This window comes from Bacillus paranthracis (assembly GCF_024296885.1).
GTDB lineage: Bacteria > Bacillota > Bacilli > Bacillales > Bacillaceae_G > Bacillus_A > Bacillus_A paranthracis.
In genome coordinates, this window is the sequence record NZ_CP101135.1 from 5093873 (window position 1) to 5151543 (window position 57671).

The 57671-nt window shown below is 36.4% G+C and carries 53 protein-coding genes (2 of these 53 running past the window's edge); 19 read left to right on the plus strand and 34 right to left on the minus strand.

Annotated elements, in window-relative coordinates:
- The 4 genes in view from NLJ82_RS26405 to NLJ82_RS26420 are tightly spaced (each overlapping or abutting the next) and all read right to left on the minus strand, a layout consistent with a single transcriptional unit that may run on beyond the window.
- Positions 1-471, minus strand: the 5' portion of a protein-coding gene (locus tag NLJ82_RS26405) for a response regulator transcription factor (protein ID WP_000619256.1). Its footprint begins 132 nt before the window's first position; 471 of the gene's 603 nt are visible here — the first part of the coding sequence; it begins with the start codon at positions 469-471; the stop codon falls past the left edge of the window.
- Positions 468-1598, minus strand: coding sequence for a sensor histidine kinase (locus tag NLJ82_RS26410; RefSeq protein ID WP_000570599.1), 1131 nt, complete (start codon positions 1596-1598; stop codon positions 468-470). The genes NLJ82_RS26405 and NLJ82_RS26410 overlap by 4 nt, the downstream gene beginning before the upstream one ends.
- Positions 1599-2333: an ABC transporter permease gene (locus NLJ82_RS26415; RefSeq protein WP_001202425.1), complete on the minus strand. Its 735-nt coding sequence runs from the start codon at positions 2331-2333 to the stop codon at positions 1599-1601.
- Positions 2330-3232 carry an ABC transporter ATP-binding protein gene (locus NLJ82_RS26420; RefSeq protein WP_000411149.1) on the minus strand — a complete coding sequence of 301 codons (903 nt, stop codon included), beginning with the start codon at positions 3230-3232 and terminating at the stop codon, positions 2330-2332. The genes NLJ82_RS26415 and NLJ82_RS26420 overlap by 4 nt, the downstream gene beginning before the upstream one ends.
- 158 nt (positions 3233-3390) lie before the next feature.
- Here NLJ82_RS26420 and map point away from each other — a divergent pair, with 158 nt between their 5' ends.
- From map to NLJ82_RS26440, 4 genes are all read left to right on the plus strand, one after another.
- Positions 3391-4185 carry a type I methionyl aminopeptidase gene (gene map, locus NLJ82_RS26425; protein WP_002081265.1) on the plus strand — a complete coding sequence of 265 codons (795 nt, stop codon included), beginning with the start codon at positions 3391-3393 and terminating at the stop codon, positions 4183-4185.
- 726 nt (positions 4186-4911) lie between these two features.
- Positions 4912-15126, plus strand: coding sequence for a SpaA isopeptide-forming pilin-related protein (locus NLJ82_RS26430; RefSeq protein ID WP_000732697.1), 10215 nt, complete (start codon positions 4912-4914; stop codon positions 15124-15126).
- 490 nt (positions 15127-15616) lie between these two features.
- On the plus strand, positions 15617-17017 hold the full coding sequence (locus tag NLJ82_RS26435; protein ID WP_000749145.1) for a M28 family metallopeptidase: 1401 nt from the start codon (positions 15617-15619) through the stop codon (positions 17015-17017).
- 146 nt (positions 17018-17163) lie between these two features.
- Positions 17164-17538 (plus strand): hypothetical protein, encoded by a 375-nt coding sequence (locus tag NLJ82_RS26440; protein ID WP_000720477.1) that lies wholly within the window; start codon positions 17164-17166, stop codon positions 17536-17538.
- 25 nt (positions 17539-17563) lie between these two features.
- Here the strand turns inward: NLJ82_RS26440 and NLJ82_RS26445 are convergent, their stop codons facing one another.
- The 5 genes from NLJ82_RS26445 to NLJ82_RS26465 all read right to left on the minus strand — a co-directional run bounded on the left by NLJ82_RS26445 (position 17564) and on the right by NLJ82_RS26465 (position 21557).
- A complete protein-coding gene (locus NLJ82_RS26445; protein ID WP_000568898.1) occupies positions 17564-18241 on the minus strand; it encodes an ABA4-like family protein in 678 nt (225 codons plus the stop codon).
- On the minus strand, positions 18225-18539 hold the full coding sequence (locus NLJ82_RS26450; protein ID WP_000656676.1) for a hypothetical protein: 315 nt from the start codon (positions 18537-18539) through the stop codon (positions 18225-18227). The genes NLJ82_RS26445 and NLJ82_RS26450 overlap by 17 nt, the downstream gene beginning before the upstream one ends.
- Positions 18520-19053 (minus strand): RNA polymerase sigma factor, encoded by a 534-nt coding sequence (locus NLJ82_RS26455; RefSeq protein WP_000391652.1) that lies wholly within the window; start codon positions 19051-19053, stop codon positions 18520-18522. Before NLJ82_RS26455 ends, NLJ82_RS26450 begins: the two co-directional genes overlap by 20 nt.
- Positions 19054-19449: 396 nt before the next feature.
- On the minus strand, positions 19450-21120 hold the full coding sequence (gene argS / locus NLJ82_RS26460) for an arginine--tRNA ligase (RefSeq protein WP_001086449.1): 1671 nt from the start codon (positions 21118-21120) through the stop codon (positions 19450-19452).
- Positions 21120-21557: a YwiB family protein gene (locus NLJ82_RS26465; protein ID WP_000414867.1), complete on the minus strand. Its 438-nt coding sequence runs from the start codon at positions 21555-21557 to the stop codon at positions 21120-21122. The genes argS and NLJ82_RS26465 overlap by 1 nt, the downstream gene beginning before the upstream one ends.
- A gap of 202 nt (positions 21558-21759) precedes the next feature.
- Between NLJ82_RS26465 and NLJ82_RS26470 the strand changes: the two genes are divergently transcribed.
- On the plus strand, positions 21760-22746 hold the full coding sequence (locus NLJ82_RS26470) for a S66 family peptidase (protein ID WP_000938065.1): 987 nt from the start codon (positions 21760-21762) through the stop codon (positions 22744-22746).
- A gap of 25 nt (positions 22747-22771) precedes the next feature.
- Here the strand turns inward: NLJ82_RS26470 and NLJ82_RS26475 are convergent, their stop codons facing one another.
- A complete protein-coding gene (locus NLJ82_RS26475; RefSeq protein WP_000779935.1) occupies positions 22772-23134 on the minus strand; it encodes a YxeA family protein in 363 nt (120 codons plus the stop codon).
- A 233-nt stretch (positions 23135-23367) separates the two neighbouring features.
- On the opposite strand from NLJ82_RS26475, the gene NLJ82_RS26480 reads away from it, so the two are divergent.
- Positions 23368-24405, plus strand: a complete 1038-nt coding sequence (locus tag NLJ82_RS26480; protein ID WP_000996317.1) for a PTS sugar transporter subunit IIC — start codon at positions 23368-23370, stop codon at positions 24403-24405.
- A 237-nt stretch (positions 24406-24642) separates the two neighbouring features.
- On the opposite strand, the gene speB is transcribed toward NLJ82_RS26480, so the two are convergent.
- The 4 genes from speB to NLJ82_RS26500 all read right to left on the minus strand — a co-directional run bounded on the left by speB (position 24643) and on the right by NLJ82_RS26500 (position 28301).
- The gene (gene speB / locus NLJ82_RS26485) at positions 24643-25515 is read right to left on the minus strand and encodes an agmatinase (protein WP_001209831.1); all 873 of its coding nucleotides are present in this window, start codon (positions 25513-25515) and stop codon (positions 24643-24645) included.
- A gap of 217 nt (positions 25516-25732) precedes the next feature.
- On the minus strand, positions 25733-26560 hold the full coding sequence (speE, locus tag NLJ82_RS26490) for a polyamine aminopropyltransferase (protein ID WP_000424696.1): 828 nt from the start codon (positions 26558-26560) through the stop codon (positions 25733-25735).
- Positions 26561-26724: 164 nt separating this feature from the next.
- A complete protein-coding gene (locus NLJ82_RS26495) occupies positions 26725-27888 on the minus strand; it encodes an MFS transporter (protein ID WP_000444218.1) in 1164 nt (387 codons plus the stop codon).
- Between the two features lie 5 nt (positions 27889-27893).
- Positions 27894-28301 carry a MerR family transcriptional regulator gene (locus tag NLJ82_RS26500; RefSeq protein ID WP_000276568.1) on the minus strand — a complete coding sequence of 136 codons (408 nt, stop codon included), beginning with the start codon at positions 28299-28301 and terminating at the stop codon, positions 27894-27896.
- Between the two features lie 152 nt (positions 28302-28453).
- On the opposite strand from NLJ82_RS26500, the gene NLJ82_RS26505 reads away from it, so the two are divergent.
- Together NLJ82_RS26505 and NLJ82_RS26510 are read left to right on the plus strand one after the other, a co-directional pair.
- Positions 28454-29179 (plus strand): glycerophosphodiester phosphodiesterase, encoded by a 726-nt coding sequence (locus NLJ82_RS26505; protein ID WP_000042761.1) that lies wholly within the window; start codon positions 28454-28456, stop codon positions 29177-29179.
- Between the two features lie 99 nt (positions 29180-29278).
- Entirely contained in the window at positions 29279-31330 is a 2052-nt protein-coding gene (locus NLJ82_RS26510; RefSeq protein ID WP_000372985.1) for a transglycosylase domain-containing protein, read from the plus strand.
- 129 nt (positions 31331-31459) lie between these two features.
- Here NLJ82_RS26510 and NLJ82_RS26515 read toward each other — a convergent pair whose 3' ends face one another.
- On the minus strand, positions 31460-31969 hold the full coding sequence (locus NLJ82_RS26515) for a YwhD family protein (protein WP_000136688.1): 510 nt from the start codon (positions 31967-31969) through the stop codon (positions 31460-31462).
- 25 nt (positions 31970-31994) lie between these two features.
- On the minus strand, positions 31995-32669 hold the full coding sequence (locus NLJ82_RS26520) for a site-2 protease family protein (RefSeq protein WP_000372461.1): 675 nt from the start codon (positions 32667-32669) through the stop codon (positions 31995-31997).
- Positions 32670-32780: 111 nt separating this feature from the next.
- Between NLJ82_RS26520 and thmT the strand changes: the two genes are divergently transcribed.
- Positions 32781-32966: a 2-hydroxymuconate tautomerase gene (gene thmT, locus NLJ82_RS26525; RefSeq protein ID WP_001147171.1), complete on the plus strand. Its 186-nt coding sequence runs from the start codon at positions 32781-32783 to the stop codon at positions 32964-32966.
- Positions 32967-33005: 39 nt separating this feature from the next.
- On the opposite strand, the gene NLJ82_RS26530 is transcribed toward thmT, so the two are convergent.
- The 6 genes from NLJ82_RS26530 to NLJ82_RS26555 form a co-directional block, all read right to left on the minus strand.
- Complete coding sequence (locus tag NLJ82_RS26530) at positions 33006-34310, minus strand: HD domain-containing protein (protein WP_000262739.1); 1305 nt, start codon at positions 34308-34310, stop codon at positions 33006-33008.
- A 146-nt stretch (positions 34311-34456) separates the two neighbouring features.
- Positions 34457-35401: an ABC transporter substrate-binding protein gene (locus NLJ82_RS26535; RefSeq protein ID WP_000787743.1), complete on the minus strand. Its 945-nt coding sequence runs from the start codon at positions 35399-35401 to the stop codon at positions 34457-34459.
- A 191-nt stretch (positions 35402-35592) separates the two neighbouring features.
- Positions 35593-36405: an ABC transporter ATP-binding protein gene (locus NLJ82_RS26540; protein WP_000212060.1), complete on the minus strand. Its 813-nt coding sequence runs from the start codon at positions 36403-36405 to the stop codon at positions 35593-35595.
- A gap of 15 nt (positions 36406-36420) precedes the next feature.
- A complete protein-coding gene (locus tag NLJ82_RS26545) occupies positions 36421-37437 on the minus strand; it encodes a FecCD family ABC transporter permease (RefSeq protein WP_001260776.1) in 1017 nt (338 codons plus the stop codon).
- Entirely contained in the window at positions 37434-38489 is a 1056-nt protein-coding gene (locus tag NLJ82_RS26550) for a FecCD family ABC transporter permease (protein ID WP_000388276.1), read from the minus strand. The genes NLJ82_RS26545 and NLJ82_RS26550 overlap by 4 nt, the downstream gene beginning before the upstream one ends.
- 318 nt (positions 38490-38807) lie before the next feature.
- The gene (locus NLJ82_RS26555; protein ID WP_000526077.1) at positions 38808-39032 is read right to left on the minus strand and encodes a YuzB family protein; all 225 of its coding nucleotides are present in this window, start codon (positions 39030-39032) and stop codon (positions 38808-38810) included.
- A gap of 387 nt (positions 39033-39419) precedes the next feature.
- On the opposite strand from NLJ82_RS26555, the gene NLJ82_RS26560 reads away from it, so the two are divergent.
- Positions 39420-40112, plus strand: a complete 693-nt coding sequence (locus NLJ82_RS26560; protein ID WP_000868375.1) for an RsfA family transcriptional regulator — start codon at positions 39420-39422, stop codon at positions 40110-40112.
- A 28-nt stretch (positions 40113-40140) separates the two neighbouring features.
- Here NLJ82_RS26560 and NLJ82_RS26565 read toward each other — a convergent pair whose 3' ends face one another.
- Complete coding sequence (locus NLJ82_RS26565; RefSeq protein WP_000800129.1) at positions 40141-40731, minus strand: lipoprotein BA_5634 family protein; 591 nt, start codon at positions 40729-40731, stop codon at positions 40141-40143.
- Positions 40732-40907: 176 nt separating this feature from the next.
- On the opposite strand from NLJ82_RS26565, the gene lipL reads away from it, so the two are divergent.
- Positions 40908-41753, plus strand: coding sequence for an octanoyl-[GcvH]:protein N-octanoyltransferase (lipL, locus tag NLJ82_RS26570; RefSeq protein WP_000071927.1), 846 nt, complete (start codon positions 40908-40910; stop codon positions 41751-41753).
- Between the two features lie 48 nt (positions 41754-41801).
- Here the strand turns inward: lipL and pta are convergent, their stop codons facing one another.
- Positions 41802-42773, minus strand: a complete 972-nt coding sequence (gene pta, locus NLJ82_RS26575; protein WP_000067214.1) for a phosphate acetyltransferase — start codon at positions 42771-42773, stop codon at positions 41802-41804.
- Positions 42774-43027: 254 nt separating this feature from the next.
- Between pta and hemQ the strand changes: the two genes are divergently transcribed.
- From hemQ to gerQ, 4 genes are all read left to right on the plus strand, one after another.
- Positions 43028-43771 (plus strand): hydrogen peroxide-dependent heme synthase, encoded by a 744-nt coding sequence (gene hemQ / locus NLJ82_RS26580; protein ID WP_001287585.1) that lies wholly within the window; start codon positions 43028-43030, stop codon positions 43769-43771.
- 196 nt (positions 43772-43967) lie between these two features.
- On the plus strand, positions 43968-45245 hold the full coding sequence (locus NLJ82_RS26585; protein ID WP_002092566.1) for a serine hydrolase: 1278 nt from the start codon (positions 43968-43970) through the stop codon (positions 45243-45245).
- 173 nt (positions 45246-45418) lie between these two features.
- Positions 45419-45841 carry a cell wall hydrolase CwlJ gene (cwlJ, locus tag NLJ82_RS26590; RefSeq protein ID WP_000538165.1) on the plus strand — a complete coding sequence of 141 codons (423 nt, stop codon included), beginning with the start codon at positions 45419-45421 and terminating at the stop codon, positions 45839-45841.
- A 27-nt stretch (positions 45842-45868) separates the two neighbouring features.
- Complete coding sequence (gene gerQ, locus NLJ82_RS26595) at positions 45869-46297, plus strand: spore coat protein GerQ (RefSeq protein ID WP_000068648.1); 429 nt, start codon at positions 45869-45871, stop codon at positions 46295-46297.
- 30 nt (positions 46298-46327) lie between these two features.
- On the opposite strand, the gene NLJ82_RS26600 is transcribed toward gerQ, so the two are convergent.
- The 3 genes from NLJ82_RS26600 to NLJ82_RS26610 form a co-directional block, all read right to left on the minus strand.
- Complete coding sequence (locus NLJ82_RS26600) at positions 46328-46696, minus strand: DUF423 domain-containing protein (RefSeq protein WP_000688322.1); 369 nt, start codon at positions 46694-46696, stop codon at positions 46328-46330.
- A gap of 64 nt (positions 46697-46760) precedes the next feature.
- Positions 46761-47045: a YwdI family protein gene (locus NLJ82_RS26605; RefSeq protein ID WP_001167357.1), complete on the minus strand. Its 285-nt coding sequence runs from the start codon at positions 47043-47045 to the stop codon at positions 46761-46763.
- Positions 47046-47051: 6 nt separating this feature from the next.
- On the minus strand, positions 47052-48044 hold the full coding sequence (locus NLJ82_RS26610) for a potassium channel family protein (protein WP_000994002.1): 993 nt from the start codon (positions 48042-48044) through the stop codon (positions 47052-47054).
- 95 nt (positions 48045-48139) lie between these two features.
- Between NLJ82_RS26610 and NLJ82_RS26615 the strand changes: the two genes are divergently transcribed.
- The 3 genes from NLJ82_RS26615 (at position 48140) to NLJ82_RS26625 (ending at position 50975) form a co-directional block, all read left to right on the plus strand.
- Positions 48140-49423 (plus strand): purine/pyrimidine permease, encoded by a 1284-nt coding sequence (locus NLJ82_RS26615; RefSeq protein ID WP_000847023.1) that lies wholly within the window; start codon positions 48140-48142, stop codon positions 49421-49423.
- A gap of 225 nt (positions 49424-49648) precedes the next feature.
- The gene (locus NLJ82_RS26620; RefSeq protein WP_061185276.1) at positions 49649-50470 is read left to right on the plus strand and encodes a Cof-type HAD-IIB family hydrolase; all 822 of its coding nucleotides are present in this window, start codon (positions 49649-49651) and stop codon (positions 50468-50470) included.
- Between the two features lie 211 nt (positions 50471-50681).
- Entirely contained in the window at positions 50682-50975 is a 294-nt protein-coding gene (locus NLJ82_RS26625) for a DUF3817 domain-containing protein (RefSeq protein WP_000953390.1), read from the plus strand.
- Positions 50976-51013: 38 nt separating this feature from the next.
- Here NLJ82_RS26625 and NLJ82_RS26630 read toward each other — a convergent pair whose 3' ends face one another.
- The 5 genes from NLJ82_RS26630 to NLJ82_RS26650 are packed head-to-tail and all read right to left on the minus strand — an operon-like array spanning position 51014 to position 55479.
- A complete protein-coding gene (locus NLJ82_RS26630) occupies positions 51014-51691 on the minus strand; it encodes a uracil-DNA glycosylase (protein ID WP_000432535.1) in 678 nt (225 codons plus the stop codon).
- Positions 51692-51710: 19 nt separating this feature from the next.
- Positions 51711-52703: a DUF2705 family protein gene (locus tag NLJ82_RS26635; protein WP_001206492.1), complete on the minus strand. Its 993-nt coding sequence runs from the start codon at positions 52701-52703 to the stop codon at positions 51711-51713.
- A complete protein-coding gene (locus tag NLJ82_RS26640; RefSeq protein WP_000207715.1) occupies positions 52696-53613 on the minus strand; it encodes an ABC transporter ATP-binding protein in 918 nt (305 codons plus the stop codon). The genes NLJ82_RS26635 and NLJ82_RS26640 overlap by 8 nt, the downstream gene beginning before the upstream one ends.
- Complete coding sequence (locus tag NLJ82_RS26645; protein ID WP_123805778.1) at positions 53610-54491, minus strand: SGNH/GDSL hydrolase family protein; 882 nt, start codon at positions 54489-54491, stop codon at positions 53610-53612. The genes NLJ82_RS26640 and NLJ82_RS26645 overlap by 4 nt, the downstream gene beginning before the upstream one ends.
- A 10-nt stretch (positions 54492-54501) precedes the next feature.
- Positions 54502-55479 carry a LacI family DNA-binding transcriptional regulator gene (locus NLJ82_RS26650; protein ID WP_000181968.1) on the minus strand — a complete coding sequence of 326 codons (978 nt, stop codon included), beginning with the start codon at positions 55477-55479 and terminating at the stop codon, positions 54502-54504.
- Between the two features lie 98 nt (positions 55480-55577).
- On the opposite strand from NLJ82_RS26650, the gene NLJ82_RS26655 reads away from it, so the two are divergent.
- Positions 55578-56204, plus strand: a complete 627-nt coding sequence (locus NLJ82_RS26655) for a YczE/YyaS/YitT family protein (RefSeq protein WP_000943413.1) — start codon at positions 55578-55580, stop codon at positions 56202-56204.
- Between the two features lie 23 nt (positions 56205-56227).
- On the opposite strand, the gene NLJ82_RS26660 is transcribed toward NLJ82_RS26655, so the two are convergent.
- Together NLJ82_RS26660 and metA are read right to left on the minus strand one after the other, a co-directional pair.
- Positions 56228-57523, minus strand: a complete 1296-nt coding sequence (locus NLJ82_RS26660) for a homoserine dehydrogenase (protein ID WP_000659098.1) — start codon at positions 57521-57523, stop codon at positions 56228-56230.
- Between the two features lie 141 nt (positions 57524-57664).
- Positions 57665-57671, minus strand: partial view of a homoserine O-acetyltransferase MetA gene (gene metA, locus NLJ82_RS26665; protein WP_001121520.1) — the end only. It continues 899 nt past the right edge of the window; the window shows 7 of its 906 coding nt (coding positions 900-906); its start codon lies beyond the right edge, outside the window; it ends in the stop codon at positions 57665-57667.

Consider the following 57671-nt stretch of genomic DNA (forward strand, 5'->3'; position numbering starts at 1 on the left):
TGTCGTCTTTCCTTCTTTTGCAAGTAGCAATACTTCTTTTTCGCGATCCGATAACGGATTTTGCTCCTGCCATAAGCCGAACATTAAATCTTGAGAAATCTCTCGTTTTCCTTTCATTACATTACGAATCGATGCAGCTAAATCCTCGCTTGGGCTATCTTTTAATAAATATCCGTGCACACCAGCTTTCATTGCTCGTTCAAAATATCCCGGGCGCGCAAATGTTGTTAAAATCATTACTTTACATGCCGATTTTTCTTTCTTCAACGTTTCCGCAACATCTAATCCACTTTGAATTGGCATTTCAATATCCATAATGCTTACATCAGGCTTTAACGATTCAATTAGTTTTAGCGCCTCTTCCCCGTTTGCAGCCTGCCCAATTACTTCAATATCATCTTCTAGATCAAGCAGGGCCCCTAATGCACCACGAAGCATCCGCTGATCTTCTGCAATAATAATTCGAATCATGCCTTCACCTCATCTTTTCCTGTTCGAATAACAACTGGAACTTTTACTGTTAATAGTGTTCCTGGATTAATCGTACCTAGTTCAACAAATCCATCAATAAGAGCGATTCGCTCCTTCATACCACGAATACCATTCCCATCGTGATTTTGATCCGCTAAACCGATTCCGTTATCTTTTACTGTCAAAATCAACTCACCTTGTGATTCTAGTAAAGAAACTGTGCAATGCGTTGCCTTACTATGCTTTACAACATTCGTAACAGCTTCACGTAAACACATTCCTAAAATATTTTGTTCAATGGGTGATAGCAAACTTGCACTCGTTTCTTGTTTTATCTCTAATTCAATATTAGCAGCTTGTAAGATCGCTTTTATTTGCTCAAGCTCTTCTTCTACTGTAATCATGCGCATATCAGAAATTAATTCTCTTAGCTGCTTTAAAGCGGTACGAGATGTTTGTGTAATTTCTTTCGCTTCCACACTTGCGCGTTCTGGATTTTTCACAATCAACTTCTCCACGAGCTGACTTTTTAACGTAATAAGAGATAGCGTATGCCCGAGCGTGTCATGAAGATCTCTTGCAATACGCTGCCGCTCTTCACGTTTTACTAAGTCTTTAATTTGCTCGTTTGCTTCATTTAATTGATTTCTTAATATCTTTTTCTGATTAAAGTTGCGCATACCAAATGGTGTAAGAAGCATTAAAATAAACATCGGTACGATATTTATTAAACTTGTAGGTGTTAGTTGATTCATATTTATAAATACAAATGCTCCAAGCATTACAACTAACAAACATAGTAATACCCGAAATGCTTTCTTACTTGGTGCAAATCCCATCGCACTTGCCGTGAAAAAGCCAAAAAATATCATGAAGGGATTATAAAATAAAGCAAATAAATAGATAAGCACCATCTGTATACATGCCCACAAAACAAACGTCTTCTGAACAAAATAAAGTTGACGGTATGTGATAATAAAAAGTATCAACATACCGCTCCCTAGCACAAACTTCCATCCTGACACTTGCGCTAAATGGTAAATTGGAAATAATAAATACACAAGAAACATATACGGAAAGAATCCCATATGCTTCGGAAAAATCTCAATCCTCTTCTTCTCTATCATTTATACCGCTTCCTGTCTTTTTCTTATATATATTGATACTACAACAAATATAAGGAAATAACCTCCTAATACCGCGATATTTTCCCATCCAATTGATTTTCCAGCAACAATATCCCATGCACCACTTCCAAAATGGTATGTTGGTGTCCATTCACCGATAGATCTTAATATTTTCGGGAATACTTCGATTGGCATCCATAAGCCACCAAGAATTGCTAAACACATATTTAAAATATTTGCTAAGCCCGCAGCAGCATCCGCCTTCTTAATAGAACCTATTACTGTTCCTAATGCTAAAAATGGTGTTACACCTAACAACAACCATAATCCAGCACCAATCCATTGCCCTACTGTTAACTCAACATGATTAATTAATATTCCTGCGATAAAGATAACTAAGATTGAAAAAGCATTTACTACTGTTTGAGCGATGATCTTTGCTGTTATATACGCTCCCTCTGGAAGTGGTGTAATTTTCAACAAATGTGTCCACCCTTGCCCTTTTTCCTGAGAAATCCTTACACCGAAACTAAAAAGTGCTGTCCCTACAATACTAAACGTCGCCATTGAGATTAAATAATGCGCTTTCCACGCATCTCCGTTTTGTGGCACTTGAACAACATTTGTGAAAATATAGTAAAACATAACTGGCATTAATAATGAGAAAAAGATAAATAATTTATTACGGAATGTACGTAAAATTTCTATTTTGCATTGCATCCATAAAGCTCTCATGCGATCTCCTCCTTCTGATTTGCGACAAACTGTTCAAATGCTTCATCAAGACTTCCACGTTCAACGGAAACATCTGTTACAGGTAAGTTCTTTTGATAAATTGCTTTTAACGTTGCATCTGTATCTTCAGTTGTTAAAGTGAAGTGCCCTTCTTTTGATTGTACTTCTGTTACGTTTGGTAATTCTTTTAGTAATTTTGCCGGAATACTTTCCTTCGAATAAAACGTGATTGTTTTTCTTGAAATCGTTGCCTTCATCTCATTCGGTGTACCATCCGCGATAATCTTTCCGTTCGCAAATAATAAAATACGATTCGCCAATGCATCCGCTTCTTCTAAATAGTGCGTCGTTAAAATAATTGTTTTCCCTTCACTTGCTAACTTTCGAATCGTTTCCCAAAACGTTCTTCGAGACGTAATATCCATTCCAACCGTCGGTTCATCTAAAAATAGCAAATCTGGATTTCCTGCAAGTGCGAGTGCAAAATTTAACCTTCTCTTTTGACCTCCTGATAATTTCTCACATCTTTGCTTTCGCTCCGATTCTAAATTTGATAACTGTAGTAACGTTTCTTTCGCTACCGGATTCGTATAATAACTACGGAATAACTCAATTGCCTCTTCCACTGTAATGCTATCAATGACACTTACTTCTTGTAACATCGCGCCGAGTCTATTACGAACATCTCTATGCTTTGGACTCTTTCCAAATATAGAAACCGTTCCTTCCGTCGGATCCTTTAATCCAAGCATCATCGACATCGTCGTCGTTTTCCCTGCACCATTCGGTCCAAGCAATGCTACGATTTCTCCTTTATTCACATGAAATGAAACGTTATTTACTGCTTTTTTATGTTTAAATGTTTTAGAAACACTATTTACTTCAATAATCTTTTCCATCTCTCCACCCCCGCTGTTTCTTATATTTACATTGTATTCCTTGGAAAACTTAGGAAACAGTATGATGCGTCATGACATCGATATGACAATTGTCATGTATTCTTTATGAGAGGAATCAATCCACCATACTGCAAGCGAGTAGCAGGACGAAAATAAACATGATACAATCGGGTAAGATATATATTCGAGGAAGGACAGTGGTTTTCATGATTATTCGTAATGAACAAGATTTAGAAGGCTTACGAAAAATCGGCCGCATCGTTGCGCTTGCACGTGAAGAAATGAAAAAAGAAGCGAAGCCAGGTATGACAACGAAAGAGCTTGATTTGATTGGCAAAAAAGTATTAGATGAGCATGGTGCTATTTCTGCGCCTGAAAAAGAATATGATTTCCCTGGCGTAACTTGCATCAGTGTAAATGAAGAAGTTGCTCACGGTATTCCAGGTGATCGTGTATTAAAAGAAGGCGACCTTGTAAATGTCGACGTATCTGCAGCACTTGATGGTTATTATGCAGATACAGGTATTTCATTTGTACTTGGAGAAGATGAAGCAAAAGAAAAGCTTTGCCAAGCAGCTGTTGATGCCTTTTGGGCAGCAATGAAAAAGGTGAAAGCTGGTTCAAAACAAAACCAAATTGGTCGTGCCGTTTCAAACTTTGCACATAAAAATGGATATAATGTTATTCAAAATTTAACTGGTCACGGTATTGGTCTTAGCTTACATGAAGCACCAAACCACATTTTAAGCTATTTTGATCCAATGGATAATGCGCTTCTAAAAGATGGTCTTGTTATCGCTGTAGAGCCATTCATTTCTATGAAAGCTGATCACATTATCGAACGTGGCGATGATGGTTGGACATTCGTTACACCTGATAAAAGCCTTGTTGCACAATGTGAACATACAGTTGTCGTAACACGTGGCGAACCGATTATTTTAACAGAAGTATAAAAAAGAACCGCTTCTTACTAAGAAGCGGTTCTTTTTACATACTTTTTTGAAAAGAAGCAATACGGTTGAACTCTTTTTCATTTACGTATATAATTTTTAACGAAGGTTTGATGATTATCTCTTATAGAAGATAATCAAGGGAGTACCTTCTTTTTTTATTTAACAGCATCGATTAAAGTAATGCGTTCTATTTATTATAAGACGCTGTCTTCACTTTAATCTACGAATTGTATACTCTTTTAGATAGTACATATTTTCTTCATTCTGACCAAATTCAAGCTACATTTTATCACTACCTCAATACGAAAGAACTTTTTACAATGAGATACATTATTTTGGTTAGTATGTATCGTAAAACTCACCTTTATAACGATTCTTTACACATTGCAAGAATACAAATCCTTATAAAATAGTTTAAGCATTTCACTGCATATTTTTTGTATGTACCTATTTTATAAAGAACCACATAACAACTCGCATTCTATAAAGGTCTGATATCATTCCTTATCAGCACTTCATTCGACATTTTTTTGTCGAAATTTGTATATTCACTCCCTATATTATTAAAATATACATTTGTTTTACGTTACAAGACATCAATATGAACACTTTTTCTATAAGAGTATACGTAGTAAAGGAGGCATCACGTAAAGCACATTGATCTATGACAAATAATCTCTTCATAAAGCATTGTTATGCAATAGAGGGATTCATAAAGGAGGCACAATGAAAAAACTTTTCAATATATGTTTAATTGTATTCGTACTATTTTCGCAACTTGCTAGTTTTCCATACAATCAAGTAAAAGCAGAAACCTTAGCAGGGAATTCATTATTTGACACTGTTGAAATGAAAGATGCAACAAATCATATTATTGACGAAGCATTAAATCCTAAAAACTTAATAAAAGTAGGATCAACCATTCACCTAGAATATGCTTGGTCAATAAAAGATCAACAAACAGACTCAGCAGTGCTCCAAATACCTAACGCATTAAAAGTAAAAAGTGACCAACAGGGAAATCTGATGGCAGAGCAACAAATTATTGGTCAATATTTTGTTAAAGCAAACGATAACAAAATGAAACTAGTATTTAACGACCAAGTAAAAGATTCCAAAGGTGCTAACGGAAAAATCAGTATTGATGCAGTATTCAATCCAGATTTAAAATCTGGTGCAAAATCTGTTCAACTCTCTTTCCCTTTAGGTGCAACAGCTAAGCCTATTTCAGTTCCTGTTCAAGTAGATAACCCGGCTTCACCTACTGCGGATAAGGATACTGCTCAACAACCTGCAGAAGAGCAAAAAGATGGTGATGCTCAACAACCTGCAAAAGAGCAAAAGAATGGCGATACTCAACAACCTGCGGAAGAGCAAAAGAACGGTGATGCTCAGCAACCTACGGGAGAGCAAAAGAACGACGATGCTCAGCAACCTACGGAAGAGCAAAAAAACGGTGATGCTCAACAACCTACGGAAGAGCAAAAAAACGGTGATGCTCAGCAACCTACGGAAGAGCAAAAGAACGGCAATGCTCAACAACCTACGGAAGAGCAAAAAAATGGTGATAACACAACAGAACAGCCTGTTGATAATCCAGACCCATCACCTAAGCAAATTACAGAAAATATTTTAACAGGTGTCACACTAACGGACAAAGACGGTAAGCCATTCAATGATACGGATAATCGTCCAAGTCCAGATTCTATTACTAAAATTGATTTTACATGGGAAATTTTAGAGTCCCTAAACGTCAAAAAAGGTGATTACTACACTTTCCAACTCCCAGAATACTTTATTGTCCACAATACCATTACAGAAGATTTAATAGATGGTAAAGGACATACGATTGGATCATTCGTTGTTACGCCTGATGGCAAAGTAACGATGACTTTTAACGAATATGTTGAAGATCATCCTAATATAGCTGGAGATTTAAATATTCGTACGGAGTTTAATGAATTAAAAATTACAGGGACTACCGAAAAACAAATTCCATTCCCTATTAAAGAAAAAGACGTTATTATTGAGCTTGATTTCAAGCCTAAAGTAACAAAATCTATAGATAAAAAAGGTGTACCTGATAGACCAATTAATACGAATCAAATTAATTGGAAAGTAGAAATGAACAAGACAAAAGATAAGCTTACAAATGCCGTCTTTGAAGATGACATTCCAAATGGGGCTAGTCTCAACGAAGATTCTATTAAGGTCTACTATTTGGAAGTAGATATTAACGGGAAAACAACTCGTGGTGCAGAAGTTCCTAAAGAAGAATATGAACTTACTTCATCCTCTAATAAATTAAATATCGCTTTCAAAAAAGAAACGAATAAAGCATATGAAATTGAATATGCAACAAAGATTACAGATGAAAGTGTTACTAGTTTCAAAAACAACGCAAAAGTATCCAGTGATAATCAAGGTAGTGTAGCTGCAAATGCCACTGTAACTGTTTCACGCGGTACACATCTTGAGAAAACTAGTAAGTACAATCCAAAAACACAAACAATCGAATGGACAATCACTTATAACGGTGATCAGAGAGATATTAAAAAAGCTGATGCGCTTTTAAAAGATGTTTTGGATAAATCTCATAAAGTTGATAAAAATTCTATCGTGGTAAAAAATGCTTCTTATGATGATGCAGGAAAACTTGTTACAGGTGACAACGCCACAAACTTTACTGTAAAAGAAACTGATGAGGGATTTGATTTACAGTTTAATGAAGATATTAATAGTGCCTATGTGATTACTTATACATCGAAAGCTACGAATGATGTCATAAAAGATGGCGAAATCGAAAATAAAATTATTGCAGATGGTAAATGGAGTCAAACAAACAAAGTTACGTTAAAACAACAAAACATCATAAAGAAACATAATAAAAAAGATACGGATTACAATAAGAAAACAACAACATGGACAATTATTGTCAATGATAACAACTACGTGTTAAATGATGCTGTTATCAAGGATACGTTTGACTATGGTGGCCTAACGTTACAGAAAGATAGTTTCAAAATTACAGACGGATCAAGAACGCTTGATCCAAATTTTGATTACACACTTGATGTAACAGATACAGGATTTGAAGTGAAACTAACCGGTGATTATAAGTCTAATATGGATAAAACTTTAACTATCACATACACAACAGACTTTAATTACGAAACTTTATCTAAAGTGAAAGAGAATAAGGGTAAAAATACGTCCTTCAAAAATACCGCAAAGTTAACATGGGTAGATATAAACGGGGACGATAAAAATAGTTCATCCAATGATACATTCGATCCTGATGGCTATACAAAAGGCAACGGATTTAAATACGGTTCTTACAATGCCCAAACGAAAGAAATTACATGGAAAATTGGATTTAACTATAATAATAGAACGATTAAGGATCCTTCTATCGTCGACGTATTAAGAGATAACCAAAAATTAATACCTGAATCTATTGAAGTTCGACATATGAAATTAACTGGTGGTGCACATGGATTTGAAGTAGGCGATCCTGTTCCTCCTAGCGAATATACGATAGAACATCCAGCAAAAGAGAACAACAATACATTAACGGTGCATTTTAAAAACGAAATTAATTCTGCATATTATATTAGCTTTAAAACTTCACTTGTAGGTGAACAAATTAATAAACGCTACGATAATTATGCCGATTTAAAAGATGGATCGAAAACTGTTACTACTATCCATGGTGCATTTGAGATCAAAAACGGTGGTAGCGGTGTTACGAAAACAGCAAAACAAAATGACAAGTATATTGATTGGAGTGTTTCCATTAATCCGAGTCAATCAACTATTGAAAATGCTGTCGTAACAGATAACCCAACAGACAATCAAATTCTTGATGAAAAGTCCTTCCACCTATACCCAACAACAGTAGCTGTGGATGGCACTTTAACAAAAGACACAACAAATGAATTAAAAGAAGGAACAGACTATAAACTCAAAGTAACAACAGACAACGATACAGGAAAACAACAGTTTAAAGTTGAATTTCTTCATACCATTAATCGAGCTTATATTTTAGAATATCGCTCACTCATTAATGCAGACAATAATGAGACAGTGAGTAATAAAGTGAAGATTACTGGTAATCGTTTAACATTAACTCAGGTTGAAACAACAGAAGAAAAGGTAGTTAAAGTATCTTCTGGATCTGGGGGTGGTTCTGCTAATAAAGGACGCGGAAGTCTTCAAATTATAAAGGTTGATGACAAAGATAGAAAAGTACCATTAGCCGGAGCAGAATTTACTTTATATGATCAGACAGGCACAACCGCTATTCGTTCAATTACAACAGGTGATGACGGCGTCGCCAAGTTTAACAACTTACGACGTGATAAATATTTAATTAAAGAAACAAAAGCACCTCAAGGTTATGTAATTAGTAAAGAATTAAAAGAAGGTATACTTGTCGAGCTAGGTTCTGAAGAAATTACAAAATATACTCTTACAAATAAAAAGTTTGTTGGGAAAGTAGTACTTACAAAAACTGATGCTACGAGTAGAGAGAGACTTGAACATGCTGTTTTCTCTTTACTGGATCAAAACAAACAGGTTATTCCAGAACATAAAGAATTAATAACAAATGATAAAGGACAAATTACTGTAGATCATTTAAAACCAGGAACTTACTACTTACAAGAAACAAAGGCTCCTGAGCATTATAAATTAGATGATCGACTGATTGAGGTTAAAATCGCGGAAGATCAAACAACAGTAATCAACCGAACTGCAACAAACAGCTTGATTCCAGGCGCGGCCATTTTAACAAAAGTCGATAAAGATGGAAAAACCTTAGCTGGTGCGGAGTTCAGTGTAAGAGACCGGAACAACATAAAAGTTCCTGGTTATGAAAAGTTAACGACAAATGATCAAGGACAAATCGAAGCAAAAGATTTACGCCCTGGAGACTATCAATTTGTCGAAGAAAAGGCACCGAAAGATTACGACATAGATAAAAAACCGATTGAGTTTACAATTGTAAAAAGTCAAAAGAAAGCAGTTACTGTTACTGCGACAAATCACCTCATTAAAGGTGGCGTCACTTTAACAAAAACTGATGATATCGATGGTACAGCTCTTGCAGGTGCTGTATTTAAAATTGTCGATGCTAATGATGAAAAGAAAATCATTCGCAAAAATGTAACAACTGGTGCGGATGGTAAAGTAACTGTTAAAGACTTAGAGCCTGGTACGTATAGATTTATTGAAACAGAAGCTCCTAAGGATTATGTGTTAAATACAAATCCTATCGAGTTTACAATCGATAAAAGCCAACAGTCATTTGCTACTGTTACGGCAACTAACAGTTTAAAAACAGGAGAAGTTGAATTATTAAAAGTTGATGAATTCGGTGATAAAAAACCTCTAAAAGGCGCCGTATTTAAGATTGTTGATGTAAATAACAATGATGTTCGTACTGACCTAACTACAAATGCTGATGGAAAAACAAAAGCTGATAAGTTACGTCCTGGTACGTATAAATTTATTGAAACAGCTGCTCCTGAACATTACGTTTTACGAGCAGAACCTATTGAATTTACAATCGATAGGAGTCAGAAAGAAACTCTACTTGTGAAAGCTGAAAATGCTTTAAAACCAGGAGATGTTGAATTAACGAAAGTTGATGATATCGATGGTACAGCTCTTGCAGGTGCTGTATTTAAAATTGTTGATGCTAATGATGAAAAGAAAGTCATTCGCGAAAATATAAAAACGGGTGCGGATGGTAAAGCTATCGCTACTGGCTTACGCCCTGGCGACTATAAATTTATCGAAGTAACAGCACCGAAGTATTATGATAAGAACACAAGTCCAATCAAGTTCACAATTACAGAAAGTCAAACAACGTCAGCTACTGTTACTGCTAAAAACAGCTTAACAAAAGGCGGTATTGAATTAACAAAAGTGAATGCTGCAGATGAAAAGGAAACACTTGAAGGTGCAGTATTTAAAATCGTTAATAGAGATACGAATGAAGATACTCGTACGAACCTTGTTACGAATAGTGAAGGAAAGTTAGTTGTAGACGACTTACGTCCTGGTAACTATAAACTTATCGAAACAAAGGCTCCAACTTATTATGATGTAAATGTAGAGCCAATTGAATTTACAATCGAAAAAGGACAACAAAAACTTCTTCCACTTACATTTAAAAATAGTTTAACGAAAGGAAAAGTTAAACTTATTAAAGAAGATGATGTGGAGAGTAGTATCGCTCTTGCCGGCGCAGTGTTCACATTACAAGACGCAAACGGTACAGAAATTGCGAAAGATTTAAAAACAGATGATCATGGAGTAATAGTTATTCCTGACTTAGCACCAGGAGATTATCAATTTATTGAAACATCAGCTCCTGAACATTATAAATTAGATCAAACACCTATTAAGTTCACAATTAAAAAAGGTAGCAAGGATGATCTTCCAGTCCCTGTCACTGTAACAAATAGTTTACTTACAGGTGGCGTTACTTTAACAAAAGTTGATGACGTTGATGGCGCTACTCTTGAAGGTGCAGAATTTATCATTGTTGATGCTCATGATACGAAAAAGGTGGTTCGTAAAGAGTTAACTACCGATAAGCAGGGTAAAGTTTCTGCTTCTGACTTGCGCCCAGGTGACTATCAATTTATTGAAGTAAAAGCTCCCAAAGACTATACGTTAGCCAACGATCCTATTCCGTTCACTATCGGAAAAAGTCAAAAAGAAAACATTACTGTTACTGCTACTAACAGCTTAAAGAAAGGTGCAGTCACATTAACGAAAATTGATGACATCGATCGTACAATGCTAAAAGGTGCAATCTTTAAAATTGTTGATATGAAGGGTAACGAAGTTCGCACAAACCTTGGTACAGATAAAAATGGAAAAATTTCCGTTTCTGATTTACGTCCTGGAGACTATCAGTTCATTGAAACAAAGGCTCCTGAGCACTATGTATTAGACGAAACACCGATTCCATTTACAATTGAAAGAAGTCAAACGAAAGAGATCAATGTTACGGGTAAAAACACGTTGAAAAAAGGTAGCGTGGAATTAACAAAGATTGATGATATCGATACAAACACTAAACTTGCTAATGCTGTATTTGATTTATTAGATGCAGACGGACAGCTAGTTGAAAAAGGTTTAAAAACAAATAATGAAGGGAAAATTGTTGTTGAAAACCTACGTCCTGGCACGTATCAATTCGTTGAGACAATCGCTCCTGAACATTACGATTTAAATAAAAAACCGATCAAATTTACAATTAAGAAAAGCCAAACTGAAACGCTTCATGTTACGGCTAAAAACGCTCTAACAAAAGGTGGCGTTGAACTTTCTAAAGTAGATGACATCGATGATACTAAACTTGAAGGTGCTGTATTTAACATTGTTGATATGAACGGTACTGTCATTCATAAAGATCTTGTTACAAATAATAAAGGAAAAATCGAAATCGATGACCTACGTCCGGGTGATTATCAATTCATCGAAACGAAAGCACCTAAGCATTACGTTTTAGATGAAACGCCAATCCATTTCACTATTGAAAAAGGACAGAAGAAAGCTATTTCTTTAACTGCTAAAAATAGCTTACAACAAGGTAGTATTGAACTACTTAAAGTAGATGATCTAAACGATCAAATGAAACTTTCTGATGCGGTATTTAATTTACTAGACCAAAACGGAAAAGTGCTTAAAACAGATTTAAAAACAAATAATGAAGGAAAGATCGTTGTTGAAAATTTACGTCCTGGTACGTATCAATTTGTCGAAACAACCGCTCCGAAACATTATGATTTAGACAAAAAGCCAATTGTAGTTACAGTTGAAAAAAGCCAAAAAGATATTGCTACTGTTACTATGAAAAATAGTTTAACTAAAGGTGGCGTTGAACTTTCTAAAGTCGATGACGTCGATGGTACTACTCTTGAGGGTGCTGTATTTAACATTGTTGATATGAAGGGTACTGTAATTCGCAAGAGTCTTACTACCAATTCACAAGGTAAAATTAGCGTTCCTGACCTACGTCCGGGTGATTATCAATTCATCGAGACAAAGGCTCCGAAACATTACGATTTAAATAAAGAACCAATTCCTTTCACTATCGAGAAAGGACAAGCCGAACCGATTTCTGTTACTGCTAAAAATAGTTTAACTAAAGGTGCGGTAGAACTTTCTAAAATGGATGATATCGACGGTACGGCTCTTGAAGGTGCGGTATTTAAAATTGTTGATATGAACGGCAATGACGTTCGTACTGGCATTACGACAGATGCGAAAGGGAAAGTTTCTATTCCTGATTTACATCCTGGAGACTATCAATTTATTGAAACAAAAGCTCCTAAGCACTATAAACTAGATGCTACACCAATTAAATTTACAATTGAGAAAAGCCAAGCAGAGAAGTTACAAGTCACTGCTAAGAACAGCTTAATTGAAGGTGCGGTAGAGTTAATTAAAGTGGATGATATAAATCCAGATACAAAACTTTCTGATGCAGTATTTAACATCATTGATGCGAAAGGTAAAATTGTTCGCACAAATTTAACTACTGATAAAGACGGGAAAGTTTCTGCTTCTAATTTAAGACCAGGAGATTATCAATTCGTGGAAACGAAAGCTCCGAAACATTATGATTTAAATAAAACACCTATTCCTTTCACTATCGAGAAAAGCCAAACAACTCACGTTTCTGTTACTGCTAAAAATGGCTTAACTAAGGGTGGCGTTGAATTAACGAAAGTTGACTCTTTAGATGCGAAAGAAACGCTAGAAGGTGCGGTATTTAAAATTACTGATATGAACGGTAATGATATTCGTACGAATTTAGTTACCAATAAAGACGGAAAAATCATCGCTAAAGACTTACAACCTGGAGACTATCAATTTATTGAAACGAAAGCTCCAAAACATTATGACTTAAATGAAGATCCTATTAAGTTCACAATTGAAAGAAGTCAAACAAAGCATGTCTTCGTTACAGCTACTAACAGCTTAACGAAAGGTAGTGTGGAGTTAATTAAAGTCGATGATGTTGAAAAAAACACAACACTCGAGGGTGCGGTATTTAAAATTGTTAATAAGGATGGACACGACGTCCGTACTGATTTAACTACTGATAAAAACGGCCGTTTAGTTGTGGATGAATTACCGCCAGGAGACTATGAGTTTATCGAAACAAAAGCTCCTAACCATTATGACTTAAACGAAACACCTATTAAGTTCACAGTTAAAAAAGGACAAGAAAAAATAGCTTCCGTTACTGCTAAGAATAGCTTAACAAAAGGCGCTGTGGAATTAACGAAAGTCGATGACATCGACGGCTCTACTCTTGAAGGAGCTATCTTTAAAATCGTTGATATGAACGGCAATGACGTTCGCTCTGATTTAACTACTGATAAAGATGGCAAGATTTCTGTTTCTGATTTACGTCCGGGAGACTATCAATTCATTGAAACAAAGGCTCCTACTCATTACGACTTAAATCAAACTCCTATCAACTTTACTGTTGAAAAGAGTCAAACCGCTACAGCTTCTGTTATCGCTAAAAATAGCTTAACGAAGGGCGCTGTGGAATTAACAAAAGTTGATGACATCGACGGTGTTACTCTTGAAGGCGCAGTATTTAAAATCGTGGATATGAACGGCAATGACGTTCGTTCTGATTTAACTACTAATAAAGATGGAAAAATTTCTGTTTCTGATTTACGTCCAGGAGATTATCAGTTCGTTGAAACGAAGGCTCCTGATCATTATGACTTAAATCAAACTCCTATCAACTTTACTGTTGAAAAGAGTCAAACCGCTACAGCTTCTGTTACTGCTACAAATAGCTTAACGAAGGGCGCTGTGGAACTTTCTAAAGTAGATGATGTCGATGGTACTGCTCTTAAAGGTGCAGTATTTAAAATCGTGGATATGAACGGCAATGACGTTCGCGCTGATTTAACTACTGATAAAGACGGAAAAATTTCTGTTTCTGATTTACGTCCGGGTGACTATCAGTTTATTGAAACGAAAGCTCCTACTCATTACGACTTAAATCAAACTCCTATCAACTTTACTGTTGAAAAGAGTCAAACCACTACTGCTTCTGTTACTGCTAAGAATAGCTTAACGAAGGGCGCTGTGGAATTAACGAAAGTCGATGACATCGACGGCTCTACTCTTGAAGGAGCTATCTTTAAAATCGTTGATATGAACGGCAATGACGTTCGCGCTGATTTAACTACTGATAAAGACGGAAAAATTTCTGTTTCTGATTTACGTCCGGGTGACTATCAGTTTATTGAAACGAAAGCTCCTACTGGGTACGATTTAAACGCTAAGCCAATTCCTTTCACAATTACGAAAGGACAATCTCAAGTTACTTCTGTTACAGCGTTAAATAGTTTAACAACAGGTTCAATAGAATTAACTAAAGTTGATATGGATCACAATGGAACACTTGAGGGTGCCATTTTCAATATTTTAGATCAAGATGGAAAAGTAGTACGAGAAGGCTTAAAAACAGATGGGCATGGTAAATTAATCATAAATGATTTGAAACCTGGCAATTATCAACTAGTGGAAACAAAAGCTCCTGAAGGCTATCAATTAGATGCATCACCAATAAGCTTTACAATTGAAAAAGCCCAAGCTGCACCACTACAAATTACAGTTTCAAATAAAAAGATTGAATCTTCATCAGGTGGAGATAATGAATCAATTACTCCTCCGAATAAAGAAGAGAAACCAGGTAAGGAAACTTCCGAAGAACTAGAAAAAGGTAACCCTGAAACACAAATAAACAAACAGCAAGATGACCGAAATACGGGTAAAGAACTTCCAAATACAGGTCACAAAAAAGATTCTACTCAAACAGTAGGTATCTTACTTCTACTAGCTGGTTTGTTAAGTATTTTAGCTACAAAACGCAAAAAATATTATTAATAGTTTTTCACACCCAATCAAGTGAACATTTGATTGGGTGTTTTTTTATACAAAAAAGGACGATACATAGAGTATCGTCCTTTTAACGGGGTGAGGCTGTCCAAAAGTACGGAAAACCTTTGAACAGCCTCGTATTTTCATATGGATGCCTTACATATATCACTGATGATAATTATGAAATGCGGAAACATATTTATCATCACATGATTCAAACACGAGAAAAGAAACCCTACAGTGGATTCTTTTCTCTACATAATCTAAAGTTTGGGTACACTAGATTCATGCAATGTAGGAGCTTTCCAAATAGAAAGCGAACCTTCGTTTAAAATGATAGCATACATATCTCCGTCAAAAATATGCAAATGTGCATATAGCGTTTTTTATTTCTCAATGTCAGAATATTGAAAAATAATAAAGATAAGGGTAAAATGAAGTCGTTATCCGTCTTCTTTTGTCAGTCAGAGAGAATAGAAGAATAGAAGAGGAAAAAATGAAAAAATCTTTGAAACAAAAAATAGTAAGCTCTTTGCTTGCTGTATCACTCGCTGTTAGCTTAGCTCCGATTGGACAAGCCAAAGCTGATTCCACTTCAGAAATCACACAGACTTCATCTATTACAAAACAAGTTGATGCAAGCCGCGCTATCGAACACATCCGTTTCTTATCCGAAACAATTGGCCCTCGACCTGGCGGGACAAAATCAGAAGAATGGGCTTCTCGCTACGTCGGTATGCAGCTTAAATCAATGGGCTACGAAGTAGAATATCAACCATTCCAAGTGCCGGATCAATACGTTGGATTTATTGAATCACCATTATCCACAAAGCGTAATTGGCAAGCTGGTGCTGCCCCTAACGCACTAATTTCTACAGAATCTGTTACGGCTCCTCTTATCTTTGTTCAAGGTGGGACAAAATTAGAGGATATCCCAAATGAAGTAAACGGAAAAATTGTTCTATTCGAAAGAGGAACAACAGTAGCTGACTATAATAAACAAGTTGAAAATGCCGTTAGCAAAGGAGCAAAAGGTGTTCTTTTATACAGTTTAATTGGTGGACGTGGAAACTACGGACAAACTTTCAATCCCCGCCTAACGAAAAAGCAATCTATCCCTGTCTTTGGTCTTGCTTATGCGCAAGGAAATGCATTTAAAGAAGAAATCGCTAAAAAAGGAACAACAATTCTTTCCCTAAAAGCGAGACATGAATCTAATTTAACATCATTAAACGTCATCGCTAAAAAGAAACCAAAAAACAGTACAGGTAATGAAAAAGCTGTCGTTGTAAGTTCACACTACGATAGTGTCGTTGGAGCACCTGGAGCAAATGATAATGCTTCTGGTACAGGATTAGTATTAGAATTAGCTCGTGCTTTTCAAAATGTAGAAACTGATAAAGAAATTCGTTTTATTGCTTTCGGTTCTGAAGAGACTGGCTTACTTGGCTCTGATTATTACGTTAATAGTTTATCCCAAAAAGAACGCGATCGAATTTTAGGTGTCTTTAACGCAGACATGGTCGCAACAAATTACGATAAAGCAAAGAATTTATATGCTATGACGCCTAACGGTTCTCCAAACCTTGTAACAGATGCAGCCTTGCAAGCAGGTAAACAGTTAAATAATGACCTTGTACTGCAAGGAAAATTCGGCTCTAGTGATCACGTACCATTTGCTGAAGTTGGGATTCCTGCCGCTCTATTTATTTGGATGGGTGTCGATAGTTGGAATCCATTAATCTATCATATCGAAAAGGTATATCACACACCTCAAGATAACGTATTTGAGAACATTTCACCTGAACGTATGAAAATGGCATTAGAGGTTATTGGAACAGGAGTTTATAATACACTTCAAAAACCTGTCGCTCAAACTGAACAAAAAGCTGCTTAGTCATTTAAAAGACCACCGATTTTTATCAGTGGTCTTTTATTGAGAAAAAATATATATGCATAAAAGCATATTTTCTCCTACTCATTATCGTATACAATATTAACTGTAACAAAAATGATTACAACAATTAAGGAGGCTTTTCTACTATGAAAAAAATAATTTTAGCCGGTGCATTAACTTTAGCAGGAATTACTGGTGCTACCGCGTTTATTCCTGAAACAAAGGCCGCTGCCGCTACTCAAGAACAAAGCTTTACAAAATTTTATTCTTTGCAAACTCGAAGTAGTTCTGAACAAGAACCTGTTTTCCTTCAAAAGGGACAAGAGTTAACAATTCAACCTAACAGCAAAACCCCTACTTACAGTGTTTATGACTCAAATCATAACCTTATTGGACGTTATTCTGATGGCTACGGCCGAATTTTCACTGCAAAAACAGATGGGAATATGTACGTTCAATTTCATGCACCTTATGTTTACTATAGTCCTGTTAGCTTTTCGGTTACGTATACAATCCGATAAAATAAAGGGCCCTTCCCAAGGGCCTTTATTTTGTTTCCCAATTCACTTTTACAAAACCATCTTTCACCATTAAACCACTTATACTAAATACATACTTTTCATTCGCTTTCAATGTAGCTTTAAAAGTACCTTTTTTTGATTCACAGATTTCTTTTAACTCCCTTATACCTTCTCCTTCTCCTTTCCTTTCATACAAGCTAAAGCATAAATTCCCACGTTTTGCATCCGTCTCATAAGAAAATGTTACTTCTGTGTCTTTGGCATACTCAAGTTCAATACCTTTCCCAGCAATATCCCACGATGAGAATTTTGCCTCATAGCTTGTCTCTCCTTGTTGCTCACTCTCTAAATATATATCACCAGCTCTCCACATATCATCTAACGTTTGAAGAAAAGCAAAACCGCTCAGTAATACAAACATCGCACTTGCAAATATGACAACTAATGTTATCTTTTGTTTTTTCACAGCATTCATCGTATGCTCTCCTTCTATTTTCTTGTTACTTCTTCGTATCATATATAACAAAACTCCAATAAAAAACGGCAATATAATTGCTACAACACTCCACCACTTACTTATTCCACGCGTTTTCGCATCTGTATACACCCATGATGCTACACATACTAAAAGTGCTATAAAAGCTAAAAACATTGTAATCCCAGCTATCTCAAATACTACAAATGGATTAGCGAACTCTATCATGTAATTTATACTCCTTCTTTAAAAACGACTGTATGACAACATATATAGGAATGTATAGGTGCATCATAATAACTATCGTTATAATGACAGATATTTTATGCTCCAAATGACTAACAAACTGCTCTAGGGTGACTGTTAATACAATCATCCAAATAGCATGAATGAAAACAACCCATCTCTTCTCTAATTTCCGAGCATTTCGCATGCCCTGCTTCGTATTATTTATTAGCTCTTCGCTAGGAATCATCTCTTTCGCTAAACTACTTTTTATCTTTTGATCAAATTTGTCTTCCTTCATAAACGAACCCCTCCAAATGTTCTCGCATTTGCTTCTTCGCATAATTAAGGCGGTATTTCACCGTACCAATTGGTATATTTAATATTTCACTCATTTCTTTGTAAGAATATTGTTCATAGTAGTAGAGTACGAGCACTGTTTTATATTTTCCGTTTAATAACTGTATAACTTCTCGTATCATTTCTGCTTCGACTTTTTGAATAAATTCTTCTGATATATTCACATCATCTGCATGCTCAATTTCTCCGCCATCTTCTTTATGAAATAAATCCAATACACGATCTTTCCATCTTTTCTTTTTACGATAAAAATCATAAAACGTACGAATACAAATCGTAGTAATCCACTTTTTATAATTTTCCACGTAAGAAAGTTGGTGCCGCGATGAAAAAACTTTTATCCATGTCTCTTGAAAAATATCTTCCGCATCTTCTTTCGTTTTCGCTAACTTATAGCATAAGGAATATATTTGCTGCTTATATATGTCAATCAATTCTTCTACCTTTTCTTCCATCATAAACCTCCTGTCATTTATATAAGACGACGCAAATTCTCCTTTTGTTTGATAAAATTTTATTTTTTTATTATTTCCATACAAAAAGGCAATCACAACATCGTGTGATTGCCTTTTACTGAAAGCGGAAAATCGGCCCGCTTTTCTCTATTGTCCAGCTCCAGCGGCTTAGAATACTCGGTGGCTTCGCGCCTTCCTCCGAGGCAAAGTACGCCTCTCTGTCAGGAGCTCCATCCCCCTCCTATTCTGAACGAGCCGCTTCCGCTTTTCTTTATGTCTAGCTCTGCCTCCTAGCCCCTTCCGTCTAAGAACCTTCCCCACGAGAAGATAAAATGCATCTTCTGTGGGAAAGAACCTTAGCCTTCGGGACTAAACAGTCGGCTCCGCTTTTCTTAATTACATTTTTTCTGGCGCAGATACTCCTACGATTGCTAATGCGTTTTGAAGTGTCGTGCGTACTGCTTTCATTAACTCGTAGCGAGCTTTACTTAATTCTAAGTTATCTTGGTTTAATACTTTTTCTGCATTGTAGAAGCTGTGTAATGTTGCTGCTAATTCAAATGCATAGTTTGTAATACGGTGTGGTAAACGTTTTTGTGCTGCATCTGCAACTACTGCTGGGAATTCACCAAGTTTTTTCAGTAACTCTACTTCTTTCTCAGAAGTAACAAGTTTGTAGTTCACGTCTCCGCCTGTAGCTAATCCTAATTCTTCACCTTGACGAAGGATACTGCATACGCGAGCGTGAGCGTATTGTGCATAATATACTGGGTTTTCATTAGATTTTGATACAGCTAAGTCCATGTCGAAATCTAAATGAGAATCGCCACTACGCATTGCGAAGAAGTAACGCATTGCGTCCACGCCTACTTCTTCCATAAGCTCACGAAGTGTAACTGCTTTACCTGTACGTTTACTCATCTTCATTTTTTCACCGTTTTGGTACAGTTGTACCATTTGGATGATTTCTACTTCAAGTGTTTCTTTATCGTAACCTAACGCTTGAATAGCAGCTTTCATACGTGGAATGTAACCGTGGTGGTCAGCACCCCAAATGTTGATTAACTTATCGAAACCACGCTCTAATTTATCACGGTGATACGCGATATCTGGCGTTAAGTACGTGTAAGAACCGTCGTTTTTAATTAATACACGGTTTTTATCATCACCGTAAGTCATTGAGCGGAACCAAGTTGCTCCATCTTCTTCAAAGATCTCGTCACGCTCTTTTAATACAGCAAGAGCTTGATCGATTTTTCCGTTTTTGTATAACGATGTTTCTGAGAACCATACATCAAATTTAACACGGAAACTTTCTAAGTCTTTTTGAAGTTTTGCTAACTCATATTTTAAACCGTACTCACGGTAGAATTCATAGCTTTCTTTTTCATCAGCTTTCGCATAACGATCGCCAAACTCTTCTGCTAAACGTTTACCAATTGCAATGATGTCTGCACCATGGTATCCGTCTTCTGGCATTTCTTTCTCTAAACCTAAAGCTTGCATGTAACGAGCTTCAACAGAAAGAGCTAAGTTATGAATTTGGTTACCAGCATCATTAATGTAGTACTCACGAGATACATCATATCCTGCTTTTGCTAATAAGTTACATAACGTGTCACCTACTGCTGCACCACGTGCATGTCCTAAGTGAAGGTCACCTGTTGGATTCGCAGATACGAACTCAACTTGTACTTTTTCACCTTTACCAGTATTCGTTTCACCGTAAGCTTCACCAGCATTAACGATCGTTGGGATTAAGTCTGTTAAGTAGCTATTATCCATGTAGAAGTTAATGAAACCAGGACCTGCGATTTCAATCTTTTCAATAGAAGCTTTTGCTTTATCGAAGTTTGCAACTAATTCTTCTGCAATCATACGAGGTGCTTTTTTCGCAACACGTGCAAGTTGCATTGCCATATTTGTAGAGAAGTCACCATTTGTTTTATCTTTTGGAGATTCTAATACTACATTTGGAATCTGTTCTTCTGTCGCTAATTCTGCCTTTAATACAGCAGCTTGAATTTCTTCTTTAATTAATCCTTTTACTTGTTCTAAAGAATTCATTATTTTGCCTCCTTCAAATTAATCGTAATTGTATATCTGCCAGCTTCTTGTTCACTTAGAAGCAATGCGTACGTTAAGAAGAGTTGTCCTTTTTTCTTTTCATCCGACCATTTAAAAAGAACGTTATCAGTCTTTGTTTGCAATGCAAACGTACCAAGTTCACTCGTGTACGTACCAGTTGTCCATTCACCTTTCACATGCGTTTGACGCATCGAAACAGCACCTGAACGCATAATGAGAACTTGTTCATCTTGGATTTTAATAATTGTTTTCACTTCGCCTTGTTCGTTCGGCTCTTGGAATGTTACGTATGTACCTTGACCTTTTACATAGTATTGACCATTTGCTTCAAAAGCAACGGTTTCCTTCCTCGCCCCTTCACGGATTTCTGTTACGAAATGAACGTGTACCGGCAAGCCTGCAAGTTGTTTCTCCACGTCTTGCACACCTTTCAAATGTTATAGATATTAAATACTACTTATAATAAATCACTTTTCCTATCATATCAAAAAAAACCTCTGTCTGTCTGCTGAAAAATCAGGAAAACTCCATTTCAAAACATAATTCACTCTCACTTTATTTCATATGATAAAATGTTTTTTAAGTCTAAATATTCTTTCATTTAAAGGGGTGAATGAAGTGCTACCAACAAAATTGAAAAAAGGTGATGAAATTAGAGTGATTTCACCATCTTGTAGTTTAAGTATTGTCTCAACTGAAAACAGGAAGCTTGCTGTAAAAAGGTTAACCGAAATGGGCTTTCACGTTACATTTTCAACATATGCTGATGAGATAGACAGATTTGCTTCCTCTTCTATTTCTTCACGCGTTCAAGACCTTCACGAAGCATTTAAAGATCCGAATGTAAAAGCCATTTTGACGACACTTGGAGGAAACAATTCTAATGGCTTATTAAAACATCTCGATTACGATTTAATTCGAGAAAACCCGAAATTTTTCTGTGGCTATTCGGATATCACTGCACTAAATAATGCAATTTACACTAAAACAGGACTTGTTACATATTCAGGTCCCCATTTCTCTTCATTTGGAATGGAGAAAGGGCTCGAGTATACAACAGATTACTTTTTAAAATGCGTAACTTCTAATGAGCCGATTGAAGTCCTACCATCTGAAACATGGAGTGATGATTCTTGGTACATTGATCAGGAAAATCGAGAGTTTATTAAGAATGAAGGATACGTTTCGATTCACGAAGGAGAAGCTACGGGAGATATTATCGGTGGTAATATGAGCACATTGAACTTACTGCAAGGTACACCATATATGCCAAACTTAAAGGATAAAATTTTATTTCTTGAAGAGGATAGTTTAACTGGGAGAGCTACTCTTAAAACTTTTGATCGATATTTACATTCTCTTATGCAGCAGCAAGATTTTGAACATGTAAAAGGCATCGTTATAGGAAAGATGCAAAAAGGCGCAGAATGTACGATAGAAGACGTGCAAGAAATGATTGCTTCAAAGCCTGAGCTTGCACATATCCCTATCATTGCAAACGCAAGTTTCGGTCATACAACCCCGATTTTCACTTTCCCAATTGGCGGACGTGCAACAATCATTTCTAACAAAGAAAAAACATCTATCACTATTTTAACGCACTAAAAAAGGAGCGAATGAGTCGCTCCTTTTATCGTTTTTCTATTTTTTCCAACGCTTTTTGCGGAATTGATTCTTTCGGGATTTCAGCCCATCCTTTTCCTTGCATACCTTTTGCATAAATTTTTATAAAAGCACCCGTATGCAATTCACGGTTCATCATTCTTTTAATAACCTGTAACTTTCCGTCTTCTGTATACCCTTTAAAAGTATACAAGTATTCTCCGTCTTTTTTCTCACCTTTATCTATAACCGCATAATAATCTTGTATTTCTTTATTTGAAAAGAAGTTGTCTACAAAAGCATGTACACCTTCTGTTTTTGTGTTCAAATAATACGCTGTTCCACCTAGAATAATGGCGAATACAGTTAAAACTTTAATTACCAATTTCATACATGAACCTCCTGTTTGCACTTCTTTTTCCCTAGTCATATATCTATACTTGTATTATACGAAAAATGGCATACTATACTCTATCTAAAAGTCTTACACTTTCCTTACATTATTGTAAGGGATTTTTTCTTACAGCAAGTTCCCAAGAAAAAATTTTTCCGTTTCATACACTTTTATATTATTATTGAATGATACGAATTTTTATTACAAAAATCAAAGGAGACAGTTTTCAAATGGCTATCTTGCAAGGTTTAGCACTATTACTTGTTGTACTTTGTCTATTTACACTTTTTAGTTACCGTGCTCCTTACGGCATGAAAGCAATGGGTGCTTTAGCTAATGCAGCAATCGCAAGTTTTCTTATTGAAGCATTTCATCGTTATATAGGTGGAGAAATGTTTCATAATGACTTTTTACAATCAGTAGGAGAAGCTTCCGGTAGTATGAGCGGTGTCGCAGCAGCGATTTTAGTCGCATTAGCAATCGGTGTTTCCCCCGTATATGCTGTTTTAATCGGTATCGCTACTAGTGGATTTGGTATTTTACCAGGATTTTTCGCTGGATACGTTTGTGCCTTCGTCGTGAAATTTCTCGAAAAGAAATTACCGGCTGGTGTAGAGTTTTTAGCAATTTTATTTATCGCTGCACCAATCTCACGCGGAATGGCAATGCTTATGGATCCGCTCGTTAACGCAACACTCGGTAAAATCGGTTCTATGATTTCAGTTGCAACTACAGAAAGCCCTATTATCATGGGTATTATGCTTGGTGGATTAATAACAGTTATTTCTACCTCTCCACTGAGTTCTATGGCACTCACTGCAATGCTTGGATTAACAGGTTTACCAATGGCAATTGGTAGTCTTGCCGTAGCAGCCTCAGCCCCAATGAACTTTATTTTCTTTAAACGACTAAAGATTTGTTCAAAGAAAGACACAATTGCTGTAGCAATCGAGCCTTTAACACAAGCCGATGTTGTTTCAGCAAATCCAATTCCAATTTATGCGACAAACTTCGTTGGCGGTGCACTTGCTGGTATTATTACATCTCTGTTCCAGCTCGTTAATAATGCACCAGGAACAGCATCACCAATCCCAGGACTTCTTGTTTTATTCGGATTTAATGACGTTGTAAAAGTAACAATTGCTGCTATATTATGTGGAATCGTTACCACGATTGTTGGATACATCGGATCAATTGTGTTCCGTAAATATCCAATTCGCTCTGCTGATGACATTCGCGGCATTACTTCGGAAGAGAAGGTTGCATAAGAAAAAGAGCTATTCCCATTGTTTGGGAATAGCTCTTTTTAATGTTACGTAATGGTAAATGAAATTATATCGACGATTTTTCAAATATATCGATCACAACTCAAAATATATCAACGATTTTTTCATTATATCGACGATTCGACAAGACATATCGACTTACCGACACATAACGACAAAATAAAAGCCCCTAATCATATAGAGGGCTCTTATTTTATCCAGCTACAGCGGATTCCGCTTTTATTTCACCCAACCGAGCAGCATTTCCCGCACGAATTTGCTTGCTGCGACTGGTGTTTGATCACTATGGTCGTAGACAGGAGCTACTTCTACTAAGTCTGCTCCAACTACATTTATATTTGAATTTGCAATTGCTACGATGGAATCTAATAATTCTTTAGATGTGATACCACCAGCTTCTAACGTTCCTGTTCCTGGAGCGTGAGCTGGGTCTAATACATCAATGTCGATTGTGACATAGACTGGGCGTCCTGCAAGTTTCGGTAATACTTCTTTTAACGGTTCTAATACGTCAAATTTATATAAGTTCATACCTACTTCTTTCGCCCATTCAAATTCTTCCTTCATTCCAGAACGAATTCCGAAAGAATATACGTTTTCCGGACCAATTAAATCACACACTTTACGAATTGGTGTAGAGTGGGATAAAGGCTCCCCTTCATACGATTCACGTAAATCAGTATGAGCATCCATATGGATGATTGCTAAATCCGGATATTTTTTTGCCATTGCCTTAAAAATTGGCCAAGACACTAAGTGCTCACCGCCGAGACCTAGTGGAAACTTATCGGCATCTAAAAGTTTTGATACATATTCTTCAATCATGTCTAAGCTGCGCTGTGCGTTTCCGAATGGTAATGGGATATCACCCGCATCAAAATATTTTACCTCTTCTAGTTCACGATCTAAATACGGACTATATTCTTCAAGACCGATTGATACTTCACGAATACGTGCAGGGCCAAAACGAGATCCCGGACGGTAACTTACTGTCCAATCCATAGGCATCCCATAAATAACTACCTTCGACTCTTCAAAACTTGGATGACTTTTAATAAATACTTTACCTGAATAAGCTTCATCAAAACGCATATTCTTTTCCTCCTTATGTGGAACTTAAGGTATCCCAACCTTTCATTATTTCTCAAATTTGGAGCGAGTTGCTCCTCTTTCTCGATTTACCGGGTCTTCTATTTCATACAAAGAAGACAATTTTCTTTACAGAAGTGTAAATAGCTAGCATGTTCAAGTCTTCTGGACAAACACCTTAAATGAGCTATTTACACTTTATTTGTTCCGTGCGATTCTCTTACTTAATTAAATCGCCAACAAATTTCGGTAATGCGAATGCTGCATTGTGTAATTCTTTTGTGTAGTATTTCGTTTCGATTTCGTGGAAACGCTCTTCACTTACTTCTAATGGATCATGTTTTTTAGATCCGATTGTGAACGTCCAAAGACCGCTTGGGTAAGTTGGAATGTTCGCTGTGTATAAACGAGTAATTGGGAAAATCTCTTTTACATCTTTAAACACAGTTGTAATTAGTTCTGGCGTAAACCAAGGGTTGTCCGTTTGTGCAACGAAAATACCATCTTCTTTTAACGCTTTTGAAATTCCAGCGTAGAAGCCTTTTGTAAATAGGTTTACTGCTGGTCCTACTGGCTCAGTAGAATCTACCATAATTACGTCATATTCATTTTCGCTTTCTGCGATATGTAGGAAACCGTCTCCTACTTTTACTTCTACACGCTCATTATCTAATGCACCTGCAATTGATGGTAAGTACTGTTTAGAGTACTCAATTACTTTTCCATCGATTTCAACAAGAGTTGCTTTCTTTACGCTTGGGTGTTTTAACACTTCACGAATAACACCGCCATCGCCGCCACCTACAACTAATACGTTTTCAGGGTTTGGATGTGTAAATAAAGGTACGTGCGCTACCATTTCATGATAAACGAACTCATCTTTTTCTGTTGTCATAACCATGCCATCTAAAATAAGCATGTTTCCGAACTCTTCCGTTTCGACCATATCAAGTTTTTGGAATTCTGTTTGCTCCGTATGTAATGTGCGGTTAATACGCGCCGTAATCCCAAAATGTTTTGTTTGTTTTTCAGTGAACCATAGTTCCATCGTACAATCACGCCTTTCAATGCAAATTTATAATAGGGACATCATTAATGTCCCCTAACAAAAATAAAACAAAACATACAAAATGTATAGTTAAAAGTACAAAAATACCGAAAATATATTTTAGTCAGAGCGTTCTAACATATACATATAAAGAAAACCCTTTCTTAAGAAAGGGCTTTTCTCTCTACTTCTACCTGTTTTCGAATCGGAATTAAAATCATTACACAACCAACTAATACAACAATCCCACCTACTAAAAACGGACTTTGCGGTGAAACAGCGTGGCCGATAATCCCTGATAAAATGGGGGCAATTGCGCCACCTAACCAACGAACAAAGTTATAAACACCAGATGTAACAGATCTTTCATAAGGTGAAATATCCATTACATAACTTGTAAATAATGCATTATTTAATCCTGATGCTAATCCTGATAGAACAATTAATACAATTTGTAACCACATAATTTTCACGAAGAATAGTGCAATTAAGAATAGCGCAAATACGAGTAAACTGCCTTTCAACAATGTTTTCGGCTCATATTTCCCTTCTAGCTTATGTGCTAAAATTGCAGAACCGTAAGCTAACGCGAGTCCCCATCCACAAAATACAAAACCTAATTGAATAGCAGATAAATGCATAATAAGTGGTGAATATGCTAACACAACGAAAAATCCGTAGTAGTATAACATTCCTGAAATGGCGCCTTGCATAAACGGCTTATACTTCACCAGGTTAAGTAATTCTCCTACGCCTGCCGCTTTACGCTTCACTTTTCGCTCTGGTTCTTTCACAAAGAAGAAAACTAAAATAAATGCTAAGAAAATTAAAATACTCGTCGCAAAAAATGGGTAACGCCAAGAATGTCCACCTAATATCCCACCTAATAATGGTCCACCTGCCATTCCTAAACCGATAGCTGCTTCATATAACCCTACTGCTTCATGAACTTCTTTACTTAATGCAATCAATAAAGTCATCGCCGTTGCGAAGAACATCGCATTCCCTAATCCCCATCCAGCGCGGAAAAGAGATAACTGAGCAATCGTTTGCGATATACCGCATATAAACGCAAATACAGTCACGATCGCAAGACCGATTGTCATCATTCGTTTATCACCAAATCTCGATGCAAATATTCCAGCTGGTAACATCATAATTGCCATCGTCAAAATATACGCTGTAAATAACATCTCTACTTGCCAATGCGATGCACCAATCTTTTCAGCAATAATTGGCAAAATTGGATCGACTACCCCTATACCTGAAAAGGCAAGGAAAGTAGCCAACACTGTAATCAATCTCCCTAATTTTTGTTTGCTCTCCATTTTGATTACTCTCCTTTTGTATTCTCTAAAAATGTCACTGCACGATGTAAGCTGTCTTCAAGTTCTCCCTTTACACGCTGCATTTGCTCCATTTTCTCGTCTAGCGTTTGCACTTGTTTTTCAAGCATCTCTTTAATTTCTTGAATCACTTCACGATCACGGGGATTCTCACTATTTCTTCTTTGCTCCATTCTTTCTTTTAACGATAAAAAATGTTGCATTTCTTGAAGCGTAATCCCTAACACTTCTTTCGCTTCCACAATTCTTTTAATTCTAGCGATATCTTCGTCTGTATACAGGCGAATGTTCCCCTCACTACGTTCTGGGGGATGAATTAAACCAATTTCCTCATAATAACGAAGTGTACGTTTTGTTAAACCAACTTGCTTTGTAACTTCATCAATCTTATACATGTTTATTCCTCCCTTCACTCGATTATTACATTTTACGTTAACGTTAACTTTTGTGCAACTGTTAGACTTTTGTAAATGTTTGTCATATTAAATTGTATTTTTTCAAAAGCAGTTTCATAATGAAAGAAAAGAAATGATAAGGAGAATTTCACATGAGTAAACCACTTATTTTCGCTCATCGCGGCGTAAAAGGAACACATCCAGAAAATACGATGATTGCCTTCCAAGAAGCTGAACGCATCGGCGCCCATGGCATTGAACTTGATGTCCACCTATCAAAAGATGGTGAACTTGTCGTAATTCACGATGAAACAGTCGATCGTACAACGAATGATGTAGGACTTGTTTCTGAAAAAACGGTAGAGGAGTTACAAGCTTTAGATGCCGGCAGCCATAAAGATTCTTCTTTCCATGAAGCAAAAATCCCAACGTTACGCGAAGTATTCATTTGGTTATCTACAACAAAGTTACAGCTCAACATTGAGTTAAAGACAGATGTCATTCACTATCCAAACATTGAAGAAAAAGTTGTTGCTCTCGTTCGAGAATATCATCTTTCTAATCAAATTGTATTCTCTTCATTTAATCACGACTCTGTTTCATTATTAGCAGAAATTGCTCCTGAAATCCCAAGAGCCATTTTATATGACCAGCCACTTGCTGATCCTATCGCTGAAGCAAAAACTAGAGAAGCAACTGGTTTACATCCAAACTTTCAACTACTAACAAAGGAATTTGTTCAACTCGCGCAAAAACAAGGGTACGTTTTCCGCCCTTATACAATTAACGAATACAAAGATTTGCAAACTATGATTGATTATGGCGTAGATGTCATTATTACCGATTGGCCAGCACGTGCATTTGAGCTCCTTTCTTAATTGAAGGAGCTCTTTATTTTCGAAATTTCATTGTTTAAAATAATCGAAAACCCTCAATACTAATACAATAATGTTTGTATGAATGAGGGGCTGAAAAAGATGGATCAAACTATGAATCCAAAACTTAAAAAATATAAACGTCTTTTCTTCACCGTAATGTTTTCTTCTGTTCTTTTTTTCGTTTTTTCCTTTTTTGTTATTATTATAGTTGCAAAAATTATGGGACCTCCTCCTGTCGCTGTCCCGCAAACAAGTGTCTTTTATGCTAATGATGACACTGTTATAGGACAAAGTAATGAGGTACAAAAACGATACAATGTATCTCTCAAGGAAATTTCTCCTTACGTAAAAGAGGCAACACTTTCTATCGAAGATCAAAGATTCTACAAACATCATGGCTTCGATATGAAGCGTATCGCTGGTGCCATTGTTGCTGATTTAAAAGCGATGGCAAAAGTCCAAGGCGCTAGTACGATTACACAACAGTATGCCCGTAACCTATACTTAGATCATGATAAAACGTGGAAACGTAAACTATTAGAAGCAATGTACACAATCCGTCTTGAAGTGAATTATAATAAAAATCATATTTTAGAAGGATATTTAAATACAATTTATTACGGGCATGGTGCTTATGGAATCGAAGCTGCGTCCCGTCTATATTTTGATAAAACAGCAAAAGAATTAACATTAGCGGAAGCTAGTATGCTCGCGGGTATACCAAAAGGACCTAGTGTCTACTCTCCCTTTTTAAAAAAAGATCGTGCGAAAGAACGACAATCTCTTATATTAGATGAAATGGTAGAACAAGGCTATATTACGAAGAAACAAGCAGCTTCAGCAAAGAAAGAATCACTAACTTTCGCTTCATTAGATACGAAAAAAGTCGCAGAGGTTGCGCCTTATTTCCAAGATGCTGTACAAGCTTCTCTTCTTCGCGATGTCGGATTAGATGAGCAAGCCTTACAAAAAGGCGGCTTGCGTATTTATACAACGCTAGACCCGAAATTACAATCAGTTGCAGAACAAGCTGTAAAAGACCACATACCTGACACGACAAACATACAAACTGCGCTCGTCTCTATGAATCCAAAAACAGGGGAAGTAGCTGCCCTTGTTGGTGGAACTGACTATAATACAAGTCAATTTAACAGGGCTACACAGGCCGCTCGCCAGCCTGGATCTACATTTAAGCCATTTCTATATTATGCGGCATTAGAACGAGGATTCACCCCTGCTACGCGCTTAAAAAGCGAATACACCGTGTTCACTTTAGGTGACGGTGTTTCAAAGTATAAACCGAAAAACTATAAAGACTATTATGCAGACGATTTTGTAACAATGGCGCAAGCTCTTGCGGTCTCTGATAACATATATGCCGTGAAGACCAATTTATTTTTAGGCGAAGACATTCTTACAAAAACGGCGAAGCAATTCGGCATTAAAAGTGCATTAAAAGATGTCCCTTCCCTCGCGCTCGGTACATCTCCTGTAAAACCAATTGAAATGGTTAACGCTTATAGCATGTTCGCAAACGGTGGAAGAGAAGTAAAACCTATTTTCATTCGCCGCATTATGGATCATGAAGGAAATATTTTATACGATGCTCATTTGGAGAGTAAACAAGTTCTTGATAAGAGCAAAGCATTTGTGATGGAAGAAATGATGACAGGCATGTTTAATAAAAAACTAAGTAGTTATGCTGCTGTAACTGGTCAATCGATGTTATCTAAACTATCAAGAACCTATGCCGGAAAATCTGGTTCTACTGAAACAGATAGTTGGATGATTGGGTTTACCCCGCAACTCGTAACTGGCGTATGGGTTGGATATGATCAACCTAAATCAATTTCAAACGTAGCAGAACAAGGCTATGCGAAAAGAATATGGACTGATACGATGGAGAAAGGCTTAGATGGACAACCTAAAAAAGAGTTTAAACAACCAAGTGACGTCGTTGCAGTCGATATTAACCCTGAAAACGGGAAAATCGCTACAAAAAATTGCCCAATTTCAGTGAAAATGTATTTTGCAAAAGGTACAGAACCAACTGAATATTGTATGGATCACGTTGATGATAAAGAGGAATTTGAAAAGACAACTGAAGAAAAGAAAAAAACAAGTTGGTGGAAAAAATATCTTCCTTGGTAGAATATCAAGCTATTTCACTGAACGTGGAATAGCCTCCTAGTCGAATCGTTGATATATTTTCATACAACAAGCCAAAATAAAAAGGATGTCTCACTAGTCAACAATCGACTAGTGAGACATCCTTTTCTTTTATTCACTTAATAATGCACGGCGCAATTCTTCGCTAGACTCGTTCCAAATCGCTTCATTATGTTCTTTTAAGAATGTACCAAGTACTTTTTTAGATGATTCGTCCATATGTTCAACCATAATGTGACGCTTCAATGATTTATCCATTTTGTTTACGTGCTCTGGAAGTGACTTATATCCGCGGCGAATTTCACGGTCAACTGTCATTTCACAAGCTGTTACGCCTGCGTAATACGCACCTGTTGCTGTTCTTTCAATCGTTACCCATACAAGCCAGTATGGTTTTCCGTTTGGAACTTCATCTTTATTTGTTAAAAACTTAATACCTTTTTCTACTGTACTACGTGCATGCATCGCACCGATATCAACAAATGCTGTTTTCTCTAGTACATCGACAAATACAGGTGAAATGTTTTCTAGACTTAATGCCCCAACGCCAAAACCACCATGTCCATCTGTTGAATCATTTTTCACGATATTAAAACCGATTTTTTTCTTTTTCTCTGTCATATGTAAATTCCTCCTCACTTAATGATTATAAAAGGCCAAAGATAGGCGCAATAATACTGTTTAAAAATGCAAATACGTATGGAATGACAACATTAAAAATAGGTTGGATTGTGTAATTGCTAAGCGGTGTAATAACTAGAATTAATAAAGCAATTGCCCCGTATTTTTCATACTGTGTCATTTTCGCACGAATATTTGTTGGTGCTAAATCCTCCACTACGCGATATCCATCAAGTGGCGGGATTGGTAATAAGTTAAAGACAAGTAACACGATATTCAACATAATAAAAATCTGGAAAAATTGAGCTAGCGTATCTGCTACTGCAAATGGAATTGAGTCTAATACACCAAATGTTAATAAGCTATACCAAATAATTAAACCGATTGCGCTTAAAATTAAGTTACTAATCGGTCCTGCAATTGAAACTAATATACCTGCAAGACGAGGTCTTTTAAAGTTATATGGGTTAACAGGAACTGGTCTCGCCCAACCAAAACCAAGAATTAATACAGCAATCATCCCGATAGGATCTAAATGTGCCATCGGCGATAAAGTTAAGCGCCCTTGTCTCTTTGCTGTATCGTCTCCAAATTTATATGCTACATATGCATGCGCAAATTCATGCACTGATAATGCGATAATAATGGCCATTGCTACCAAAGGAATTTGGTGCAACGGGTATCTAAATAACTGATCCATATTTCATCTCCTCTTCCATATGTCAAAAAAGAAATTATTTGTTTTTTCGATTGTTCTTCCACATAATCCGCTATAATAAGAGTGTAACTTACATAAAAGGAGCGATTATATATGCCATACGTAACAGTGAAAATGCTAGAAGGACGCACAGAGGAACAAAAGAAAGCTCTTGCTGAGAAAGTAACAGCAGCAGTAAGCGAAACAACTGGTGCTCCTGAAGAAAACATCGTTGTTTTCATCGAAGAAATGTCTAAAAACCATTATGCAGTTGGCGGAAAACGCTTAAGCGACAAATAATTTCAAGTTTTTTCATAAGAAGCAGCCATTAGCTGCTTCTTATTTTTTTCCTTCGAGTAACTCGATGATTCTCTCTTTATATTTTCCTTTTCTTCCATCTTCATAGATTAAATCATGCGGGTAGAATAGCTTTTGATCCCTTCTCTTCTTACCAGTAATCGCCTCAACAATATCCGATTCACGTGAAAGCTCTCTAAGCTCTCCATTTGGCATAAGAAGTAAGATTGGCAGACGTTCTTCTTCTTCACCAGCACGGTAAAAGTCGTACGGTAAGTCTGATGTTGAATCAACTACTAAATAGTATTCTGGATCGAGTCCAATCTTTTTAAATAAGCTACTTAATTCCATCCAATTATCTAAACCGTGCTTATCTGTAAACTCTACATATTTAAATAGGTTTCGATTCATAAAACGACGGCATAAATCACTTAAAATTGGATCCTCTTCGTCTTGCCATACTTGGAAGTAATAATACATAACGTTCTCGTCTAACTTTAAATAATCCTCTACTGTTACTTCTTCTTCAAATAAAGAATAGAAATGAACCGGATGATTTTTAAATGTATAGTACTTCTCGTGCAATGATTTTGCACGGTGTAAAATCTTCGTTAAAATAACTTCAGCACTGCGCGTTACTGGATGGAAATATACTTGCCAGTACATTTGATAACGACTCATAATATAATGTTCAACAGCATGCATACCACTATTTTTAATAACTACTTGATTTCCGTACGGACGCATAACGCGCAGTATACGTTCCATATCAAAGTTTCCATACTTTACGCCAGTGAAATACGCATCTCTTAATAAATAGTCCATGCGATCTGCATCAATTTGACTGGAAATCATGCTAATCGCTAATTTATTAGTAGATGTTTTCGCAATTACATCGGCTACCTTTTGTGGGAAATCTTTATCCACACGACTTAATACACGATTAATTTCCGTATCTCCAACGATAATCTTTTGCGTAAATTTCTCATGGTCTAATGAAAATACTTTTTCAAACGAATGAGAAAACGGACCGTGACCGACATCATGAAGTAATGCCGCACATAAGCATAACAATCTATCTTCAGCATTCCAATTCGGTCTGCCATCAAACACATCATCAATCATACGACGAATAATTTCATATACACCTAACGAATGAGTAAAGCGACTATGCTCTGCACCGTGAAATGTAAAAAATGTCGTTCCAAGCTGCTTAATACGGCGCAAGCGTTGAAATTCTTTCGTTCCGATTAAATCCCAAATAACACGATCGCGCACGTGCACATATTTATGTACCGGGTCTTTAAACACTTTTGTTTCGCTGAGTTTGTCGTTTAAATATACCACTTTCCGACATCCCCCTTTCTTTACTGCATTCTTACTATATATTATAAACGAAATAGGAAACAGAAAGAAATGAAAGACTATATTAATTGCCCTTATATAAAGAAAAAATCACTTTTACCGGGGTAAAAGTGATCTCTTTTTATATATTATTTCCCTAAAACGAACTCAGCAACTTCATCTAAGATCATTTCTTTACCTAGTGGGAAGTAACCTTTGTTTAATTCTTCGTTTTTAATTGTAAATACGTGGTTGTTTTTAACAGCGTTCATATTTTTCCAAATTGATTCTTCTTGGAATTCTTTTAGGCGCTGAGAACCGTCACCAGTCGTAAATACGAATAAGTAATCTGGGTTGTAATCGATTAAAGCTTCTTTTTGTACTTGTACTAACGGTTTATCAGTTGGTGTACCTTTAACTGCTGGTAATTTTAAATCATTAAAGATTACACTACCGTAACCGTAGTCACCGTATACGCGGAAAGCGTTTGGATATGCAGCCATTTTCATGAATTTAGCATCGCCAGTTTTCGCAACGATTTTGTCATGTAATTTGCTTGCTTTTTCGTCATACTGTTTGAACCATTCTTTTGTTTCTTTCTCTTTACCGAAGATTTGACCTACTTCTTCGAATTTTGGACGCCATTGGTCTAATGGAGTTTTTAACATAACTGTTGGTGCAATTTTAGATAATTGATCATAAATCTTTTCTTGACGATTATTTACAAGAATTAAGTCTGGTTTTGCAGCAGCTACTGCTTCGATGTTAATTTTATCTCCCCAAGCAGAACCAACTGGTTTTACGTCTTTTAATTTCTTTTCAATATGTGCATCAATTTTTTCTTGAGATGTATTAGCAGTAATAATTGGTTTCATACCAAAGATTAATAATTCTTCTGTTGAACCACTAAGGTCAGCAATTTTCTTGGGATTTGCAGGGATTTTAATTTCCCCTTTTGCATGTTGTACAGTGCGCTCTTCAGTCTTCGCATCCTTCGCATCTGCTTTCTTCTCTTCTTTGTTAGAACAAGCTGCAAATAGTACAGAAGTAACGACTAGTACCATTGCTAATAACGCCATTTTAAAATTCTTCATGTTCCCACTCCTTCTAGCTGTATTTCTCTTATAAGTTACAGTGAACTATAAGAAACAAGGTTAACAATTAATAAATATATATTGATTAATTGTTGCTTATGCCCCCGTTCTAACGGGTGTTCAACTTCCTATTTACTAATAAGAAGCTCAACGTCCATTAGAAGCCCCCCTCTTTACGAGGGGGATTCTACTTATGCTTTTTTACGCAATTGATTACTAATCATCGCTAAATCATACGTTAAACAAATTGGCTTACAGTTTACTGGACATGGAACAATTTGAGCTTCAATCTCAAATACATTACGAAGTGTTTCACTCGTCATCACTTCATCTGGCGTTCCTTGTTTCATTAACTTACCAGCTTTTAATGCAATCATATGATCTGAGAAACGAGAAGCATGGTTTAAGTCATGGATAACCATAACAATCGTTCTACCTTCTTCTTCATTTAACTTTTTCAATAAGTTTAATACTTCTAATTGATGAGCCATATCTAAGTACGTTGTCGGTTCATCTAATACGAGTAATTCTGTCCCTTGTGCAAGAGCCATCGCAATCCATACGCGTTGACGTTGCCCACCTGATAATGCCTCTGCTGGACGATTTGCGAATTCTGTCATTCCCGTCACTTCAAGTGCCCAATGAATGTAGCGATAATCCTCTTCTTTCAACGTTCCAAATCCTTTTTGATGAGGAAAGCGTCCATATGAAACGAGTTCAAATACAGTAAGGCCAGTTGGTACTTCTGCAGTCTGTGGTAAAATTGCCATTTTCTTTGCGATTTCTTTCGTTGGTTGTTTCTCGATTGCTTTTCCGTCAAGATAAACAGTACCTTTTTTTGCTTTCAAAATACGAGAAGCCGTTTTTAATAATGTGGACTTTCCACAACCATTTGGTCCAATAATTGTTGTAATTTTCCCTTCCGGAATTTCAACTGTTAATCCATCAATAATTAACCCTTCATTATAGCCAACAGATACCGCATCAACTGCTAAAGTTGCCATACAAAAAGCCTCCCTTTACTTTGTCCTCATAAGTAAGTATATAAAATACGGTGCACCAATTACAGAAATAACAAGACCGACCGGTATTTCTGAAGTTGGTAACACACTTCTTGAAATTACGTCTGCGAATAAAAGTAAAAACGTTCCTATTAGTGCAGCTGTAGGCAGCATAATTTGATGTTTCCCACCAACAAGGCGCCTCGCTAAATGGGGAGCCATTAAACCGATAAAACCAATTCCTCCGGCAACAGCGACAGATGCACCTGCTAAACAAACTGCAATAAATAATAATTTACGTCTTTCCTTTTCTACGTTTACACCAAGACCAACTGCTGTAGAGTCGCCTAGGTTCATTACATTTAGTATGTGTGCTTTACTAATAGCTAGTGGCAAGAAAATAACCATCCATGGAAGGACACTTAGCACGAACTTCCAATCTGTGCCCCAAAGACTTCCTGCTAACCAAATCGTAGCAAAGCGGAAATCGTTAGATGTCATCTTCATAGAAAAAATTAAACTAACAGCACCAAACCCGGCTGCAACAGCGATACCCACAAGTATCAATCGAGTAGATGAAACGCCGTCTTTCCATGCTAGTAAATAAATAATAACAGCTGCTAATATCGCTCCAACTAGTGCGAAGAACGGAAGAATGAATACAGATAAAAATGTACCAGTTCCTACTTTCCCGAAGAAAAAGTAGACAAAGATAACAACTGTTAATCCCGCTCCAGCGTTAATACCGATAATACCTGGATCAGCAAGTGGATTTCGTGATAACCCTTGCAAGATCGCACCTGACATAGCTAAAGCAGATCCAACTAATATAGCAATGACCATACGCGGCATACGGAATTCAAATAAAATAACAGACTGATCTTCAGCCCCGAGTCCAACCAATGACTTTAATACGTCCATTGGCGGTATTTTAAATGTCCCTGTATTTAAACTCACTAAAAATACAGTAACGATTAATCCTACTAAAATTGTTAAAACCGAAACGTTCTTTTTTGTTAAGACACTTGTCCTCACATTTTTCCTCTCCCTTCGTTACGTGCTAAGTAGAGGAAGAATGGAACCCCAATTAGCGCTGTAATTGCTCCAATTGGCGTTTCAAACGGCGGATTAATAACGCGAGATAACATATCTGCACATTCAATTAACAGCCCGCCTAAGACCGCAGAACATGGAATAACCCATCTATAGTCTGAGCCTACAAGGAAACGAGTCATATGTGGGATGACAAGACCAACAAATCCAACCGATCCTGCCATAGAAACTGCCGAACCTGTTAACACAAGAACAAGTACTGTCCCGATAAATTTAATTAATGTCGTATTTTGACCAAGTCCAATCGCAATTTCTTCACCGAAGCTTAAAATTGTAATATACCTCGACATCATAATTGCAATGAAGAGACAAACTAGACCAATCGGTACTAACATATTAATACTTTCCCATTTCACTCCAGCAACTCCGCCTGCATTCCACATACTTACCTCTTGGGCAAGATTGAAATATAGCGCAATTCCAGATGAAATGGCCCCTAATAAAGCACTAATCGCGGCACCCGCTAAAGCTAATTTCACAGGCGTTAATCCACCTGGTGAAGAAGATCCAATTCCATATACAATGCTCGCTCCAAACGCAGCACCAATAAAAGATGCGATAACGAACATTAAATAAGGTGAATTAGGGAAGAATGCATACATAATTGCAATTCCAAACACAGCCCCATCTGTAATCCCCATTAACGATGGTGATGCAAGTGGATTTCGCGTCATACCTTGCATAATTGCTCCTGATACCGCTAAAAAGGCACCTGCTACTACGCCCCCTATTGCTCTAGGCATGCGAAGTTCTTGAATTACATTATGATGCGTAATAGAACCGTCAAACTGAAATACAGCTTGCCATACAGTCTTTAAACTAATATCTGCAGCACCAAACGAAATAGACAGTGCCATGCTTAAAGCTAACAAAATTGTACCTGCTACTAAAATAATAGAGGCAATGAGCGGCCTGCTCTTAATCTCTTTAACATTCACATCTTGCTGTTCTATACTCCTTGCGCTCGCTTCCATCCCTCAACCATCCTAACCAACAACATATGTTTAATTTAATGAAATGAAATTTATTCTCAAATAGCAATAAAAAAATTAAATGAATCGGCCCTTTTCTGATAATGATTCTCAGAATCAGACACCTTCTATTCTACCTATCGCTTCAAAAGACTGTCAACCATTATTTTGAAATACAAATTCATATAGGCCGAGACCTTAATAAATAGATAATGCCTATCTGTCATGAACTATTATCATCACCAGTTAAGCTTTCTCAGAATAGATTCTTCCTCTTATGGGCATAAAAAAAGAAGAGTAATCTGTTCACTCTTCTTTTCCTTACTTATTTAACTTTGCCTCAATTTTTACAATTAATTCGTCTTCTGTTGGCGCTGCAACTGGACGATTATTTACAAATGCGAATGATTTTTTACGGCCAGGGCCACAGTAAGACTGACATCCAACTTCAATCGTTGCACATGAATCTACTTTTTTTAGCTTTGGAATCAGCGTTTTAACGTTCGTTGCCTGACAATCATCACACACACGAAATTCGTTTCCCATTATATAACACTTCCTCTATTTTAAACTTTTCTCAAGTACATTTAAAAATAAACACTAAATGGTATTTTACCGCTCTTTGAAGCTCGTTGCAAGTTTCCTTTCGACGCTCTTTCCACATATAATGCTACATATGTATATGTTTTCCTACAGCAGCTTCCGTCATTCTTGGCAAAATTTATCCCGCTTTAATGGGCAGTAAGATCCCCACCTTAAAATTCAGCGAAAGCAAAGAAGTTAGGTAGGGGATGAAGAACCTCCCCACTGATGAAAGTTTCACTTTATACCTCTCATCGAAATCTACCATATTTTTAAAAGCTTTGTATAAAAGCTCACTTTTTTGCCCATTATAAAAATAGGAAGTTCATAAAAAGAAAGGGAGTTGAATCTATGAAAGTAAGACAAGATGCTTGGACGGATGAGGATGATTTATTACTTGCTGAAACTGTACTTCGTCACGTTCGAGAAGGAAGTACCCAATTAAATGCATTTGAAGAAGTAGGAGACAGATTAAATCGTACATCGGCTGCCTGTGGTTTCCGTTGGAATGCTGTTGTTCGCTATAGCTATGAACAAGCTCTTCAACTAGCAAAAAAACATCGTAAAGATAAAATGCGTGCTGCAAGTGGTGAACAAGCGAAAAAACGTTTACTTTATACACCACCAGCTTCAGATTCGATAACTAATTATGAAGAGTTCGTACAAGAGGAATCAATTGTACAATATAAAGAAGCTACTCCATATCAAGAAACTACCGTTCCTACTGCAAAAGGCTCTATGACAATGCAAGATGTTATTTATTTTTTACAAACAGTCGGATCTTCAAATATAAAAGTGACAGCTCTTGAAAACGAGAATACGAGATTGAAACAAGAAATTAAATCACAAATCCTTCGAAATGAAGAACTAGAAAAGAAACTGGAAAAATTAGAAAAACAATCTCATACTGTACAAGAAGATTACGAAACACTTATGAACATTATGAACCGCGCTCGTAAGTTGGCAGTCATGGATGAAGAAGAACGTTCTCAAACATCTTTCCGAATGGATCGAAATGGTAATTTAGAAAAAATTGCAGAGTAAAAAGGATGCATTACATGCATCCTTTTTGTTATTTCACTTCAACCATATGTGCTTCTTCTACTTTAGAATCCCTCTTTATATCTGGGAAAATCTTTTCCTTTGGATTCTCTTTAAAGGATGCTAAACCAATTGTTTTTACCGGTTCACTTATTTTTGCATATTCTGCATCACTAACAACTGCATACATATCTGTATATTTACGCGCATCACCAATTACTACATTGCCTTCGTACTTCATTTTCTTTCCATCAATTACTACATCTTTTTGTTCCTCTTTAGCAAATACAATTCCAGCTTCATCAGAAATGGCCGGCAATGCTTTAATAGGTTCTACATCTTCTTTCACTACTTTTTTCAGCATGTTTTCCTTTACCATCTTCTCAGCCGTTGTTTTATTCATGATTAAAACCTTTTTCTCATTAACAGTACCTAGTTTAGCTTCAAATTTATTTTGAGATTCAATTTTATCTTTATATTGATCCATTGTTTGTTGAACGCCTGTTTCATCTCCGTACATAACAACACCCGTTGCTTGTGGTGCAATCATATCCATAATAGAACAGCCACTAAATACAGCAGCTGACATAATCGCTACGATTCCTAATTTAACATTTTTCATTTGTATGCCTCCTAAAATCAATAATTACATCTCTTAGTTTAGCCATCTTAGATCATTTAACCAATTCGCTTTCCTTACAACAACCTTACAATTCAGTAAGGTTTTCTCTTAAAAACTACTTTCATTATTTTTTGCTATAATAAAGATTGTCATTTTAAAGATAAGGGGTTAGTTATATGAGCAATTCCCGTTCCATTTTATCTCAGCCAGAGTGGCGTATTGTAGATCAGTCTAGTTTAGGACCAACATTCCATGCACTTCAATCATTCGCAATGGATGATACATTATGCACAAGCATTGGAAAGGGCGAATCAGCTGCAACAATGCGCTCTTGGGTTCATCACAATACAATTGTTCTTGGCATTCAAGATTCACGCCTACCACACTTAGAAGAAGGTATTTCCTTTTTAAAAGAAAACGACTTCAATGTTATCGTTCGTAATTCTGGCGGGCTTGCAGTCGTACTTGATGAAGGTGTGTTAAACGTATCACTTTTATTCCAAGAGACGGAAAAAGGTATCGATATTGATCTTGGATACGATACAATGTGGCATTTAATTCAGGAAATGTTAAAGGATTACGATGTTACAATTGAGGCAAAAGAAATCGTTGGTTCTTACTGCCCTGGTAGCTACGATTTAAGTATTCGCGACCAAAAATTTGCTGGTATTTCACAGCGCCGTATTCGCGGTGGTGTCGCTGTCCAAATTTATCTCTGTGCTACAGGAAGTGGCTCTGAACGTGCCGCACTTGTTCGTGATTTCTACAACCTAGCCATTCAAGGAGAAGAAACACGCTTTACTTATCCTGAAATTGTACCGAGTACGATGGCTTCACTTTCAGAATTACTTGGCGAAACCATTACAGTACAAGATTTAATGATGCGCCTTTTAAAAACATTGCAGCAATTCGCTCCAAAGTTAACACCATCTCAATTAACAATAGATGAAATACCTTTATATGAGACGAATTTACAACGTATTATTGATCGTAACAATAAAGCACTTGGCTTAGAAAAATAAAGACCGTCGCTATTTTAGCGACGGTCTTTATTTCAATTCGTTATAGAATTAAAGTGCTTGAGCTGCTGTAATTAAAGCTAACTTGTACACTTCTTCTTCGTTACATCCACGAGATAGGTCGTTTACAGGCATGTTTAAACCTTGTAAGATTGGTCCTACCGCTTCGAAGTTACCTAAACGTTGAGCGATTTTGTAGCCGATATTACCAGCTTCTAAGCTTGGGAATACGAATACGTTAGCATCACCTTTAATTGTAGAACCTGGAGCTTTTTTCTCAGCTACAGATGGTACGAATGCAGCATCGAATTGGAATTCTCCATCTAGAGCTAATTCTGGAGCCATTTCTTTTGCAATGCGAGTTGCTTCTACAACTTTTTCTGTTTCTGGAGATTTCGCAGAACCTTTTGTAGAGAAGCTTAACATAGCAACGCGTGGATCAATGCCGAATAATTCAGCAGTTTTTGCACTTTCGATACCAATTTCAGCTAAATCTTGGCTATTTGGTGCAATGTTAATTGCACAATCAGCAAATACATATTTCTCTTCCTCACGTACCATAATGAATACGCCAGAAGTTTTTGTAACGCCTGGTTTTGTTTTAATGATTTGAAGTGCTGGACGAACTGTATCAGCTGTAGAGTGAGCTGCACCACTTACTAAACCGTGTGCTTTACCCATGTATACAAGCATTGTACCGAAGTAGTTTTCGTCTTTAAGGATTTTGCGAGCGTCTTCTTCAGTTGCTTTACCTTTACGGCGTTCAACGAAAGATGCTACCATTGCATCCATTTCTTCGTATGTAGCTGGATCGTAAATATCAACGCCTGCTAATGTTAAATTCATGCTAGCAGCTTTTGCGCTAATTTCTTCTTTATTACCAACTAAGATTGGTTTTACTAACTCTTCTTTTGCTAAACGCTCTGCAGCGCCTAAAATTCTTTCATCAGTTCCTTCAGGAAGTACGATAGAAATGCCTTTTCCTTGAACTTTTTCTTTTACTGTTGTAAATAAGTTGCTCACGAATAAACCCTCCTACATATGTTAAAAAACTCTATCTTTAAGAATACTTCTTTTCCTCTATATTTTAAACTTATAGCTCCCAAAAAATAGATAAAATAAAAATGATTATATTTTCATAAAATTCAGCCGTTAAATTCACCTTGCTTAAACACTTAAATGTGACAATTTTATGCGCCAAGGTTTTATATAGATGATTTTAAAACTATATATGCTATAGTTAACGTGTAAAACTATCATTAACTGAGGTGAATAGAATGAGTGAAGCAACAACAACGTTAGATGGCTGGTATTGTTTACATGATTTACGTTCTATTGATTGGGCTGCATGGAAAACATTATCTAGCGACGAACGCGGACAAGCTGTGTCTGAATTTTTAAATGTCGTTGAAAAATGGAACGACGTAGCTGCTGCAAAAAAGGGCAGTCACGCAATGTATACAGTTGTTGGCCAAAAAGCTGATATTATGCTTATGATTTTACGTCCAACAATGGAAGAGTTAAATGAAATTGAAACAGAATTGAATAAAACAACTTTAGCTGAATATATGGTTCCTGCATACTCTTACGTATCTGTTGTTGAACTAAGCAACTACCTTCCAGCTGATGAAGATCCATACCAAAATCCACAAATCTTAGCTCGCTTATATCCTGAGTTACCGAAAGCAAATCATATTTGCTTCTATCCAATGGACAAGCGTCGACAAGGTGATGACAACTGGTACATGCTTCCAATGGAGGAACGTAAGAAAATGATGTACAGTCATAGTAAAATTGGTCGCCAGTATGCAGGTAAAGTACGCCAAGTTATTTCAGGATCTGTTGGATTCGACGATTTTGAGTGGGGCGTAACATTATTCGCTGACGATGTTCTTCAATTTAAAAAGCTTATATATGAAATGCGCTTCGATGAAGTAAGTGCTCGTTATGGTGAATTCGGAACATTTTTCGTCGGAAACATTTTACCAGACGAAAAGGTAGAGAAATTTTTACACATATAAATCGTGAAAAAGGAACGAAATTCGTTCCTTTTTTTATTCCCCTCTATATTTCTCCTCAAAAAACTTCTTTTTTCCGCAAATTTGAACAAAAATCGACAAATCCCTTTTAAATACCTTACAAAATTGTAACCTTTCTATATCCAAATTTATGCTAAAATGGTACGAGCTATATGCTAATAACGATGCGAAGGTGATAATGTATATGAAGAAAATCTTTTCTATTTTACTAGTGTTTCTATTGTCAATTTCTTCCTTAGGAGTAACAACATCCCATGCGGAAGAAAAAATACACATTGAGGCAGCTGCTGCACTTCTATTTGATGCAGATACAGGAAAAATACTGCATGAACAAAATCCAGATGAATTACTAGCTATCGCTAGTATGTCAAAATTAATTGTTGTTTATGCCGTGTTAGAAGCAATTAAAGAAGGAAAAATCACTTGGGATACAAAGGTAAATGTTTCCGATTACGCTTATGAAGTTTCACGTAATAATGAATTCTCTAACGTGCCGTTCGAAAAAGGACGTCAATATACTGTAAGAGAACTATATCATTCTATCGTTATCTTCTCTGCAAACGGATCTAGTATTGCCTTAGCAGAACTTCTTGCAGGAAGTGAGAAAAACTTCTTAAATCTTGCAAATGAACATGCAAAAAAACTAGGGTTAAAGAAATATAAATTTGTAAACGCTACTGGTTTAAATAACGCTGACTTAAAAGGAAAACATCCTGAGGGTACTAATCCAAATGCAGAAAACTCTATGTCAGCTCGCGATATGGGTATACTTTCAAAAGCAATGATTACAAAGTATCCAGAAATGCTAGAGGATACAAAACAAAGATTTAGAAACTTCCCAGATAATCATCCGAAACCAATTCGTATGGAAAACTGGAACTGGATGTTACCAGGAGCTGCTTTCGCTTATGAAGGTACTGATGGTTTAAAAACCGGAAGTTCTGATACAGCTGGATACGGATTTACTATTACTGCTAAACGTGGTGATGTACGTCTTATTTCGGTTATTATTAAAACAAAATCAATGGACGAGCGCTTCACAGAATCTCGTGAGTTAATCGAATACGGGTTTAATAACTTCGAAAAACAAAAACTAAAGGTCGATAAAAACAATACACTCTCTGTAGTACAAGGGAAAGAAGATCAAGTAACTGTTGCACCGGAAAAAGAAATAACTGTAATTGCAAAAAAAGGTAGCAAAGACCCTTATAAAATTGGAACTGAAGTAGATAAATCTCTTGCTGAAGATGGTCATTTAATTGCTCCTATTAAGAAAGATGCAAAAGTAGGATCGATTACTTTAGAATCAACCGATAAATACGGTTTCTTAGACGGTAGTAAAAGTATGAAAGTTACTGCAAAAACGACAGAAGAAGTTGAAAAAGCAAATTGGTTTGTATTAACAATGCGCTCTATCGGTGATTTCTTCTCAAACTTATGGTCTAAAGTTTTTTAATAAAAAAGCTGGCTCACGCTAGCTTTTTTTATTTTCCACTCTCCATGTAAAACTTTGTTTGGTTGTCATATCTGAGTCCTTTTTCTCATACGTATGAACTAGTAATTGTTACACACTTCATCTAGACATAAACCTCTTTCCACAAGGTATTCCAAAAAGAGAGGTGACACATAATGGGCGTTATCGCGTATAACGAAGAAGATGTAAAGTTATTAGCTAGACTGATGCGTGCTGAAGCTGAAGGTGAAGGACAACAGGGGATGTTAATGGTCGGAAACGTTGGAGTAAATCGTGTCCGCGGGAATTGTTTAGACTTTAAAAATATTCGTAATTTACGTCAAATGGTGTATCAAAATCCTGGTGGTTTTGAGGCAACTCAAAAAGGTTATTTTTATCAACGTGCAAGGGAACAAGATATCGCATTAGCAAGGCGAACGATTCAAGGACAACGTTTTTGGCCTGCAAATTTTGCCTTATGGTTTTTTAGGCCTGAAGGTGCATGTCCACCAACTTGGTATAATCAGCAAAACTCTGGTCGCTTCAAAAAGCACTGCTTCTTCCAGCCAAATGCTGGGGATTGCCCTAGCATATATTAAGGAATGAAAACAAGGAGGGATTTTTGAATGGCACAGCAACAAAATCCGTATTACGGAACAGGTTTCTATCAACCATCTGGAACTTACGTACAACCGCAACAAATGACCCCACAGCAACAGCAACAGCAGCAAGCAATGCAACAACAAGCTGCGCAAGCTCAATATGCTGTTTCTCAAGGCATGTTACCTCTAGAACAGTCATATATTGAAAATATTCTTCGCTTGAACAAGGGCAAGCAAGCCACAGTTGTAATGACTTATGAGCGTGGTAGTTCACTCGGTACACAATCCTATACGGGTATTATCGAAGCGGCTGGTCGTGATCATATCGTAATTAGTGAGCCACAATCAGGGAAACGTTATTTATTATTAATGATTTACTTAGATTATGTAGAATTCCCAGAAGAAATTACGTATTTGCCTAGTCAACAAGCAACTTATGCTCCAAGACCATAAAAAAAGCTGGCGTATGCCAGCTTTTGTTTTTTATAATCCTTTTACAACTGCAGTTCCAACTAAGATCCATGCCACAATAAACGCTACACCACCAAGAGGTGTAATTGGACCAAAGAACTTAATACCTGTTGTACTTAATGCATACAGACTACCCGAGAACATAATGATCCCAGCTACCATAAGCCAACCAGCAGTAGTTAAGAGTGATGATTGAATTTTATCCATCAATAAAGCAACTACAAATAGTCCACCTGCATGAAACATTTGATATGTAACACCTGTTTTCCAAACCTCTAACATTTTTGCAGAAACTTTATTTTCTAAACCGTGTGCTCCGAAAGCCCCTAACGCAACAGATAGCCCCGCTGCAATACAACCTAGTAAAAAGAAAATTTTCATCTTAATTCCCCTTTTTTACTTTTATCATAAGCAATTTTTTCATATAAGCCAAACGATTTATCCTCTAAAAATCAAATAAAGAATTACCATTTGCATCACTTTCTTTTATATATACTGGCTCATTAGAAACCGGTGCAATTGGTTGCATCGTGATTGGTTGTGATCCAATTATTTGTGATTGAACTTGTGGCTCTCTATACGTAGAAGATTCAACTTGCTCATCTAATAATAAATCACATAAAGCACGCACAACTAATACATGTTCTTTTGATTTTTGTCCTTCACTACTTTTTGCCTTTGCAATTTCATTCGCCATTTTATTTAAAATCTTATCGCTTGATATTTGCATCCCTTATCACCTCATACTTTGTAGTTCTTTCTCAAATTGTCCCAGCTTCTCTACTGAACCAAATACTATTATCATATCATGTTCTTGCAACTTTTCCTGCCCCGTTGGATTATGTATAACATTCCCATTTCTCAAAATCGCTAAAATTGTTACATCAAATTGATTTCTAACATCACTCTCTAATAATGATTTATTAGTTAAAATAGAGCCCTTACCTACTGCAATTTCTTCAATTACAAATGACTGCTCCACGCCATACAGTACTGTATCAATATAATGAACTGTTAACGGATTCGCAATACCTTTTGCAATATGAATCCCTGCCATACTAGATGGATTAATCACCTTATTTGCACCAGCCCTCTTTAATTTGTCTTCGGTTTCTGGTTTTTCTGCTCTTGCCACAATTTTAATTGCATCGTTTAATCCTCTTGCAGTTAACGTAATAAATACATTTTCAGCGTCATTTGCTACGATAGCAACTAAACCAGCTGCCTTTGAAATCCCAGCATGTTGTAACACTTGGTCTTCTGTTGCATCTCCATGTACATATAAAAGCTTTTCCTTCTCTAATATGCTTTCATCCTTATCCACGACGACAAATGGAATTTTCTTTTCTTGCAATTCATGTACAACTTGAAGCCCTACTCTACCGCAACCACATACGATAATATGATTTTGTAACTGTGCTATTTGTTTATCCATCTTCTTCCTCCGTACTGCATGAAATAGGTTCCCTTCAATAATCATAGCTGCCACTACACCGATTGCATACGTAACGATACCGACTCCAATCGGTATGATAAGGAGCGCAAAAACTTTTCCTGCCTGTGTTACAGGAATGGCATCTCCGTATCCAACCGTTAATACAGTAATCATCGTCATCCAAAATGCTTGAAACAAACTAATCTCTTCAATCGTCATAAATCCTAGCGTTCCTAAAATTACAACAAAAGTCATACATATAACTGCTATCCATAATTGCTTACGTGCATTCATATCATGTTTCAACTCTTTTCTCTATCTACAATCTTTGCCAGTGGAAATGAAATACATATATACTAGATACGGAATCTATGAAAGAGGTTGATATAATGAAAACATTTCTTTCCGCCTTACAATGGGCACTATTTATTTTAGCTGGGAGTCTTATTGTACCAATTAGCGTCGCAACTAGTTATGGTCTTGATGGCGCTGAAGCTATCGCATTCGTACAAAGAACATTATTTGTTCTAGGCTTTGCTGGTCTCTTACAAGCTATATTTGGGCATAAACTTCCTATTCAAGAAGGTCCTGCTGGCCTTTGGTGGGGAATTTTCTCCCTATATGCAAGTTTAGGTGTCGTATTATTTGGATCAAACAATGAGACACTTAAAGTTCTTCAATATGCTTTCTTATTAAGCGGTATCATTTGTATTATTCTTAGCGTTTTTGGACTTATTGATAAACTCGTTCGCTATTTTACACCGACAGTCATTGGAACGTACTTATTTCTTCTTGTTGCACAACTTAGTGGTTCCTTCTTAAAAGGAATGTTCGGCCTGGATGGAAAACATACAGAAGTACAACCTAACGTATTTATTCTTTCACTCATTGTTATTTTACTATCCTTTTTCATCATGAAGCTACCTATTATCGGACAATATTCTGTTCTTTTCAGTATCGTTTGCGGCTGGATATTATTCGCATGCTTTGGATTATCCAATCCAATAACACCAGTGACAGACATAATCCGTTTTCCATCCTTATTTGTTTTCGGAATGCCTCGTGTTGAATGGAACATGGTAATTACGGTCATTTTCGTTACACTCTTACTTCTAACAAATATGTTAGCAAGTATTCGCGTTGTACAAAAGGTTGTCTCTAAATATGAAGAAAATGCTGCATCAGATCGTTTTAAACAGGCCGGTATTATAACAGGAATCAATCAATTACTAGGCGGCCTGTTTTCGGCTATCGGACCTGTCGCTATTTCTGGATCAGCAGGTTTTATTGCAACGACTAATATTTATAAACGCCTCCCATTTATATTAGGGTCAAGCTTTATTATTGTCGTTAGTATATTCCCAAAGATCACTTCATTCTTTGCGGCAATCCCAGTTGCAGTTGGTTATGCTGCCATTTATCCTGTATTTGCAAGCATGATCGGTCTCGCCTTTCGAGAATACGAAACAGTACAGGATAAAGAACGATTATTTAAAGTAGCAGGTCTGTCAATCTTCACAGGAATTGGGGTTATGTTCGTTCCAGCAGGAGCATATTCCACGCTTCCACCATTTCTAGCTTCATTCCTAAGTAATGGTCTCGTTCTTGGGGCTGTAATGGCAATCTTACTAGAAATACTATTTTCTCGTTCGACAATAAAACAAGTATCGTAAATTGGAAAACTTCCATTATTGCACTCTACCTTTAGAGTTGTTACGATAAAATAAACATTTAATCATTGGGGTTTTGTCCATCCCCAATGATTATTAATTAATATGATGAGAAAAACACTCATAAAAATGAATCTACTTCTTTTTAAAGAGGTTCGATGTCTTACTATTATTTCTTACATCTCCATGAACATATATTTGATTTAAATAAAGAAGGGAATTTTCAATATGACTTATAAAATGATTGTTTTAGATTTAGATGATACTTTATTACGTGACGACCATACTATTTCACCTCGTACGAAAGAAGCTCTAATGACTGCACAAGAACAAGGTGTAAAAGTTGTACTTGCTTCCGGGCGTCCAACATTCGCAATGCGTGCAATCGCAAAAGAACTACATTTAGAAAAGTATGGTAGCTTCATCCTTTCGTTTAACGGTGCAAAAATTATTAACTGTAAAACAGATGAAGAATTATTCAGTAGTACGTTATCTCCTGAAATCGTTCACAGTTTATACGATATTAGTAAAGAAGAAGACGTCTGGATCCACACATACATTGGCGACGATATTATTACTGAAAAAAATAACTCTTATACAGAAATTGAAGGTCAAATTACAGGTATGCCAATTGTAGAAGTAACTAACTTGAAGGAAGCTGTGCAACAACCAGTTGTAAAAGTATTAATGGTAGAAAATCCAGAACACTTACAAATGGTAGAATCAAAGCTACAAAAACAACTAGAAGGACAATTAAGCGTTATGCGTTCTAAACCATTCTTCTTAGAATTTACTGAAGCCGGTGTTACAAAAGGAACGAGCTTAAACCAATTAATCCAAAAACTTGGCATTAAGCGCGAAGAAGTTATCGCAATGGGCGATAGCTATAACGATCAGGCGATGATTGAATTCGCCGGTCTTGGTGTTGCAATGGGCAATGCACCTGATGATATTAAGGAAATTGCAAACTATGTAACAGATACAAATATGAACGATGGTGTAGCAAAAGTTGTAGAGAAGTTCGTACTAAAAAAAGAAGCACTTGTTTAATATTTCCACTCATAAAACCTATTTGAAGTCAAACACTTCAAATAGGTTTTTATTTAAATTACCATGCTTTTGTGACTATATTTTGAACTTTGCACTATTCTCGTAGTGTAAACTTTCTTTTTGTATATAATGAAACAAAATAGACTATTTTATTTTAAAAAAGAATACAAATTTACTATAAACAAGCATACGTTAAGGGAGGCTATTTTACATGTTATCTACACCAATCGGACGATTAAGAGCAATTGGACTTATTGAGGGGATTTCTTTTCTACTACTATTATTTGTAGCAATGCCATTAAAATATTTCGCAGGATTTGCAACAGCTGTTAAAATTACAGGCATGGCTCACGGTGTTTTATTTATTTTATTTATCTTCGCAGTAATTCAAGTAACAATCGTACACCGTAAATCAATTTTATGGGCACTTGGGGCATTCGTTTCATCAGTTATCCCATTTGGCACGTTTGTACTAGATGCAAAATTAAAGAACGAGCAACAATAATGAAAAGGTAGTTAACGACTGTTAACTACCTTTTTTATTTACAAATTTGGAATTTCCCAATCAATTTCCCTCTCACCCATATTAGCTAAAATCGTATTTACTTTAGAGTATGGCTTACTTCCGAAGAAACCACGTCTTGCTGATAGTGGGCTTGGATGTACAGATTCGATAATGTGGTGCTTCGTATTTGTAATTAATTTTTTCTTCGCCTGTGCATGGCGTCCCCACAATATGAAAATAACTGGCTTTTCACGTTCATTTAATAGCTCAATTACGCGATCTGTGAAATGCTCCCATCCTTTTCCCTTATGAGAATTTGCTTCGCCTTGTCGAACTGTTAATACAGTATTTAGTAGTAATACTCCTTGCTCTGCCCATTTCACTAAATAACCGTTATTCGGAATGTCATACCCATATTCATCTCGAAGCTCTTTATACATATTTAACAATGACGGTGGCGTTTTAATACCGGGTTGCACAGAAAAGCTTAAACCATGCGCTTGATTCGGTCCATGATATGGATCTTGTCCTAAAATAACGACCTTTGTATTTTCATAACTTGTATACTCTAGAGCGTTAAAAATATCTTCTTTCTTTGGGTAAACAACATGTGTACTGTACTCTTCTTTCAAAAAATCAGCTAGCTTACGATAATATTCTTTCTCAAATTCTGGTGCCAATAATGGCCCCCAATCATTCTTTAAAACATTTTCCATACTGTCACTTCCTGTCTAATTAATTCACCATATCCTGTTTTGTAAATACTACGAACGAAATAATAAGGGAAACAACTGCCCAAACCGTTAAATTCATTAAAGAAAACTCCATCGATAAACCTTGTAATGCAGGTAGTTTTCCTGATAGATAATCTGTTAATGATAAATTCACACTAAAAATATATTTCGCACCTTCCCAAGATGTTGCGAACGAGCTTAAAATACCGCCTGCAATTAATGCAGCTAGCATAACGCCCATACCAGCTGGTGTATTACGAATTAAAACAGAGACCATAAATGATATAGTTCCGACAACGATAGCAACAAACCAAGCTAATCCATACGCCATCAAGATATATTGCCATTGCGGAATAAGATGTACAAAATTCGTATTTAACGTTTCCTTATCAATAACAAATCCAGTTAACACAGGTAAATTCCATCCCGAGTATCCAAATACAAGCCCTGATAATATGTATGCAAACACACCTACAAGGAGCAGTATGAGCGAAATGAAAAATAACATCGTTACGTATTTACTAAGGAGTATTTTCCAGCGCCTAATCGGCCGCGTAAGTAACATCTTCATCGTTCCATCACTTCGTTCTCCTGAAACAATATCAATGGCGACAATCATTACGAGAAGTGGAATAAATAATGTAATCCCTTGCTCAATAAACGCCCTTACAAAAGTTGGTGCGCCCGGTGCCATCGGATTAATATCATGATCTAAATAATATTGTTGCTGCTCAACTCTTACCTTTAACCAATCACGCCATTCTTCTGGCAACCTAGAATTGTTCAAACGGTTTTGAGAATCAACAATTTGTTGCTGCAGCGAAACTTTCCAATCCGTTGTACCTAGCCTTTTTTGTGTCGTTTCTATTTCACGATACTGCGCATACACGAAGAGCGGGATTAAGATTGCTAAAATAAGCATAACAACAAAAATACGCTTCTTACGATAAATCTTCTCCGATTCGTTTAAAACTAGATTCGCAAATTCACGCATGCTGCTCACCCCTTGTGAGTTCAATAAATAAATCTTCTAGCGTAAATACAAGTTCCTTAACACTATGTACATCTATCCCGTTTTCTACAAAATGTTTATTCCAATTACTTATAGATGCGATATTCATGCGGCATAGTAATCGATCACCTTCTATACTCACTTCTCTTACTTCCTCAGCATCTTCTAGCATATCTTTTGCCTTCCCAATCGGCGTAACAATCCATTCTACACGATCACTTGCTGTTTTAATTAACTCTTCAACCTTGGCAACTGTTATCATCTTTCCTTTATGAATAATAGCAACGCGATCGCATATCATTTGCACTTCACTTAGCAAATGACTTGAAATAAACACGCTCATATTTTCTTCTTTTACAAGCTTATGTATAAATTCCCTAAGTTCTCTAATCCCTGCTGGATCTAAACCATTCGTTGGCTCATCTAATATGAGCAATTTTGGATTCCCAAGGAGCGCCTGCGCAATTCCAAGTCGTTGTTTCATACCAAGTGAGTACGTTTTTACCTTGTCATGAATTCTTTCATCTAAATGAACCATTTCAGCAATTTCAATAATACGTTCATCTGATATATCACCTAACATACGAGCAAATTGCTTTAAATTTTCCCATCCCGTTAAATATGTATACAACTCTGGGTTTTCAACGATACTCCCAATTTGACGCATCGCTTCTCTAAAATTTTCCTTAATCGAATAACCACCGATAGAAATCGTACCTTCTGTCGCCTTAATTAATCCGACTAACATTCGAATGGTAGTCGTCTTTCCAGCACCATTTGGTCCTAAGAACCCGAACACTTCTCCTTGCTTTACATCAAAGGAAATATTCTCTACAAGAGTCTTCTTTCCAATTACCTTCTTCAAGTCTCGTACGGAAAGTATCGTCGTCATTTTACCCCTCCTTGTTCTAGTTTTAATTTACTTGCTACATTTTGAACTAATCGGTCCGCCATATATGTATACCCTACTTCATTCGGATGGAAATGATCGGAGTATAATAAATCTTTCCCACGGTTTTGGAATAAATCAAATGTTGGTGTAATATACACATTTTTATTATTTATCGCTAATTTTTCTAAAGATGCATTCCAGTCTACAACAATGTTTGAAGACCCCTTTAAATCTTCTACATCTTCAAAAGGATTATATAAACCTAGCCAAAAAATAGGGCTATCTGTATTTAATTTACGAATTTCTTCTATAATTTTCTTCGCTTCATTTTGGAATGTTTCTGTATCAGGACGATATGTTTCTAAATCTATCTTTCCAAGCGATTCCCAGCCTGGAAATAAATCATTTCCTCCAATCGTTAAAACAATTACATCTGCTTGTTTAATTGAATATTGAGCGCCACTACTTTCAATTTGTTTTAATAAATCAGGCATTTTTGCACCACTAACTGCTAAATTTGTTAATGCAATTTTTTGCTTATAATCTTTTTGTAAATCCTCTTTCATTCGCCCAACATAGCCAATTCCTTCTTTATCACCAACGCCACGCGTCAATGAATCACCTAAACTGACGATTTGTAACGTTCCCGTTTTCTTTTTCTCTTTTGCCACTACATCGGTCTTTTTAATTAAATTTGAAGCTTTCGGATTTAATACATCATTTACACCTGAAACAAAGCCATATGCAAATAAACAGAAAGATGCAATTGTAATGAGTAGAATTACTTTTACTACTTTTGATCTCATATCAAAACCCCTTTTAGCCCTCATAGATTGTCCATAATTATACCAAACGCAATTTTGAAAAGCGATTTTCATACCTTATCTATTATGTTGTTTCCCTTTGTACGAATTCTGGCAATAACTCTACGTGCTTTACATCTATTTGCTCATCATTAATCTTTTCATATAATAATTCAAATGCCTTCACGCCAACATTTTTACTAGAATATGAAATCGTCGTAATGCCTAAAATGTCTGCTACATCTTGATCATCACAACCGATAATCGTAACATCTTCTGGAATACGAATTCTTTGTTTTTTCGCCTCCGTTACCATTCCCGCTGCAATATGGTTACAAGATACAAGAAACGCAGTTGGCTTTACTGACATAGAGGCCCACTCCCTAATTACATTACGCCCATCTTCCACCGTAAAACAGCCTTCAAACTTCCAAGTTCCTATCGGTTTTTCAGCAATCTGTTGAAGTGAATCCGCATATGCTTGTTTTCTTCTCTGGCTATTAATGCTATTACTTCTTCCAATGCAATACCCAATACGTGTATGACCAGCATCTATTAAGTTTTTCATCCCTTGTGAAAACACTTTATAGTAATCAACATGTACACTTGAAATGCATTTTGAATCTATTTCTTCACACATAACAATCGGGCCGAATTTCGTATATTCTTCGAGCTTCTCCTTACTATTTGCCCGAGAACATATAATAACCCCATCAAGCTTTTTCATTTTTAACATATTCAAAATTTCTAATTCTCTTTCCTCGCTATAATTCGTCTGACAAAGCATCATATTATAATTATTCTTTGCTGTTTCCTTTGATATTCCCTCAATAATGGCACTATAATATTGATCATTAACGTGCGGTAATAAAACGCCAATTACATTCGTTTTTCCTTTCACTAAATGAATTGCATTCACATTTTGCGTATAGTTTAATTCTTCTATAATTGCTAAAATTTCTTTTCGCTTCTGCTCATTCACATATGGATGATTATTTAGTACACGTGAAACAGTTGAAACAGATACCCCAGCAAGTTCCGCAATCTTTCTTATATTCGTCATCTCATTTTCCCCTTCCCTGCAAAAATTCTCCCTTGACCTGGTAAGCTTTCCACAATATATCCTTTCCTAGCAAATACATTTTGAAAGGATATACAACTATGCTTCGATTCAAATTAGAATATATATTTTTCATTGGTGGTCTACTCATTCTCGCCATCGGTATTAATATGATGACGACCATTACTTCCTTTGGACTTAGCCCTTATGATTCCTTCTTTATTGCACTATATCAAAATTTCGGGATAAGTATCGGTTTTTGGATTTTCATGATTAATTTTGCCTTTACCCTTATCGTCCTCTTTTGGAATAAAAGACAAATTACAATCGGTACAATCGTAACAATGGTTCTTATCTCTCTTTTTGTTGATTGGATTGGTTCCATTACAACTATTATGGACGCTGTCCGTTCTCTTCCAAAATATATAACACTTATTTGCGGAAATCTATTCGTTGGAGCCGGAATTGGTCTTTATGTCTCTACAAACCTTTGTGCAGCACCGCAAGAAGCTTTCGTTTTAACAGTTGCTGAGAAAAAGAAATGGACATTTAGAAGAACAGAAATTTCGTTAGCGTTTTTATTTTTAACATTAAGCTTTTTATTAGATGGACCTATCTATTTTGGAACAATCATCTTATCTTTTACAACAGGCTGGATTATCCAAGCATTTATTCAAGTTGGTACGAAGATTTTAAATAGAAAAAAACCTATTAAGCAAGCCGCTTAATAGGTTTTTTCTTAGAGGAGATACTACTTTGCATCCCCTTCAATTCGATAGTTTGCTTTCAAACAATCTATTTCTTCATACCCTTGCAACGTATGTAGAATATAATCATAATCAGCAAGAGAAGCACGATGCGTTACAATTACAATTTCAGCTTTTCCTTTCTCTTCAAGTGGCATTTGAATAATTTTTTCAAAGCTAACGCCACGCTCAGAGAATAACGAAGTAATTTTTGCAAATACACCAATTTCATCTTTCACATGAAGTCTTAAAAATTTCTTCACAACAATTTCGTCTGGCTCTTTTAATACTTTTTGATATTGCGGGACTACAGCACTATTTCCTGTTACCCCTAACCTAATATTTTGCATTACAGCTACTAAATCGGAAACAACAGCTGTTGCTGTCGGTAAACTTCCTGCACCTGGTCCATAAAACATCGTTTCTCCAACTGCTTCACCATACACATATACAGCGTTATATTCATTTTGCACGGCCGCAAGAGGATGTGTATTTGGAAGTAAAGTCGGTTCAACTGTAACCTCTAATTTTTCACCATCTCGCTTCGCAAGACCGATTAGTTTAATCGTGTAACCTAAACTCTTACTGTATTCGATATCTTCCTCTGTAATAGAAGTAATCCCTTTTACCTTCACATCTCCAAGCTCTACATTTGTAGAGAAACCAAGGGTAGCCAAAATTGTCATTTTTCTTGCTGCATCTAAACCTTCTACATCTGATGTTGGATCCGCTTCTGCAAATCCAAGTTGCTGGGCTTCTTTTAACACGTCGTTATATGCTCTCCCTTCATCTGACATTTTCGTCAAAATAAAATTTGTCGTTCCATTTACAATTCCCATTACTTTCGTAATAAGATCTGAAGAAAGTCCCTCTACAATACTTCGTAAAATCGGAATCCCTCCGGCTACACTTGCTTCATAAAACAAATCTGCTTTATTATCTTTTGCTACCGCTAAGAGTTCCGCCCCATGTAACGCCATTAAATCTTTATTGGCAGTCACAACATGCTTCCCGCTTTGTAAAGCTTGCAAAATATATGCTTTTGCATCATCAATGCCACCCATTACTTCGATGACAACGTCGATGTTTGGATTGTCTAAAATTTCATGTGCATCTTGTGTTAATAGAGTAGAAGGTACCTCTACTTCTCTCTCTTTTTCAATATTTTGTACTAGCACTTTCGTTACTTTTACAGGACAACCTACTTGGTGTATAAGTCGCTCTTGGTGATCTGTAATGATACGAACTACTCCGCTACCAACTGTCCCAAGACCTAATAAGCCAACTTGAATTTCTTTCATAATACTGTCCACCCCTCAAAAATTGTGTTTAGATGAAATTATATGAATAAAAAATCTGAAAAACAATGTTTTTTGAACATTCGGAAAAATATAGGTTAATCTTTACAAAGAAAACGTTGCCACGTGTGACACAATCTTTTTTTATAAT

What these genes read in the sequence shown, in the direction of transcription:
- NLJ82_RS26410 (WP_000570599.1), bottom strand. Translation starts at nt 1,598, where the DNA reads ATGATAGAGAAGAAGAGGATTGAGATTTTTCCGAAGCATATGGGATTC.
- NLJ82_RS26415 (WP_001202425.1), bottom strand. Translation starts at nt 2,333, where the DNA reads ATGAGAGCTTTATGGATGCAATGCAAAATAGAAATTTTACGTACATTC.
- NLJ82_RS26420 (WP_000411149.1), bottom strand. Translation starts at nt 3,232, where the DNA reads ATGGAAAAGATTATTGAAGTAAATAGTGTTTCTAAAACATTTAAACAT.
- map (WP_002081265.1), top strand. Translation starts at nt 3,391, where the DNA reads ATGATACAATCGGGTAAGATATATATTCGAGGAAGGACAGTGGTTTTC.
- NLJ82_RS26430 (WP_000732697.1), top strand. Translation starts at nt 4,912, where the DNA reads ATGAAAAAACTTTTCAATATATGTTTAATTGTATTCGTACTATTTTCG.
- NLJ82_RS26435 (WP_000749145.1), top strand. Translation starts at nt 15,617, where the DNA reads ATGAAAAAATCTTTGAAACAAAAAATAGTAAGCTCTTTGCTTGCTGTA.
- NLJ82_RS26440 (WP_000720477.1), top strand. Translation starts at nt 17,164, where the DNA reads ATGAAAAAAATAATTTTAGCCGGTGCATTAACTTTAGCAGGAATTACT.
- NLJ82_RS26445 (WP_000568898.1), bottom strand. Translation starts at nt 18,241, where the DNA reads ATGATAGAGTTCGCTAATCCATTTGTAGTATTTGAGATAGCTGGGATT.
- NLJ82_RS26450 (WP_000656676.1), bottom strand. Translation starts at nt 18,539, where the DNA reads ATGAAGGAAGACAAATTTGATCAAAAGATAAAAAGTAGTTTAGCGAAA.
- NLJ82_RS26455 (WP_000391652.1), bottom strand. Translation starts at nt 19,053, where the DNA reads ATGGAAGAAAAGGTAGAAGAATTGATTGACATATATAAGCAGCAAATA.
- argS (WP_001086449.1), bottom strand. Translation starts at nt 21,120, where the DNA reads ATGAATTCTTTAGAACAAGTAAAAGGATTAATTAAAGAAGAAATTCAA.
- NLJ82_RS26475 (WP_000779935.1), bottom strand. Translation starts at nt 23,134, where the DNA reads ATGAAATTGGTAATTAAAGTTTTAACTGTATTCGCCATTATTCTAGGT.
- NLJ82_RS26480 (WP_000996317.1), top strand. Translation starts at nt 23,368, where the DNA reads ATGGCTATCTTGCAAGGTTTAGCACTATTACTTGTTGTACTTTGTCTA.
- speB (WP_001209831.1), bottom strand. Translation starts at nt 25,515, where the DNA reads ATGCGTTTTGATGAAGCTTATTCAGGTAAAGTATTTATTAAAAGTCAT.
- speE (WP_000424696.1), bottom strand. Translation starts at nt 26,560, where the DNA reads ATGGAACTATGGTTCACTGAAAAACAAACAAAACATTTTGGGATTACG.
- NLJ82_RS26495 (WP_000444218.1), bottom strand. Translation starts at nt 27,888, where the DNA reads ATGGAGAGCAAACAAAAATTAGGGAGATTGATTACAGTGTTGGCTACT.
- NLJ82_RS26500 (WP_000276568.1), bottom strand. Translation starts at nt 28,301, where the DNA reads ATGTATAAGATTGATGAAGTTACAAAGCAAGTTGGTTTAACAAAACGT.
- NLJ82_RS26505 (WP_000042761.1), top strand. Translation starts at nt 28,454, where the DNA reads ATGAGTAAACCACTTATTTTCGCTCATCGCGGCGTAAAAGGAACACAT.
- NLJ82_RS26510 (WP_000372985.1), top strand. Translation starts at nt 29,279, where the DNA reads ATGGATCAAACTATGAATCCAAAACTTAAAAAATATAAACGTCTTTTC.
- NLJ82_RS26515 (WP_000136688.1), bottom strand. Translation starts at nt 31,969, where the DNA reads ATGACAGAGAAAAAGAAAAAAATCGGTTTTAATATCGTGAAAAATGAT.
- NLJ82_RS26520 (WP_000372461.1), bottom strand. Translation starts at nt 32,669, where the DNA reads ATGGATCAGTTATTTAGATACCCGTTGCACCAAATTCCTTTGGTAGCA.
- thmT (WP_001147171.1), top strand. Translation starts at nt 32,781, where the DNA reads ATGCCATACGTAACAGTGAAAATGCTAGAAGGACGCACAGAGGAACAA.
- NLJ82_RS26535 (WP_000787743.1), bottom strand. Translation starts at nt 35,401, where the DNA reads ATGAAGAATTTTAAAATGGCGTTATTAGCAATGGTACTAGTCGTTACT.
- NLJ82_RS26540 (WP_000212060.1), bottom strand. Translation starts at nt 36,405, where the DNA reads ATGGCAACTTTAGCAGTTGATGCGGTATCTGTTGGCTATAATGAAGGG.
- NLJ82_RS26550 (WP_000388276.1), bottom strand. Translation starts at nt 38,489, where the DNA reads ATGGAAGCGAGCGCAAGGAGTATAGAACAGCAAGATGTGAATGTTAAA.
- NLJ82_RS26555 (WP_000526077.1), bottom strand. Translation starts at nt 39,032, where the DNA reads ATGGGAAACGAATTTCGTGTGTGTGATGATTGTCAGGCAACGAACGTT.
- NLJ82_RS26560 (WP_000868375.1), top strand. Translation starts at nt 39,420, where the DNA reads ATGAAAGTAAGACAAGATGCTTGGACGGATGAGGATGATTTATTACTT.
- NLJ82_RS26565 (WP_000800129.1), bottom strand. Translation starts at nt 40,731, where the DNA reads ATGAAAAATGTTAAATTAGGAATCGTAGCGATTATGTCAGCTGCTGTA.
- lipL (WP_000071927.1), top strand. Translation starts at nt 40,908, where the DNA reads ATGAGCAATTCCCGTTCCATTTTATCTCAGCCAGAGTGGCGTATTGTA.
- hemQ (WP_001287585.1), top strand. Translation starts at nt 43,028, where the DNA reads ATGAGTGAAGCAACAACAACGTTAGATGGCTGGTATTGTTTACATGAT.
- NLJ82_RS26585 (WP_002092566.1), top strand. Translation starts at nt 43,968, where the DNA reads ATGTATATGAAGAAAATCTTTTCTATTTTACTAGTGTTTCTATTGTCA.
- cwlJ (WP_000538165.1), top strand. Translation starts at nt 45,419, where the DNA reads ATGGGCGTTATCGCGTATAACGAAGAAGATGTAAAGTTATTAGCTAGA.
- gerQ (WP_000068648.1), top strand. Translation starts at nt 45,869, where the DNA reads ATGGCACAGCAACAAAATCCGTATTACGGAACAGGTTTCTATCAACCA.
- NLJ82_RS26600 (WP_000688322.1), bottom strand. Translation starts at nt 46,696, where the DNA reads ATGAAAATTTTCTTTTTACTAGGTTGTATTGCAGCGGGGCTATCTGTT.
- NLJ82_RS26605 (WP_001167357.1), bottom strand. Translation starts at nt 47,045, where the DNA reads ATGCAAATATCAAGCGATAAGATTTTAAATAAAATGGCGAATGAAATT.
- NLJ82_RS26610 (WP_000994002.1), bottom strand. Translation starts at nt 48,044, where the DNA reads ATGAATGCACGTAAGCAATTATGGATAGCAGTTATATGTATGACTTTT.
- NLJ82_RS26615 (WP_000847023.1), top strand. Translation starts at nt 48,140, where the DNA reads ATGAAAACATTTCTTTCCGCCTTACAATGGGCACTATTTATTTTAGCT.
- NLJ82_RS26620 (WP_061185276.1), top strand. Translation starts at nt 49,649, where the DNA reads ATGACTTATAAAATGATTGTTTTAGATTTAGATGATACTTTATTACGT.
- NLJ82_RS26625 (WP_000953390.1), top strand. Translation starts at nt 50,682, where the DNA reads ATGTTATCTACACCAATCGGACGATTAAGAGCAATTGGACTTATTGAG.
- NLJ82_RS26630 (WP_000432535.1), bottom strand. Translation starts at nt 51,691, where the DNA reads ATGGAAAATGTTTTAAAGAATGATTGGGGGCCATTATTGGCACCAGAA.
- NLJ82_RS26635 (WP_001206492.1), bottom strand. Translation starts at nt 52,703, where the DNA reads ATGCGTGAATTTGCGAATCTAGTTTTAAACGAATCGGAGAAGATTTAT.
- NLJ82_RS26640 (WP_000207715.1), bottom strand. Translation starts at nt 53,613, where the DNA reads ATGACGACGATACTTTCCGTACGAGACTTGAAGAAGGTAATTGGAAAG.
- NLJ82_RS26645 (WP_123805778.1), bottom strand. Translation starts at nt 54,491, where the DNA reads ATGAAAATCGCTTTTCAAAATTGCGTTTGGTATAATTATGGACAATCT.
- NLJ82_RS26650 (WP_000181968.1), bottom strand. Translation starts at nt 55,479, where the DNA reads ATGACGAATATAAGAAAGATTGCGGAACTTGCTGGGGTATCTGTTTCA.
- NLJ82_RS26655 (WP_000943413.1), top strand. Translation starts at nt 55,578, where the DNA reads ATGCTTCGATTCAAATTAGAATATATATTTTTCATTGGTGGTCTACTC.
- NLJ82_RS26660 (WP_000659098.1), bottom strand. Translation starts at nt 57,523, where the DNA reads ATGAAAGAAATTCAAGTTGGCTTATTAGGTCTTGGGACAGTTGGTAGC.